This is a genomic window from Aliirhizobium cellulosilyticum, assembly GCF_014198105.1.
Classification (GTDB): Bacteria; Pseudomonadota; Alphaproteobacteria; order Rhizobiales; family Rhizobiaceae; genus Neorhizobium; species Neorhizobium cellulosilyticum.
The window spans coordinates 1,428,056-1,485,726 of record NZ_JACIGW010000001.1 but is presented as its reverse complement, the minus strand read 5'-3'; the positions used below and the strand labels follow the sequence as shown (position 1 = coordinate 1,485,726).

Here is a 57,671-nt window from a genome sequence, read left to right as displayed (position 1 = left end):
GTTCCAGGAAACGATAACAGCCCTTCCCAAGGCTGAAGGAGTTCACAATGACATCGAAGACACCCCGCTGGGCCCTGTTGGGCGCCGGCCTGACGACCTCTGTGCTTATTGCAGGCGCAGCCTTCTATTTCGACATGCCGAACGGCGCCAATGCTGCTTCGCCTGCAGAGGCTGTGGCACCTGCCGCCATTCCGGTTACTGTCGCCACCGTGCAGCCCCGCAAGGTCGGCACGTGGCAGGAATTTTCCGGCCGTCTGGAAGCCGTCGATCGCGTTGACGTTCGTCCGCGCGTAGCCGGCGAGGTCAAGTCCGTCCATTTCCGTGAAGGCGGGCTGGTCAAGGCTGGTGACCTCTTGGTGACCCTCGATCCCGAGCCTTATATGGCGGCAGTCGCTGAAGCGGAAGGCTCCGTTGCCTCGACTGAAGCAAAGCTCGCCTATGCCGAAACCGAACTTGAACGGGGCAATACGCTTCTTTCGCGCAACACGATCTCGCAGAGCGATCTGGCGCAGCGGCAGAGCACGCAACGCGAAGCCAAGGCCAATCTCCAGTCGGCCAAGGCCGCGCTTCGTGTCGCCGAACTCAATCTCGGTTACACCGAAATCAAGGCACCGATTGCCGGACGTGTCGGCAAGATTGAGGTAACGGTTGGCAATCTGGTTGCGGGCGGTTCTGCGTCGGCGCCGCTGACGACGCTGGTTTCCGCCGATCCGATCTATGCGAGCTTCGATGCCGACGAGCAGCTGGTGACCCGCACTCTCGCCGAACTGCCGCTCGCAGATGGCCAGCCGGCAATCGATCAGGTTCCGGTGGAAATCGTAACGCTGGCTCCCGGCTCAGAAGCCATCAAGGGGCATCTGCAGCTCATCGATAACCAGGTGGCGGCCGGTACCGGCACGATCCGGGTGAGGGCGGTGTTTGGCAATCCGGGCGGCAGGCTGATCCCCGGTCAGTTCGTGCGGGTGCGCATGGGGGAGCCTGAGCCGATGAACCGCGTTCTCGTCAGTGAACGGGCGCTCGGCAACGATCAGGACAAGAAGTTTGTGCTCGTCGTCGACGGCAAGAATACCGTCGCCTACCGCCCGGTCGAATTGGGTGAGGCAATCGACGGCATGCGCATCGTCGAAAAGGGCCTGAATGCCGGCGACCGCATCATCGTCAACGGATTGCAGCGCGTGCGCCCCGGCGCAACGGTCGACCCGCAGGACGAAGCGAAACTCGCCTCGAAGTAACCAACGGGCCGGCTGACCGGCCTTTCCGAACCTGAACCTATCGATCGCCCGCGGCAGCGTGCTGCGGGCGCAGGGGCCATTTGCGCCCTGACCATCGCCCAGGAGAGAGGGCTTTCAAGATGAACATATCCCGCTTCTTTATCGACCGACCGGTGTTTGCCGGGGTCCTGTCCATTCTCATCGTGGTTGCCGGCCTGCTGGGACTGCGATCGTTGCCGATCTCGGAATATCCGAATGTCGTGCCGCCATCTGTGGTCGTGAAGGCGACCTATCCGGGTGCAAACCCGAAGGTCATAGCCGAAACCGTCGCAACGCCGCTCGAAGAGCAGATCAACGGCGTCGAGGACATGCTTTACATGTCCAGCCAGGCGACGTCCGACGGCGTCATGACGCTGACCGTCACCTTCAAGCTCGGCACCGACCCCGACAAGGCGCAGCAGCTGGTACAAAACCGCGTCAGCCAGGCGGAACCTCGCCTGCCGACGGAAGTGCGTGCGCTCGGCATCACGACGGTGAAAAGCTCGCCGGACTTCATCATGGTGGTCAATCTGGTCTCAGATACCGACCGTTATGACCTGACCTATCTGCGCAACTATGCGACGCTCAACATCAAGGATCGTCTGGCCCGTATCGAAGGCGTCGGCCAGGTGCAGATTTTTGGTGCCGGTGACTATTCGATGCGCATCTGGATCGATCCGCAGAAGGCCGCAGCGCTTTCGCTGGCGGCCAGCGACATTACCGATGCAATCCGTGGACAGAACGTGCAGGCAGCCGCCGGCACAATCGGCGCCTCGCCGACGGTTCCGGGTGTAGACCTGCAGCTGAACGTCAATGCCCAGGGCCGCCTTACGACGCCGGAACAATTCGGCAATATCATCGTCAAGACCGGTTCCAACGGCGAGATCACCCGTCTGCGCGATGTTGCCCGTATCGAACTCGGCGCTGCCGATTATTCGCTGCGGTCGCTTCTCGACGGCCAGCCGGCCGTTGCAATCCCGGTTCTCCAGGCGCCGGGCTCCAACGCGATTGAAATCGCCGACCAGGTTCGTTCCACCATGGACGAATTGCAGAAGGCGATGCCGGAAGGCGTGAAATACGAGATCGTCTACGACACGACCAAGTTCGTGCGTTCGTCGATCGAAAAGGTTCTCGATACGCTTCTCGAAGCGATCGCGCTGGTCGTTCTCGTCGTCATCATCTTCCTGCAGACATGGCGCGCCTCGATCATTCCGCTGATCGCGGTTCCGGTCTCGGTCATCGGCACGTTTGCGGTCATGTATGCCTTCGGCTTCTCGATCAATGCGCTCACCCTGTTCGGGCTTGTGCTGGCGATCGGCATCGTCGTCGACGACGCGATCGTCGTGGTCGAAAATGTCGAGCGAAATATCGAGAACGGCCTAAGTCCCCGGGAGGCGACATACAAGGCTATGAGCGAAGTGTCCGGTCCGATCATCGCGATCGCGCTGGTTCTGGTCGCGGTCTTCGTTCCGCTTGCCTTCATCACCGGTCTGTCGGGCCAGTTCTATCGCCAGTTTGCCCTGACGATCGCCATCTCGACTGTCATTTCCGCGATCAACTCGCTGACCTTGTCTCCGGCTCTGGCGGCTCTTCTTTTGAAGGATCACCATGCGCCGAAAGATTGGTTGACGCGCGGCATGGACAAGATCTTTGGCTGGTTCTTCCGTGGCTTCAACCGAGGTTTCGGTAAGGCGGCAAACGGCTACGGCCGCTCGGTCGGCGGACTTCTGTCGCGCAAGAGCATCGTGATGGTGATCTATCTGGCGCTGGTCGGTGCGACCTACGGCATGTTCAGTGCCGTGCCGGGCGGTTTCGTGCCGGCGCAGGACAAGCAGTATCTGATCGGCTTCGCACAGCTACCCGATGGCGCAACGCTCGACCGGACGGAAGACGTGATCAAGCGGATGAGCGATATCGCCATGGAGCAGCCGGGCGTCGAACATGCGATCGCCTTCCCGGGCCTGTCAATCAACGGTTTCACCATCGGCTCCAACTCGGGCATCGTGTTCGCCGTGCTTGACGATTTCGACAAGCGCACCACGCCGGATCTTTCAGGCGGTGCCATTGCGATGGCGCTGAACCAGAAATACGCCGGTATCCAGGATGCGTTCATCGCCATGTTCCCGCCGCCGCCGGTCAACGGCCTCGGCACGACAGGCGGCTTCAAGCTGCAGATCGAGGATCGGGCCGGCTACGGTTACGAGGCTCTCGACGAGGCAACCAAGGCCGTCATGGCCAAGGCCTATCAGGCTCCGGAACTGACGGGCGTGTTCTCGAGCTTCCAGATCAACGTGCCACAGCTTTATGCCGATCTTGATCGTGCCCGTGCCGAACAGCTCGGTGTCTCCGTCACGGATGTGTTCGAGACGCTGCAGATCTATCTCGGTTCGCTCTATGTGAACGACTTCAACGCCTTCGGCCGCACCTACAGCGTCCGCGTCCAGGCCGATGCGCAATACCGCGCCAAGGCCGAGGATATCGGTCAGCTGAAGGTCCGTTCGCAGTCGGGCGAGATGATCCCGCTCTCGGCATTGCTGAAGGTCGATGCATCGGCAGGTCCGGAACGGACGACGCGCTACAACGGCTTCCTGTCGTCGGATATCAACGGCGCTCCGGCACCGGGTTATTCGTCGGGGCAGGCGGAGGCTGCGATCACCAAGATCCTCGCCGAAACGCTGCCCTCGGGTATCGACTTCGAATGGACAGACCTGACCTACCAGCAGATCCTCGCCGGCAATTCGAGCATCATCGTCTTCCCGCTCGCCCTGCTGCTCGTCTATCTCGTGCTGGCTGCCCAGTATGAGAGCCTGACATTGCCGATCGCGATCATCATGATCGTACCGATGGGCGTGCTTGCAGCGTTGACCGGCGTATGGCTGACCGGTGGCGACAACAACATCTTCACCCAGATAGGATTAGTGGTGTTGGTGGGGCTATCGGCGAAAAACGCGATCCTGATCGTGGAGTTCGCCCGCGAACTTGAACTTGCCGGAAGGAAACCCTTGGAGGCCGCGGTGGAAGCGAGCCGACTGCGTCTTCGCCCGATCCTGATGACGTCGATGGCGTTCATCATGGGCGTGGTGCCGTTGGTCATCTCGACCGGTGCGGGTGCGGAAATGCGTGCCGCCATGGGTGTTGCCGTCTTCTCCGGCATGATCGGCGTCACCTTCTTCGGCATCTTCATGACACCGGTCTTCTACATCCTGGCGCGGCTTCTGACGGGCAACCGTCCGCTGCGGAGCCACGGCACCGAGGTTGCGCCTACTCTCTCCCCGGCAGAGTAGGCTGCACGGGCCGCGCGGACATCTCTCTCCGTCCGCGCGGCATTTTTATTTTGATCAAAGCGTTCCGCCGTCGATGACCAGCGTCTGCGAGGTCATGGCGGCGGAGGCGTCTGAGGCGAGGAACAGGCAAGGGCCGACAAGGTCGGTTCCGTCGAGCGTTCGCTTCAGGCATTGCCGGTCGATCATTGCGGCGATGCTTTCATCCGTCAGCCACAGGCGCTTCTGTCTTTCGGTAATGATCATGCCGGGAAGGATCGCATTTACCCGGATATTGTCTGGACCAAGCTTTCCGGCAAGGCTCTTGGTCAGCCCGATAATGCCGGCCTTGGCCGTCGTATAGGCCGGCATGCGGCCGGTATTGAGCAGATAGGAGATCGACGAGAAATTGACGATCGCCCCACCGCCCGCCTCTTTGATGAACGGAACGGCCGCCTGCGAAACGAAGAACATCTGCTTCAGGTTGATCGCCTGGCTCTTGTCCCAATAGTCCTCGGTAACTTCCGCCATTTCATGCCGGTCGTCCCAGCCCGCATTGTTGACCAGAACGGAAAGCGAGCCCAGGTGCTGGGCAGCTTCGCGGACGGCGGCTTGAGACTCGTCCACGTTGGAAAGGTCTGCTCGGACAAATACCGGTTTGTGGTCCGCGTCTTTTGCCAGTCCCTCGACCAGCTCCCGGCTAGGTTTCTCGGCGATATCGATGAACGCGACCCTGGCGCCCTGTTTGACGAAACCTTCGACCAGTGCTGCGCCGATCCCCGAGCCGCCGCCGGTAATCAAGACGCCACGTCCACTGAGATCGGCATGGCTTACGGATGGGTATGTCAAATGATCCTCCCTTTGATGTCCCGCGGCAAACTTACGCCAGGATGCTAAAAAATCACGGGATTATTTGCGCCTGCGTCACTGGCGGGATAGTCATGGAGATCCCGCCATCTACCACTCATTTCGAGAGGAATTCCCTTGTCTTCTGCTGCTTCCACCAAGTCCGTCCTGCCGTCGCGCGATTATGCCGCCTTCCTCTTCGATATGGATGGAACGATCCTGACGTCTACTGCGGCCGCAGAGCGTGTTTGGGGCAAATGGGCGGAAGGAATGGGCCTTGATGTGGAGAAATTCCTGCCGACCATGCACGGCCGTCGTGGCATCGACACGATCACCGATCTGAACCTGCCCGGCGTCGATCCGATCGTCGAGGCGGAAAAGATCCTGCAGGGAGAGATCGATGACGTCGAAGGCGTTGTTGCGCTTGGCGGCGCTGCCGAATTCCTGAAGCAGTTGCCGGTCGAGTGCTGGGCGATCGTCACATCGTCGCCGCTGGAACTGGCCAAGGCAAGGCTCGCGGCTGCGGGTATCCCGGTGCCGAAATATCTCGTCACGGCGGAAGACGTCACCATCGGCAAGCCCAATCCGCAGGGCTATCGTCTCGGTGCTGAACGCCTCGGGGTCAACCCGAGCGACGTTCTCGTATTCGAAGATGTTCCGGCAGGCATCCAGGCAGGTGAAGCGGCCGGGGCGGAAGTCATGGTGATTACGGCCACCCACAGCCACCCGGTCGAAGGCGGGCAGTACCGGATAACCGACTACAGCGCCGTCGCCCCAAATGTTGCGGGCGACGGCCGTCTGTCATTCCGGGGCAGGTAATCCTGACTATGCCGACTGGCTGGCGGTGCGCATGAACTGCACCGTGGCCAGCCAGAGCACAGTGCCTAGGACGAGAAGGCAGCCAGCGATCACGTACTGGATCGGATCGCGGCCTGTCCAGGGGCCGGCGAAGAAGGCACAGGTCAAGGCACCTAGCACCGGCAGAATGGTCGGCGTGCGAAAGTGCTTGTGGCTTACCTTGTCCTTCCTGAGCATCAGTACGGCGACATTGACGATTGCAAAAACGCAGAGCAGCAACAGCGCCGTCGTGCCGCCCAGCTCCTTCACGCCGCCTGCAAACAGGATCAGCGCCACCGCTAGCAGCGATGTGAAGATGATCGCGATGTATGGGGTGCGGCGCGCCGAATGAACCTTGCCCAGCGAAGCGGGCAAAACGCCTTCGCGGCTCATGCCGTAAAGGAGGCGGCTAGCCATCATCATGTTTATCAGCGCCGAATTTGCGACGGCAAACATGGTGATCACGGCGAAGACACCCACAGGAAAGGTGGGCGCGCCGGCCTGGATGACCTTCAGTAGTGGCGTCTCACCTTCACCCAGTTCTGCAGCCGGCACCAGCGTGATGGCCGAGATTGCCACCAATACGTAGATGGTGCCGGTGATCGCGAGGCCGCCCAGGAGAACCTTGGGAAAGATCTTGCTGGGTTTCTTGCATTCCTCGGCCATGTTCACCGAGTCCTCAAAACCGACCATGGCGAAAAAGGCAAGCGTGGTGGCCGCAACGACCGGCCAGAAAGTTCCTCCACCTTCAGGTGCTTCAAACGTCCATGCGCGTGACACGTCACCCTGTCCACCGGCTATAGCCCAGAGGCCGATGCCGATGATCAACACCAGTCCGGTCAATTCGACGACGGTCAGGAGCACGTTCAATTTCACGCTTTCGCCGACGCCGCGAAAATTGATCGCCGCAACGAGTGCGATGAAGCCGAGCGCGATCAGCGGTACGCCGAAGGCGCCGACGTCCAGCCCGAGAGAAGTCGAGAAGTTGGCGGCAAATGCGCGTGATGCGGTGGCGGCTGAAGTGATGCCGGACGACATGACGGCGAAGGCGACGAGAAAGGTCACGAAATGAATGCCGAAAGCCTTGTGGGTGTAGAGCGCCGCACCGGCTGCCTTCGGATATTTGGTGACCAGTTCGAGATAACTGCAGGCGGTCAGGAGCGCGACGACAAAGGCGATCAGAAACGGCAGCCAGACGACACCACCGACTTCTGCCGCCACCTGTCCGGTCAGCGCGTAAATGCCGGTCCCGAGCACATCCCCGACGATGAACAGAAGCAGCAGTCCGGGACCCATGACCCGTTTCAGTTCTCCACGTTCCTCATCGTCCCCGATCGGCTCGATTGTATTTTTCATCGGCGGGCTCCTCCACATGCATCGATTTTGAACGCATTAATGGCGGCAGCCCAAGCATTGTTCCCTCCGCCATCATTTCGCAACAATTTGCGATGGTCATTGCGCTTGTCCGGTGGACTCACCACCTTCAGACGCGCAAGCCCCAAACGGAGATGTTGTCGATGCGTTGGTTTCGATCTCACTGCCGAAGCGACGCCATGGCAGACGCTTCGGATGTCATCGCAGCAGAGCCAGGGTTCGGCGAGGCGCAGTTGTCGGACATCCTGCATTTTCTTCGCTCATGGGCGAGTAATCCCCTGCGAGTGGGAGCGGTTGCCGCATCGGGCGAAACGCTCGCCAGGCTGATTACGCAGGAAATCGACGGCTCTGCCGGGGCGGTGATCGAGCTTGGACCGGGGACGGGTGTATTTACCCGCTCGCTTCTAGCGCGCGGCGTGGCCGAGGATAACCTGACGCTGATCGAATATGGCGATGAATTCCTGCCGCGGCTGAAGCATCGTTTTCCGAAGGCGCGGGTCCTGCAGATGGATGCGTCGAGATTGCGCAAGGCCCATCTTTTCGAGGAGCCGAGTGTAGGCGCTGCGGTCAGCGGACTGCCGCTTCTTTCGATGTCGCCGCGCAAGCAGACGGCGATCCTGGCCGGTGTATTTGCCTATCTGAGGCCGGGTGCATCACTCTATCAATTTACTTATGGCCCACGTTGCCCGGTGCCGCGGCGCATCCTCGATAGGCTGGGTCTGAAGGCGGTGCGTGTCGGCGGCACCGTGCGCAACATTCCACCGGCTGCGGTCTATCGCATTTCCCGGCGCCGACCCTTCGACTTCACACCCAGCGCAGAGTGACCCAGGCCAGAACCGCGTAACGGGCTGCCTTGCCGATGAACACGAGCAGCAGGAACGTGGGAAGGGGTTCGCGCAGAATCCCGGCCACGACTGTCAGCGCATCACCGCCGATCGGCAGCCAGCTGAACAGAAGCGACCATTTTCCGTAGCGCCGATACCAGCGCTGCGCCTTCTCCAATTGTGGTGTTTTGACTGGAAACCAGCGCCGCCCCCTGAAACGCTCGATGCCGCGCCCCAGAAGCCAATTGACTGCGCCGCCAAGCGTATTGCCGATCGAGGCCGTGAGCAAAAGAGCCACGGTGGAATGCTCACCGGTCAGCAGCAGGCCGACAAGGATAGCCTCCGATTGCATGGGCAGGATCGTCGCTGCGATGAGTGCCGAAAAGAAAAGCCCCGCATAGGCGGCAAGCTCCATAACCATGAAATCAATCACTCCAGGCGAGCGTGGATAGCAAAAGGGGCGGAATTCGATCCGCCCCTTCGTCTGTCTATTGATGACGGGATCAGGCCTTGCTGATGCCCTTCGTGTCTTCCGTAACCTCTTCTGCAGGCTTCTGTGCCCGGTGACGGGTGCGCCAGTCGCCGAGGAAGAGCAGGATCGGGGCCGCGATGAAGACCGACGAAAGAGCTGCGACCGCGATGCCGAAGACCATCGGGATGGCGAAGCTCGACACGGCGCTGCCGCCCCAGATTGCCATCGGCAACATGCAGAGGAAGGCCGTGGCGGAGGTGTAGAGGCTTCGTGCCAGCGTTTCGTTGATCGACAGGTCGATCAGGTCGCGCAACGGCATCTTCTTGTAGATACGCATGTTTTCACGCATGCGGTCATAGACGACGACCTTGTCGTTGACCGAATAACCGACAAGCGTCAACACTGCGGCGATAGCGGTCAGGTTAAAGTCCAGCCCGGTGATCGCGAAGAATCCGACGGTTTTTGTGATGTCGAGGATCAGGGTGACGATCGCGCCGACCGCGAACGGCCATTCGAAGCGCACCCAGATATAGATCATCATCGCGATCGAAGCGAGGAAGAGCGACAGGAAGCCGGCAACGGCAAGCTCACCCGAAACCTTCGGGCCGACGACTTCGGTCCGTTCTACCTTGGCGGTCGGATCGATCTTGACGACTTCCGCTTTGAGTTTCTCGACGGCAACCGTCTGCGCCTCTTCCCCGCCTTCCTGGCGCTCGACACGCACGAGAACGCGGTTGTGTGCACCGAACTCCTGCAGGCCGACTTCCCCGAAGCCGAGCTCGCTGAGACCGGAACGGAACGCGGCCAGATCTGCAGTGTCCTGTGTGGTCACTTCCATCTGGATACCGCCGCGGAAGTCGACGCCGTAATTCAGGCCTGGCTTGAAGAACAGGAAGACCGAGGCGATCGAAAGCACGATCGAGACGCCGATGCCGATATAGCGGCCACGCATGAAGCGGATCTTGGTACCATCCGGCACAAGGTTGATCGGCAGAAGCGGCTTGATTTCGATCCTCTTCAGCTTGCGGCGGGCGGTAATGGCGACCATGGCGACACGCACGACCGAAACGGCGGTGAACATTGAGATCATGATGCCGAGACCCATGGTGACGGCAAAGCCGCGAACCGGGCCGGAGCCGAACCAGAACAGAAGCACGGTCGCAATCAGGCTGGTGACGTTGGAGTCGACAATAGTCGAATAGGCACGGGCAAAGCCGGCGTCGATCGCTGCGAAGGCACTCTTGCCCTTGCGGGTTTCTTCCTTGATGCGCTCGTTTATCAGAACGTTGGCATCAACAGCCAGACCGATACCCAGCACAACACCGGCGATGCCGGGCAGCGTCAGGGTTGATCCGATCAGCGTCAGGCCTGCGAAGGTCAGGATAACGTTGATGAGAAGCGCCGTGTTGGCGAGAAGGCCCCACCAGCCGTACAGGAACAGCATGAAGCCAACGACGAGTGCGAAGCCGATGAGACCGGTATAGATACCCATCTCAATGGCGTCGGCACCAAGGTCGGCACCAACGGTGCGTTCTTCGATGACGGTCAGCTTGGCGGGAAGAGAGCCGGCGCGCAAGAGCGCTGCAAGCGTGGTGGTTTCCTGAGGCGAGAAGCTGCCGGAAATCTGGCCGGAACCGCCGGTGATCGGCGTCTGGATGGTCGGGGCGCTAAGAACCTTGTTGTCTAGAACGATGGCGAAGGGACGCCCGACATTCTGCTGGGTGATCTGGGCAAAGCGGGTTGCACCGGCACTGTCGAAGCGGAAGGTGACGATCGGCTGCTGGGTCTGCTGTTCGAAGGCGGCGCGTGCATCGGTAAGGCGGTCGCCGGAAAGCTCGACGCGGTCGAGAACAGGATACTGCTGGCCACGCTCGTCGGACAGCATGGTGACACCCGGTTCGCCCGGATTTCCGAGCAGGTGAAAGCTCATCTTGGCGGTCGAGCCGAGAAGCTGGCGAAGGCGCGACGGATCCTGTTCGCCCGGAAGCTGGACGAGGACACGGTCGGAGCCGACGCGCTGGATCGTCGGTTCGGCAACGCCAACCTGGTCGACACGCTGGCGGATGATTTCAAGGCTCTGTTCCACGGCACCGGCGATGTGGGCATTGATGCCCGCTTCTGTCTGAGCGATCGAGATCGAGTTTTCGCTCGGCGTGGTAATCGAGAGGTCGGAACTGCCGACCGAGCCGAGACCGACCGGGTTGGACAGCGTCTGCAATTCGGTGACGGCCTGATCGCGCTGGGCGGGATCGCGCAGCGTCACCAGGATAGCATCTCCGGCACGACGGATGGCAGACGTGTTGATGTTCTTGTCGCGCAGGACACGACGGGTGTCCTGCGTCAGGCTCTGGATGCGCTCGTTGATCAGGTCGGCGCGATCGACTTCCAGAACGAGATGCGAGCCGCCGCGAAGGTCGAGACCCAGCGATACGCGGCTATGGGGAAGCCAGGACGGCATCCGGTCCAGTGTGGACTGCGGAATGACATTCGGCAGCGCCACCAGAATGCCGATGATGATGATGAGAGCATAGCTTCCCACCAACCACGGAGAGTTTCTCATTGTCTAGATCCTGTTTGGCCCGGACCGATCAGCGGTCGGCATGGCCGTCAAATTTCATGCCGTGAGGCGAATGTCCCGATCAGGTCGATACCGGCGGTGCGCGGGGCAGGGCGCTCGGCCAATCATCACCGGCAATCACAGCATTGTTGTGACCCGATGCGCGGGCGGTAGCGTAGTTTACGGCCGGAAGCGCGACAAATTGTGGGGCGGGAAGGCCTTCGTTATTGGAGGCATGCGCACCTGCACCATCCTTGCGCTCTGCAATCGAGACGGCACGCAAGGGGTCGCGCTTGGTCAGTACCGGAGAACGGTCAGAGCGGTCATCCACCGGCCTTGCCGATGTGGCTATCTCGGCATTACGCGGAGATCCGGCAAGTAGACCGAAGAGAGCAATCAGGAATGCGGCAGCGAGAACCGGCAGGCGCGCAAGATCGGCTTGCACGCGTCCACCCTTTTTCCGATTTCGCAGCGGGAATACCGCCATCCGCACCTGCTCCGGATATTAGAGATTCGGAATTATTTCCGAGCGAGGCCGCCTTCTAAAGGAAGGGGGCTTTTCGGTCAACAAAAGGGCCTCCTAGGAGGCCCTATGCATTCAGCGAATACGCTTGGCGGCCGGTTCCGGCACCAGTTCGCCGACAAGGCGGCGATCGAGGTAATCCTCGCATTCGCCCATCAACGTATCGACCTGACCGTTGAAGAAGTGATTGGCACCTTCAACGATCTTGTGGGTAATCAGAATACCCTTCTGGGTCTTCAGCTTCTCGACGAGGCCGTTGACGTCCTTTTCCGGCGCAACCTTGTCCGAATCACCATTGATGATGAGGCCGGACGACGGGCAGGGGGCGAGGAACGAGAAATCGTAGATGTTCGGCTGTGGCGCGATCGACATGAAACCTTCGATTTCCGGGCGGCGCATCAGAAGCTGCATGCCGATCCAGGCGCCGAAGGAATAACCGGCGACCCAACAGCTCTTCGAGTCAGGATGCAGGCTCTGCACCCAGTCGAGCGCCGATGCAGCATCCGACAATTCGCCAGCGCCGTGGTCGAATTCGCCTTGGCTGCGGCCGATCGAGCGGAAATTGAAGCGCAGCGTGGTAAAGCCACGCTTCTGGAACATGTAGAAGAGCTGGTAGACGATCTGATTGTTCATCGTGCCACCGAACTGGGGGTGCGGATGCAGGATGATCGCGATCGGCGCACTCTTTTCCTTGGAGGGCTGGTAACGTCCTTCCAGGCGGCCGGCAGGGCCGTTGAAAATCACTTCGGGCATCGGTACTCCGGTCAATCGTTTTTGGTTCCAACTTGCGCTTGCCGTCGAGTTTGACTTGACGAAGGCGCTCAGCTTTTCTAAAACTCAGTTTAGAACCATTCGAAACTTAGGCATGCGGCAGCAATGCCTGTTGCGAAGTCTCATAAGGCAAGCGCAGTTGAGATTTCAACTAAAATGAGGATTCCGCGCGCCGCGTGGGGGTCAATTCTATTGAACGACGAGGAAGTGCGGCTAGTCAATGGCTTTGCAGAGGACATATCTCGACTGGAATGCGACCGCTCCGCTATCGGAAGTCGCGCGTCTCGCGATGGTCGAAGCCTTTTCCTTGCCGGGAAATGCGTCCTCCGTACATAGCGAGGGAAGGGCGGCGCGCGCTGCTGTCGAGAAGGCAAGGCGTCAGGTCGCAGCGCTCGTCGGGGCTGAATCTGCACATGTGACCTTTACGAGCGGCGCGACAGAGGCATCCAACCATGTCTTGACGCCGGATTATCGCATGGGTCGGGCGCCTGTTATGGTATCGCGTCTTTATGCCTCCGCCATAGAGCACCCGGCGATCCGCGAAGGCGGCCGTTTTGCACCCGAGCAGGTGACGGAGGTGCCGGTAACGCCTGCCGGCATCGTCGATCTTGCCGCTCTCGAAACGCTTCTAGCCAATCACGATCCGGCTTCGGGCCTTCCGATGGTGGCGGTGATGCTCGTCAATAACGAGACAGGCATCATCCAGCCGGTGGCCGAGGCGGCAGTACTTGCTCACAAGTATCGTGGACTGATGGTTGTCGATGCGGTTCAGGCGGCCGGACGCATCGCGCTCGACATCAACGCGCTGGATGCCGACTTCCTGATCATTTCCTCCCACAAGATCGCCGGTCCGAAAGGCATTGGCGCGCTTATTTCCCGTGGTGAAGTGCTGATGCCGAAACCGCTCATCCGGGGCGGCGGTCAGGAGAAGGGTCACCGGTCGGGGACGGAGAATTTTCACGCGATCATCGGCTTCGGCGCGGCAGCTGAAGTGATGTCTGAACAGCTGGAGAGCCGCAACGCCCGAATCGGCGCGTTTCGCGATGGGCTTGAACAGGCGATGCTGCAGGCAGCTCCCGATGTGATCATCCACGGCGCGGCCGGCCCTCGCGTTGCAAATACCAGCTTTTTCACGCTGCCGGGGTTGAAGGCCGAAACCGGTCAGATCGCCTTCGATCTCGAAGGAATAGCTCTTTCGGCGGGGTCTGCCTGCTCTTCCGGCAAGGTCGGGCAGAGCCATGTCCTGACTGCGATGGGACTCAGCTCGGAAGTCGGCGGCCTGCGCATTTCGCTTGGCCCTGAAACGACGCAGGCCGACATCGAAAAGGCCATATCGGCTTTCGGAAAAATCGCCGGTCGCCGCAAGCTGCCGGGACGAGCCGCATAAGCGGCTTCCAGAATTGGCGGAAAAGCAATTTTCTGCTTGCCAAAAGGTGGGAAAATCGCCTTTTGGCCCTTACATGGGGGAGGCATTGTTTTCCCCGCAAGACTGACGGAATTGCCGGAATTTGAACCGGCAAAATTTGGAGACTGAAGATGCCTGCTGTCCAGGAAACGATCGATCAGGTCCGTGGGATCGATATCGATCAGTACAAATACGGCTTCGAGACAGTTATCGAAGTGGACAAGGCTCCGAAGGGGCTTTCTGAAGATATCATCCGCTTCATCTCGGCCAAGAAGCAGGAACCGGACTGGATGCTGGAATGGCGTCTGGATGCCTACAAGCGCTGGCTGACGATGGAAGAGCCTACCTGGGCTCGTGTCGAGTATCCCAAGATCGACTTCAACGACATCTACTATTATGCCGCACCCAAGAACGTGACCGGCCCGGTGTCGCTGGACGAAGTCGATCCAGAGCTGCTGCGCACCTATGAGAAGCTGGGCATTCCGCTGCGCGAACAGGAAATCCTGGCCGGCGTGCAGACTTCCAAGGTCGCCGTCGATGCGGTGTTCGATTCGGTATCGGTCGTCACGACCTTCAAGAAGGAACTGCAGAAGGCCGGCGTGATCTTCATGTCGATATCGGAGGCCATTCGCGAGCATCCCGAGCTGATCAAGCAGTATCTCGGTTCGGTCGTGCCGACGACGGACAATTATTACGCGACGCTGAATGCTGCGGTATTCACCGACGGTTCGTTCGTCTTCGTACCCAAGGGCGTTCGCTGCCCGATGGAACTGTCGACCTACTTCCGTATCAACGAGAAGAACACCGGCCAGTTCGAGCGCACGCTGATCATCTGTGAGGAAGGCGCCTACGTCTCCTATCTCGAGGGCTGCACGGCGCCGCAGCGCGACGAAAACCAGCTTCACGCTGCCGTCGTCGAGTTGGTTGCGCTGGATGATGCCGAGATCAAGTATTCGACCGTGCAGAACTGGTTCCCGGGCGACAAGGAAGGCAAGGGCGGCATCTACAATTTCGTCACCAAGCGTGGCGATTGCCGTGGTGCGCGCTCCAAGATCTCCTGGACCCAGGTCGAGACCGGTTCGGCGATCACATGGAAATACCCGTCCTGCATCCTTCGGGGTGACGACAGCCGTGGCGAGTTCTACTCGATCGCGGTCTCCAACGGTCACCAGCAGATCGACTCAGGCACCAAAATGATTCATCTCGGCAAGAACACGTCGAGCCGCATCATTTCTAAGGGCATTTCCGCTGGCGTGTCGCAGAATACCTATCGTGGTCAGGTGTCGATCCACCGCCGTGCCGAGAACTCTCGCAACTTCACCAACTGCGATTCGCTCCTCATCGGTGACAAGTGCGGTGCGCATACCGTGCCTTATATCGAGGTGAAGAACCAGTCGGCACAGATCGAACACGAGGCGACCACCTCGAAGATTTCCGACGACCAGAAGTTCTACGCCATGCAGCGCGGCATTCCGGAAGAAGAGGCGATCGCACTGATCGTCAACGGCTTCGTCAAGGATGTCATCCAGCAGCTGCCGATGGAATTTGCCGTCGAAGCCCAGAAGCTGATCGGCATCTCGCTGGAAGGCTCCGTAGGCTGATTGGCCGTCATCTGAATTATCGCGCACCACGCGTCACTGAAAAACATCCGGAAGGATATACTTATGCTTGAGATCAAGAACCTGCACGCCCGCATCGCCGAAGACGGCACCGAAATCATCCGCGGCCTGAACCTGACCGTGAAGCCGGGCGAGATCGCCGCCATCATGGGCCCGAACGGCTCCGGCAAGTCGACGCTGTCCTACATCCTGTCGGGCCGCGAGGACTATGAAGTCACCGAGGGTGACATCACCTACAACGGCGAGAGCATTTTGGAACTCGATCCGGCCGAGCGCGCCACCAAGGGCATCTTCCTCGCCTTCCAGTACCCGGTCGAAATCCCGGGCGTCGCCACGATGCAGTTCCTCAAGGTTGCCATGAACGAGCAGCGCAAGGCGCGCGGCGAAGACGAGCTGACGACACCGGACTTCATGCGCCGCGTCAAGGAAGCCGCCGAACAGCTGAAGATCGACCCGGCCATGCTGCGCCGTCCGCTCAATGTCGGTTTCTCCGGCGGTGAAAAGAAGCGCGCCGAAATCCTGCAGATGGCGCTGCTCGAGCCGACGCTCTGCATCCTCGACGAAACCGACTCGGGCCTCGACATCGACGCGCTGAAGATCGTTGCCGATGGCGTCAACGCGCTGCGTTCGCCGGATCGCGCCGTCATCGTCATCACCCACTACCAGCGCCTGCTGGACTACATCGTGCCGGATACCGTCCACGTTCTCTACAAGGGCCAGATCATCCGTTCGGGTGATAAGGAACTGGCACAGGAACTGGAAGCCAACGGTTATGCCGACGTGATCGAGACCGCGGCCTGAGACCGGGGAGGATTTTGGCATGAACATTCAAGCTAACCAGCCAGCGGCCAAGCTCACGGTTGCCGAAACGGCGCTCGTCGAGGCCTTTTCCGCGCAGATCGGTGACCTGCCGGGCAATGGCGCCGTCGCCGGCACTCGCGATCGTCTCCTCGACGACCTGAAGAATGCCGGGCTACCGACCCGCCGGATCGAATCCTGGCATTATACCGACCTGAAGAACCTGCTGCGGTCCGTGCCGGAGCGGGTCGCGGGCACCAAGGTTTCGTCCATCACGCCACTGGTCAAGGGTTCGACCGTGCTGCCGGTGCTGCAGGGCGAAGCCCATGCGGATGCCGAAATTGACGGCGTGAAGATTACCGCGTTCCGTGATCAGCTGAGCGACGGCTCTGCCGTTACCGGCCTGACCGCACTCGACAAGGACGATGCGATCGGTCGCCTGAACGGTTCGTTCGTGCGTGACGGCCTGGCGATCGTCATTCCCGCAAATGCGGAGATCGAGGACGTCATCGAACTGCAGGCTTCGCACGGCGAAGGGCAGGTTCACACCCGTTTCCCGGTCTCCTTCGGTGCGGGTTCCAAAGCCACTATCGTCGAGCGTCACCGCTCGGAAACGGATGCTGCAGCGCTCGTGTCCTCGATCAGTGATATCACACTTGAAGACGGCGCGGAGATCACCTGGATCATCCTGCAGCAGCAGGGCGCGTCCGACACCCATCTGGCGCAGATCCGCGTTAAGCTCGGTGCAGAGGCCAAGCTTCGGCTTTACGTCGTCAATGCCGGCGGCAAGCTGGTTCGCCAGGAACTTCGCATCGAGGTTCAGGGCGAGGGCGCCGAGCTGACGCTGCGCGGCGTCAACCTGCTCGGTGGCGACACGCATACGGATGTCACGCTCGTGCTCGGCCACAATGTGCCGCATACCAATTCGACGGAAACCTTCCGCAATGTCGTGTTCGACAAGGCAAGCGGCGTTTTCCAGGGCATGATCCGGGTTGCGCCGGACGCACAGAAAACCGATGCGAAGATGGCGTGCAACACGCTTCTGATGTCCGATGACGGTGACTTCTCCGTCAAGCCGGAACTCGAAATCTTCGCCGACGACGTCATCTGCGGCCATGGTGCGACGGTTGCCGATATCGACCGCAACCATCTCTTCTATCTGATGGCCCGCGGCGTTCCGGAAAACAAGGCGCGCGCTATGCTGGTCAACGCCTTCGTCGCCGAAATCGTCGAAGAGCTGGAAGAGGAAAAGCTGGTCGAGCCGCTGGAAGAGGTGATCTCGACCTGGCTTGAAAAGCATGCCTGATGTGAAGCAAGGAGGAGATGACGTATCTCCTCCCGTCATGCTCGGGCTCGTCTCGAGCATCTGCGACCGTTGAGGCGGTTGCAACGTGATTGGATCCTCGGCACAAGGCCGAGGATGACGCAGTGGGGATGGCGACGTCGATGCCGATCATAACTGCGATCTTTACGGGACTTCGCCCAGAAGCGCGATATGAAAGGGTCTGCAATGGACCAGACGACACCGTTGGCTACCTATGACGTCGATGCGATCAGACGGGATTTTCCGATCCTGTCGACCATGGTGCACGGCAACAAGCCGCTTGTGTATCTTGATAACGGCGCGTCGGCGCAGAAGCCGCAAGTGGTGATCGACGCGATCGCCCATGCCTATTCCAGCGAATATGCCAATGTGCATCGCGGCCTGCACTTCCTTTCCAATGCCGCGACCGACGCCTATGAGGCGGCGCGCGAAAGGGTGCGCCGGTTCCTCAATGCCGGATCTGTCGATGAGATCGTCTTCACCAGCAATTCGACCTCGGCGATCAACACGGTCGCCTATGGCTACGGCATGCCGCATATCGGCGAGGGCGACGAGATCGTCATCACCATCATGGAGCACCACTCCAATATCGTGCCGTGGCATTTCATCCGCGAGCGTCAGGGCGCCAAGATTACCTGGGTGCCGGTGGATGACGACGGCACCTTCCATATCGAGGATTTCGTGAATGCGCTGACGGAGAAGACCAAGATGGTTGCCGTTACGCATATGTCGAATGCGCTCGGCACGGTCGTGCCGGTGAAAGAGATTTGCCGTATCGCTCATGAGCGCGGGATTCCCGTTCTCGTCGACGGCAGCCAGAGCGCCGTTCACATGCCGATCGATGTGAAGGATATCGATTGCGACTGGTTCGTGATGACCGGCCACAAGCTCTACGGCCCGTCCGGCATCGGCGTTCTTTACGGCAAGATGGATCGTCTGAAAGAGATGCGGCCCTTCCAGGGCGGCGGCGAGATGATTGTCGAGGTGGCGGAGGATTTCGTCACCTATAACGATCCGCCGCATCGTTTCGAAGCCGGAACGCCGCCGATCGTCCAGGCGATCGGTCTGGGGTATGCGCTGGACTATATGGACAAGGTCGGACGCGCGGCAATTGCCGCTCATGAGGCTGATCTGACGGCTTATGCCACCGAACGGCTGCAGGCCATCAATTCATTGCGGATCATAGGCAATGCGCCGGGCAAGGGCGGGATCTTCTCCTTCGAGCTTGCCGGCATTCATGCCCATGACGTATCGATGGTGATCGACCGCCGCGGCGTTGCCGTGCGTGCCGGCACGCATTGCGCCATGCCGCTCTTGAAACGTTTCGGCGTCACCTCCACATGCCGCGCATCGTTCGGCATGTATAATACCCGTGCCGAAGTCGACGCGCTCGCGGACGCCCTCGACTACGCCCGCAATTTCTTTGCTTAAATTCAGCGAACTGACTGGGACATTTGAAGGCCATGGACCAAGACATACCGAAGTGGGATGCCCGCGAAGGGATCATCGAATCTGCAATTCCGGCGGATGAACTGGAGCGCCTGTCTGACGATATCATCGCAGCCCTGAAGACTGTTTACGACCCGGAAATTCCGGCAGACATTTTCGAACTCGGGCTGATCTACAAGATCGACATCGAAGACGACCGTATGGTCAAGATCGCCATGACGCTGACCGCGCCGGGCTGCCCGGTTGCCGGCGAAATGCCTGGCTGGGTCGAAAATGCTGTGAGCGCAGTTCAGGGCGTATCCGGCGTCGAAGTCGAAATGACTTTCGATCCGCCGTGGACTCCGGAGCGCATGTCGGAAGAAGCACAGGTCGCGGTCGGCTGGTATTGATAGCTTAGGCTGCTGCGACTAAATTGATTGTCAGAAACGCCGGGCCTTGAACCCGGTTGTGGAAGAGGAATAAGCCGATGGGCTTTGCAGTGATGACCATGACCGATGCGGCGGCAGACCGCGTCAAGCAGATCGTTTCCAATTCCGGTCCGGATGCCAAGGGCATACGCGTCGGGATCAAGAAGGGCGGTTGCGCCGGCATGGAATACACGATCGACCTCGTCACCGAGGCGAATGCCAAGGATGACGTTATCGAGCATGACGGCGCAAAAGTTTGGATCGAGCCCTCAGCCGTTCTTTATCTGCTGGGCACTCAGATGGATTTCGAAATCACCAAGATGCGCTCAGGCTTCACCTTCGTAAATCCGAACCAGACGTCCGCCTGCGGCTGCGGCGAATCGGTAGAACTGAAGCCAGCGGATCTTGCCGCACTCGCAAAACAACGCGAAGCTGGCGTCACCGCCTGACGAAAGTCATATTTGGGTACGTGCGGTCGTTTTAATCCATCCGGGCTGCGTTGCGCACCAAGACCGAATGCAGCGTATCGCGGGAGGAAACTGACCAGCCCCCCTACCTTCGCGCAGCGCATCTATAGCGCCGAGATGGTTTGCCGGAGCGATCCTGAAAGCGGCTGAGAGCGCCGCTTGTGGTTTCTCTGTTGAACGTGAGCAGTCAGGCCAACACCAAAAATCAACCCTGTCATTGTCGCCCCACCTGGGGCGATCGCCAGAGGTGCCATCGCGCCATAAGCCGTCAGCATTGTTCCGGTCAGGAAAAGCGGCCAGCCATATTTCGTCGGCAATGACCGCTGTGGAGTGGAGCACCGCCAGAGGATGACCAGATACAAGACTAGGCCGATCAGGCCAAACTCAAACCACACCCCGACACTGCCCACATCTCCGGGGAAGATAAGATAAGGCCCCAGGAATGGCTTGGACGCATCTGACGTCGGCGACATTCCAAAGCCCCATAGGGGATCGGCAAAAATTCGGTCGCGCATGACTTCATATTCCAGCGCTCGATACGCGCCCGAAGCGTCATTTGCAAACAGATCGAATGGATTGAAGGCCGGAACCAGCATCCCAGACAAAACGAATGTGGTTCCAAGTCCCAGAACAGAGATAGCCAATATTCGTAAAAAAGCGGGTCTGGGCGAAAGCATGAACACGATGCTGAGGCAGAAGATCACAAGAAGATAGACGCGAGAGAGAGAAAGCAATGATGCCAGCGTGCATATCAAGAAAAAGGACAGACTGACCCAGGTCACGCGTGTCCGGATTTGCACCAGCCAATAGAAATATGTGAGTGCGGCTAGGCCGGAATAGAGGAAAATCCGCGCGCCCCGGAAATCAAGATCGGAAACAAGTCCGGCCAGAATTTTGCCGGGCAAGACGCCCGCCATCTGCATGATCGAGACAAGTGCGTAAAAGCAGCAATAACCCGTTCCGTAGCCGATAACGCATTTCAGCAGATAGGTTCGCCCACCGGCCAGGCACACGCCCGCGAACGGAACGAATGACATCACCCATATGTATTGGAAGAAGGCGTTTGTATTGACGGGCAGCCAAAGCTTGTCTGCGAACACAGTCAATTGTGTCATGACGAGCGCCACATAACCAACGGCCATCAGTGGTATGAGTATGTGACCCCTTATTGCTGTATAGGCACAATAAAAAATGATGATAGCCGCACAGCTGCCCAAAATTAGCGGCTGTAGGAATAGACCGATCGCTTGATAAATACGGGATGCAAACAGGACGTCGCAAATAAGAATGACATGAATCAGCACTCGATGAAGAGCAAATTCAAGTTCCTCTAAGGGCTCTTTCATGCTGCTGACAGTCTTCATTTCCACCTAGCTTATAGGGTTGGCATTGATGATTTGCGAGTCTGCGCAAATTTCCAGAGGTGCAAAAGTAAGGCACGTGACGCCGATCTTATTCGGATGCATCTCTGTCTTCATCGTGTCGCCTATGAATGAATTCAGTCAGCTTATTCTACGTAGGTATTAGACTGTCAACGACACGTCTTGTTTTTTGGCGGATTGTATTAATGACGGGGGGAGCGAGGTGCTTGGTCGGTTTGCTCATGAATGCCCATTGGCTCCCAAACGAAGTTTGCAGCCTTTGGACGGTGTTTGCGTAGCAAGTGGCTGCTATATCGGAAATTCGGCGGACCTGACCTGCCGGTCCCTCAGCTCGGAATGCATTTCAGCAGGTGTCGAATGGCACTTCATGCAAAAGTGGTGGCGCTTTCCGCCTCACGCCAGCGTCTGTCGCATCACCCATCGTCGGCCGGTGTTGTCTCTCTCTTCCTCTCTCGATGACTGTGACGCCTAGACAGTCAACAAACTCTGGAGCGCGACACCACCGCGGCATGTGGCGTCAGACTGTTGGCGCGATACGCAAGTTATGTGGCATATAATGCCAATGCCATGACGTGTTGATGCCGCTAGTTTGCATTCCAGAATACGCAGCCTGGTCGAGTTAGGGCTCTGAAAACAACAATTTCCAACGTAAGGAACCGGTACATGGCCAACAAAGTCGCACTTGTCACCGGCGCTTCTTCCGGTATCGGGGAATCCACTGCCCTCAAGCTCAAGGACCTCGGCTACACGGTTTACGGCGCCGCTCGCCGTGTCGATCGCATGCAGCATCTGACGCAGTCCGGTATCAAAATTCTGGCGATGGACGTGACTGATGACGCTTCCATGCAGGCAGGGATCGAAGCCATCATCGCCGAATTCGGTCGCATCGACGTCCTCGTCAACAATGCCGGCTACGGCTCCTATGGTGCCGTCGAGGACGTGCAAATGGAAGAGGCGCGCGCCCAGTTCAACGTCAACGTCTTTGGCGCGGTCCGGCTGATCCAATTGGCCCTACCGCACATGCGCGCCCAACGTTCGGGCACGATCGTCAACATCACGTCGATGGGCGGCAAGATCCATACCCCACTTGGTGCCTGGTATCACGGCACCAAATTCGCCTTGGAGGCAATTAGCGACTGCCTTCGCATGGAAGTTCAGCCTTTCGGCATCGATGTCGTTGTAATCGAACCGGGCGGTATCAGGACCGAATGGACCGGCATCGCCGCCGACAAGCTGCGCGAGACCTCGGGCCACGGTCCCTATGCGGTGCAGGCCAACGCCATGGCGGAATCCATGGTCGGTGAAGCCAGCGTCAAGCGCCAGTCACCGCCGCAGATCATCGCCGACACCATTGCCAGGGCCGTCACCGCAGCCAGGCCGAAGACCCGCTACGCAATCGGTTTCGGTGCGAAGCCGATGATCTTCATGCGCGGCATGCTGTCCGATCGGACCTTCGACGGCATGATGCGGATGGCGACTGGTATCTCGAAGGCGCTCAAGACCCAGAAGGCATAGAAGGAAATGACGATGGCGCAGGTCGATAAGTGCAAGATACCGCAGGCCTTCTGGCGGGCGACGGAGCAGTTCGGAATCCGTCCCGCAGCCCTGCTGCGGCAGGCGCGCCTGCCGGCGACGCTACATCTTGGCGCGCAGGCCTTCGTCACCACGGCGCAGTATTTTGCGCTGATGCAGGCGATGGCTGATCTGGCCGGCGATGCAGCACTTGGCATCCGCATGGTTCAGACTGTCGATACGGCCGTCCATCCGCCGTCGAGCCTCGCCGCCTTCTACGCCCGAGACTATCGCGACGGCTTGACCCGGCTCGCGCGCTTCAAGCGTCTGTGCACGCCGGAGCACCTGCAGATCGTCGAGGCGAACGGAGATTGCACCATATCCGCCGAATGGCCGTTCGCCACTGGCGCGGAGCCTGCGATTTCGGTCGACATAACCTTCGCTACGCTGGTGGAGCTTGGAAGGCGCGCCACCGGGCGGCACATCTTGCCGCGCCGGCTGGAGCTTGCCCGACCGGGGCCCGCCGGCGCGACACATGCGGAGTATTTCGGCTCCCCTATCCGCACCAGCGCACCGCGCAATCTGCTGTTGCTCAATGCGGCCGACCTCGACAGACCGTTCCCGGGTCACAACCCCGAAATGCTGGAGATGTTGACGCCGGCCCTCAGCGCGGCGCTCGGCGAACTGCAAGCGCAAAGTTCGGTAAAGGAGCAGGTGAAGATCGTGCTGAAGCGCAGTCTCGCCAGCGGCCAGCCGGGCCTGTCCGACGTGGCGAAGCAACTCGGCATGAGCGACAGGACGCTTCAGCGGCGCATCACCGGGGAGGGCGCGACCTTCCGCGACCTCCTGTCCGACGCGCGCCGGGATCTGGGCCGTCATCTACTTGCCGATCCAGAGACCGACATCGACGAAGTCGCCTGCCTGCTCGGCTACCAGGACACGACCTCCTTCTACCGCGCCTTCCGTGAATGGGAGGGAATGTCGCCCAACCGCTGGCGTGAAATAAACATGAACAGGCTCGGCCCGGCCGGAACCGCCGGTCTCCATTGAGCCGACCTCCACTGCATCAAGAGTCGGGCGCTCGCTAGCGTGCCAAAGGAGTCTACAATATGCCTCAACGCGTTCTTCTCGCCGGCAGTACCGGCTTGGTCGGCGGCCTCGTGGCTGCACGGCTTGCCGGAGACGACAATATCGATCTCGTCAGCCTCATCCGGCGCGGGTCATCGGCACCGGGCCGGGCGATTGACTACGAAGACCTTTGCGAGACACCTGAACGGGTGTTGCGGCCGATCGCGGCCGAAGGCGTCGATGTCGCCATCTCCTGCCTCGGCACGACCATTCGCACGGCCGGATCGCAGCCGGCCATGTTCCGGGTCGACCATGATTACGTGCTCGCCGTGGCGAAAGGCGCAAAGGCGCTTGGTGCACGCAAGTTCATTCTTGTGACCTCGGCGGGCGCTGGTGGTCCCGGTTTCTATCTCCAGACAAAGGGCAAGATCGAGCAGGCGGTCATCGGTCTCGGCTTCGAGCAAGTTGACCTGATCCGCCCTGGTTTTCTCATCGGAAACCGCAACGAACGGCGCATGTGGGAGGCGATCGGCCAGAGCATCTTCGCGGCTCTCACGCCGATTTTGCCCGGCCAGCTCTCCCGCTACGGAGCCATTCCCGCCGAGACCGTCGCGGATGCGATCGCTAAGCGTATCGCCGATGTGAATCCTGGTGTCACCGTCATCGACAATGACGGCCTCAGGCGTCTTTCCGGGTCTGGGCGTTGAAAGCTCTATTGGGCTTCAGGCCCGTATCCATTGACGCGAACTTCCCCAGAAATCTGCCTCTAGACGGGAAAAGGTGGCAATCGGCGGTAACCCGTTCGTAGAATCGTACGTTTTGATGAGAGTGGCGGATGGGGTGGGATTCGAACCCACGGTACGGTTCCCCGCACGACGGTTTTCAAGACCGTTGCCTTAAACCACTCGGCCACCCATCCAGACTGTTGCGCTTTATCGTCCATTGATCGCCCCGTCAACGGCAGCTGCGATGATAGGAGGGCACCAAGGCGACAATCATGCGTCCCGCGCTGGGGGGGCATAACCTTGTGTGGTGGTGATTCTTGCTGCGGTCGCATGTGAAAAGGTTAAGACAAAGTATAAGTTTCGGCGCGTTGCGTATTGGAACAGCAATAAAATGAAATTAATTTACTTTTCGTTAACTATAACCATTTGAATTTTAACCATTCCACAGATTTTGTTCGCATTTCTGCCACGAACCAAGCAAAACCTGTCCAGTATTAGGCCCAAGTGGTTTCACGAGGGTGGGGTTGTGGTTGCGAATGGTACGGGTTGCGAGGCCCTGCATCATATTCGCACAATGCGAAATAGGGACGGACGAGCTTTGAGTTTGAGTGGCGGCAAACTTTCCCTCTGGTCTAAATGGCTTGGGATCAGCGTAATGTGTGCGACAATGGCATCCTGTGCCTCGACCAAGATGGCTGAAGCCCCGAAGAAGAAGGGTCACGGCAAGGAATATTTTGCTGAGTCGGAATATGGTGTGAAGGCCAGCCCGCGCGTTGTTGCGGACGGCAGGCCTGTTCCGAAGGGCGGTGGCCGCTTCATGGTCGGACAGCCTTATGAGGTCAAGGGCAAGACCTACGTGCCCAAGGAAGACCCGAACTACAACAAGTCCGGCCTTGCGTCTTGGTATGGCTCGGCATTCCACGGTCGTCTAACCGCCAATGGTGAAGTGTATGACAGCTCGCATCTTTCTGCCGCGCATCCGACATTTCCTCTCCCGAGCTACGCCCGCGTAACCAATGTCGATACCGGTTCGTCCGTCGTCGTTCGCGTCAACGACCGTGGGCCATATCACCCGGGTCGCATCATCGACGTTTCGGACAAGACCGCAGAGATGATCGACATCAAGCAGACCGGTACCGGTCGAGTTAATGTCCAGTATCTTGGTCGTGCGCGAATGGATGGCGAGGATATGCCGTTCCTGATGGCGTCCTATGTTCGCAAGGGCGATCGCCTGCCGTCGTTCAACCCCGGCGGCCAGATTGCGAGCGGGGTAATGGTTGCATCTAACCAGCCCCTTGGTGATCAGTTGCAGAGTTACGGCTCGTCCATGCCGGCCGCCGCCTATGCGGGACGCAGCCCAAGCGCATCGTCCGCCAAGCGCCCGGTCGCCGAAAAGTTCGAACAGCAGACTGCGCAGATCGCATCTGTCACGCGCGCCGCTCCCGTGCCTGTCGAGCGCAAGGCTGCTCCTGCCGCTCGTCCCGTCCAGCAGGAGCGCGTTGTTGCTTATGCGTCGGCGCCAAGCCAGCCAAAGCCAGCGCAACGCGTTCAGTCGGTGCAGCGTGTTCAGCAACCGGTTCAGGCTCGAACGACTGAGACCGCCTATGCAGCGGAACCGCAGCAAGGCAAGGTTACACGCGTGATGTTCGGCAACGTGCTGCTGGAGCCGCCAAAGCCCGGCCAGAAATATTGACGCCGACTATCGTCGAAACACGAAACGATACTGACTTTTCATCACCCCGAAAGCCTGAAAGGTTTTTGGGGTGATTTTGTTTTCACGGATGCCATGCCGCTCTTAATTCACCATAAAAGACCTGTCGCTACTGTGAGCATGAATCGGATGGACTGCGGGGGAATGATGCGAAGTTTTCTGCTTCGGTTTTTTGTGCTGGCTGCGACCGCATTGCAGGCGGCAGGGAACGTATGGGCGCAGGAAGCGCAACCCGTTTTCGCGACAAAGGCGAAGCAGGCGTATCTCATTGAGGCAGCGACGGGCACCGTGCTCTTGGCTGTCAACGAAAATCAGTCCTTTCCGGCAGCATCGCTTGCCAAGCTGATGACGATGGAAGTCGTTTTCGATGCCTTGAAAAGCGGCGCGATTTCACCCGAGACGCTATATCCGGTCAGCGAATATGCCTGGCGCACGGGCGGTGCGCCTTCCGGTACGACAACAATGTTTGCCGCGTTGAAATCTCAGGTGCCGGTGGCCGACCTGATGCGCGGCGTGATCATCCAGAATGCCAATGACGCCTGTATCATTCTGGCGGAGGGTATTGCGCGCTCCGAAGGTGAATTTGCGGCCCGCATGACGGCAAAGGCCAAGGATATCGGTCTGGCGCGTTCCACATTCGGCAACGCCACAGGTTTGCCTTATGCTGAAAGTTGGACGACCGCGCGCGATCTGGTTGAGCTTTCGCGGCATCTCTATCGAAACTATCCGGAATATTACCCTCTTTATGCGCAGCCGGATTTCGCCTGGAACAAGATATTCCAGCGCAACAAGAACCCGCTTCTGTCACTTAATATGGGGGTAGACGGTTTGGGGGCCGGTTTTGCCGAAGGGACAGGTTATGCGCTAGCCGCTTCGGTCGCGAGAGATAATACGCGCCTCTTCCTCGCCCTCGGCGGCCTTGCCACGGACAAGGAGCGGACAGATGAAGCCAGACGCATTCTGGAGTGGGGATTGTCCTCGTTCGAGACCCGGGTTGTTTTTAAGGCGGGAGAGGTGATCGGGCAGGCGAGCATATATGGAGGTGTCGAAAGCAAGGTCGACCTCGTCACGCGAGAACCTGTCGATATTTTCACGCCGAAGACCAACCCGGAAAGGCTGTCCGGACGGATCGTCTACAACTGGCCCCTGCGGGCGCCTGTCGCCCAGGGACGGGAGATCGCGACCTTGCGAATCTCGTCAGGCGACAGGGTGATCCGGGAAATCCCGCTTGAGGCCGCAGCTTCTGTGGAGGTCGGCGGTCTCAGGGCTCAGGCAAGCGATGCCCTGATGGAGCTACTGTTCTTCTGGCTTTGACGCCGAGTGAGCCGTGCCGAAAGTCGTTCCGAATTTCTGGCCGATGCGCTATATGCCGTTCAGACATAGACAGGTTCAAAGACAAGCGTGACAGATCGTTCGGGCATATTCATCACCTTCGAGGGCGGCGAGGGGGTCGGCAAGTCGACCCAGATCCGTCGGTTGGCCGATCGGCTTCGCCGTGCCGGTCACGATGTGCTGGTGACACGCGAACCGGGCGGATCTCCGGGCGCAGAAGCCGTTCGGCACGTTCTCCTCAGTGGAGCAGCCGAAACCTTCGGTGTCCGCATGGAGGCTATCCTGTTTGCCGCTGCCCGCAACGATCATGTCGAAGAGGTTATTCGCCCTGCGCTGGAAACGGGCGCAGTCGTGCTCTGCGATCGATTCGTCGATTCCTCACGAGTCTATCAGGGCGTCACCGGAAATCTCGAGCCAGGCTTCATCGAAGCCCTTCAGCGCATCGCCACAGACGGCGTCATGCCGGACCTCACCTTTATTCTCGATCTTCCGGCCGAGGCAGGTCTTGCCCGTGCACGCCGCCGCGGCGGCAGTGACGCGCCCGATCGCTTTGAGAAGGAAGAGGTCGATACACATGAAAAGCGGCGGCAGGCATATCTCGATATTGCGGCGGCCGAGCCGCGACGCTGCCGGGTTATAAACGCAGGTCGGCCGGAAGACGAAATCGCCGAGGAGATTTTCACGCTGGTGGAAACGGCGACTGAGGCGTCAGTCGCCGCGGAGCAGGTCTCGTGAGCGATACAGCCGCAAATGTTCTGGACGGAGCCATTCACCCGGCTGCAAATACGCAGCTATTCGGCCATTCGGGCGCGCAGGAGTTTCTGGCGCGTAGCTATCGTACCGGCAAGTCGCATCATGCGATACTGATCGAGGGGCCGGAAGGGATCGGTAAAGCGACGCTTGCGTTCCGGTTCGCAAACTACGTGCTTTCCAATCCAGAGCCGGGGCTTGCCCCGGTGACAATTCCGGATCCCGATCCGTCCACGCCGATCAGCCGGCAGATCCTGTCGGGGGCTTCCCATAACCTGCTGCACCTGACGCGGCCTGTGGACGACAAGACCGGCAAGGTGAAGAGTGCAATCACCGTCGACGAGGTAAGGCGGGCAGGGCATTTTTTCTCGCAGACCTCGGGCACCGGTAACCGGCGCATCGTCATCATAGATCCCGCCGATGACCTGAACAGGAATGCGGCCAACGCGATCCTGAAGATTTTGGAAGAACCACCGCGCGGGGCCATGTTTCTGGTTCTGTCGCACGCGCCCGGCAAGCTTCTGCCGACGATCCGCTCTCGCTGCCAGACACTCAAGCTGTCACCGCTCGGCGACAGCGAGTTGCGCCAGTCTCTGACTGCGCTCGGACAATCGATCGACGGCGGCCAGACGGCCGAGTCGGTGCAGCGGTTGGCCAAGGGCAGCGTCTCGCGCGCACTGAAGCTGAAGAATTATGGCGGGCTCGACATCATCGCCGCATTCGACGAGATTGTCGCCGGAGAGGGACCTTCTGCACGCAAGGCCATGCATCGGCTGGCCGATGTCCTGTCGGGCAAGGACAGCGAAGTGATCTTCACCTTCTTCCTCGAGCACTTAAGCGAGTATCTCGTGGAACAGGCCCGTGGCGCGGCGTTGCAGGGGCAATTGGCGATTGCCGATAAGCGGGCGAAGCTGGTCAGCGAGATCGTCGAGAAAATCACTGTGTCGACCGCCTATAATCTCGACAAGAAACAGACGCTTCTGTCTATCCTGGAAGCAGCAAAAGCGGCCTGACGATCGGCCGTTAACGGCTCCCATAAGGAAGTTTGGGTTTCGCATCAGGCAAACATGCGCTAAGAGCGGCATGACCCGCGCCGCTGTGCCGCGAAAAACCATTTTCCGAGTGTATCGATGTCCGACAAGACGCCTTTCTACATCACCACCGCGATTTCCTATCCGAACGGCAAGCCGCATATCGGCCATGCCTACGAACTTATCGCGACCGATGCCATGGCGCGCTTCCAGCGCCTTGATGGAAAAGACGTCTTCTTCCTGACCGGTACTGACGAACATGGCCAGAAGATGCAGCAGACCGCACGCAAGGAAGGCATTTCGCCTGAAGAGCTAGCGGAGCGCAATTCCAATGAATTCCGCGCCATGGGCAAGGTACTCAACGCCTCTAACGACGATTTCATCCGCACCACTGAGCTGCGCCATCATGAGGCGTGCCAGATCATGTGGAACCGGATGGCCGACAATGGCGACATCTACAAGGACAGCTATGCCGGCTGGTATTCCGTCCGTGATGAAGCCTATTACGCCGAGGACGAAACGGAAGTTCGCGACGGCGTGCGTTACGGCGGGCAGGGGACGCCGGTCGAGTGGGTTGAGGAGTCGAGCTACTTCTTCAAGCTTTCGGCCTATCAGGACCGGCTGCTGAAGCTTTACGAGGAACAGCCCGACTTCATCGGCCCGGCCGAGCGTCGCAACGAGATCATTTCCTTCGTCAAATCCGGCCTGAAGGATCTTTCGATCTCGCGCACGACCTTCGACTGGGGCGTGAAGGTTCCCAACGATCCGGAACATGTAATGTATGTGTGGGTCGATGCGTTGACCAATTATGTGACCGCGACCGGCCTTCTGACTGATGAAAACGGTCCGCGGGCGAAATTCTGGCCGGCGGATGCGCATATCATCGGCAAGGACATCATCCGCTTCCACACGGTCTACTGGCCCGCCTTCCTGATGTCGGCCAAGCTGCCGTTGCCCAAGCGCGTCTATGCGCATGGTTTCGTGCTGGCCAAGGGTGGCGAGAAGATGTCGAAGTCGCTCGGCAACGTGCTCGATCCGTTCGAGCTGATCGAACATTTTGGCCTCGACGCGATCCGCTATTACCTGATGCGCGAGATCTCGTTCGGCCAGGATGGTTTCTGCAGCGAAGAGGCGATCGGTATCCGTATCAATGCCGACCTTGCCAACGGTATCGGCAACCTTGCCAGCCGTTCGCTGTCGATGATCGTCAAGAATTGCGACGGCCAGATCCCGACGCCGGGCGAACTGACCGAGGCCGACCGTGAGATGCTTGCCTCTGCCGATGCGCTGATTGCCACCTGCCGCGAGGAGATGGACAAGCAGATGATCCACAAGGCGCTGGCGGCGATCATTGCCGTCGTCTCCGAAACGGATCGTTATTTCGCCGGGCAGCAGCCATGGTCGCTGAAGAAGACCGATCCGGAGCGGATGGGTACGGTTCTTTATGTCACGGCCGAGGTCGTGCGCCAGATCGCCATTCTACTGCAGCCGTTCATGCCGGAATCATCGACCAAGCTGCTCAATCTGGTCGCCGCTTCTGCGGACGCACGGGATTTCGCAACACTGGGCGAAGCCGGACGCCTGAAGCCGGGCACCGTGCTTGAAGCACCGACGCCGGTCTTCCCACGTTATGTCGCGCCCGAGGCAACGGCCTGAGAAAGAAAAGGACGGTCCGGCATGTCCGCCGGATCGTCGCCCATATTGCAGTCAAGGTTTGAATAACGTGTCCATGCTGATCGATACCCATTGCCATCTGGATTTTGCCGAGTTCGATGAGGAGCGCGACCTGCTCATCGAGCGAGCGCATCAGGCCGGCGTGAAGCAGATGGTGACGATCTCCACGCGCGTAAAGAAACTCGAGACGCTGCTGGCAATTGCTGAAAAATACCCGTCCGTTTTCTGCTCTGTGGGCACGCACCCGAACAATGCCGGCGAGGAACTGGATATCCAGGCGGAAGACCTGATCCGCCTTGCCAATTCACATGAGAAGATCGTGGCGATCGGCGAAGCCGGCCTCGACTATTTCTATGACACGCAGACGCCGGCGGACCAGAAGACCGGTCTTGCCCGGCATATCGAAGCGGCGCGTGTCACAAAACTTCCGCTGGTCATCCATAGCCGAAGTGCCGACGAGGACATGATCGAAATCCTGACCGCGGAAAGCGGGAAGGGGGCATTTCCCTTCATCCTGCATTGCTTCTCGGCCGGACCCGACCTCGCCCGTGCCGGTATTGAACTGGGTGGCTACGTATCCTTCTCCGGCATCCTGACCTTTCCGAAATCCCAGGATATCCGCGACATAGCAAAAACCGTGCCGCTGGACCGCCTTCTGGTGGAAACAGACGCGCCGTTCCTGGCGCCGAAGCGCTGGCGCGGCAAACGTAACGAGCCATCCTATGTGGTCAATACGGCCGAGGTTCTGGCCGAGGTCCATGGCGTCAGCTGCGACGAGATGGCGACGATCACGACGGAAAACGCATTCCGCTGCTTCTCCAAGATGCCGAGGCTTTAAAGCGTGCCAGAGGTAGCAACCGGATACCGCAGGCGATTCACCATTCTGGGCTGTTCGTCATCTCCGGGTGTGCCGCGGCTGAATGGTGACTGGGGCGCTTGCGATCCCGAAAATCCCAAGAACAGGCGCACGCGCACGGCCTTTCTCATCGAGCAGATCGCTCCGGATGGCGGCCGTACGATCGTCGCTGTCGATACCGGGCCGGATTTTCGCGAGCAGATGATTGCGGCCAGGGTGCCGCGCATCGACGCCGTTCTCTACACGCATGCCCATGCCGACCATCTGCATGGCATCGATGACCTGCGTGGCTACGTTCTCTTGCAGAAGCACCGGATACCGATCTACGCCGATCCGCTGACGATGGAACGCATCCACCAAGGCTTCGGCTATTGCCTGGAAACGCCGCCCGGCGGAAATTATCCGCCGATCGTGACGCCGGTTCTGATCGAAAATCTTGACGACGAGATCGTGGTCGACGGCGCCGGCGGACCGATCCGGTTCCATGCGCATATGCAGGCCCATGGCGACGTTCATTCGCTGGGTTTCAGGATCGGTGACGTCGCTTACTGCACGGATGTCAGCGATTTTCCGGTAGAGAGCATCGAGCGGCTTTCCGGGCTCGACATACTGATCATCGACGCGCTGCAATATAAGCGGCATCCGAGCCATCTCTCGTTGGAGCAGGCTCTCGACTGGATCGCACGCCTTGGCGCTAAGCGCGCCATTCTCACGCATATGCATATTCCGCTCGACTATCAGACCGTGATGAACGAAACGCCGGATCATGTGGAGCCAGCATATGACGGATTGAGTTTCGAGATCGCTGTGCCGGGCAACGAGTTGTAAGGACGTCTCAAGGGATCTACGCAAGTCTCTGCTAGTTCGGCCGTATTCGTTTGTTCCATAATCTATCTTATGCGATATTCGTATGTGGCTAGGCTGGGTTCAAGGATGAAGTGCGACGAAGACATTCTCTCCGTGTTGCACTTTACGTTTAACCTAACTCGTTTGTCGCAGCCTTCGCCCTGCCCGATGAATTCGGGAACTCAGACAAACTTCGTCCAGTCGATGGAAAATATATAAGCCTGTCCTAAATGACCAAGTGGCCAGTTTGACCTTTGTTCTGCTGAACTGATGTTCGGATTGGCTAACTCTGCTTGTTTAAGTCGTGCATGCCAATTCGTTGCAAACCGGCGTTTCAAACCTGATGATTTTGAACTCGTCAGCGCCTCGCTCGTGAGGCTCGCAAAATGGAGGAAAGAGCTATGGTGAGTGGTCAATTGAAAGCATTGCTCGGCGTTCTTGCGGTCGCCGGATATCAGAACAGAGACAAGATCGCGGAAATGCTGCGCGGAATACAGAACCCTCAGGCTGGAGATCCGAATATCGCGCAACCGGATGGTCGATCGCCACAGCCTCAGACGGCCGGACTCGATGATCTGTTCGGCAAGTTAGCCGGCGGCGGCGGTGCCGGTGGGCTCGGTGGCTTGGGCGGCCTTCTTGGCGGACTTGCGTCCGGCGGGATTCTCAGCGGCGGTCTGGGCGATCTGTTGAAGACGTTCCAGCAGAACGGGCTTGGAGAAAAGGCCGAATCCTGGGTAAATCCAGGCGCTAACGAGGATATCGACGACGTTCAACTCGAACAGGCAATCGGACCCGACGTGCTCGAAGAGCTTTCGACGAAGACCGGCCTTTCGCGAGAAGAGATCCTCGCGCGCCTGAGCAAGGATCTGCCGCGTGCGATCGACGATCTGACGCCGGGCGGCCACCTACCCCGTGACGACGGGGATTTTAGGACCGTCTGAAATCCTGCGTCCGCGAGAGAGCGAGCCTTGCAACATCACGTCATGTCGGCCGAAATCTCCCGTTAAAAACAATTGTATTAAAGCCGCGGCATACTCGAAAAAGCGATGCAAGTCGTGTTTTTGAGCATGTCTCCTCGGATCGCGTGAGGCAGAGGCTTAAGGCCCTGCCCGCTTTTCGGCGAGAGCGGTCAACGCATCTCCGGCGAGCCGGTAGCGGATCCATTCATTTTGCGGTTCGGCACCGATGGCATCATAGACCTTGATTGCCGGTTCGTTCCAGTCGAGTACGCTCCATTCGAAACGGCCGCAGCCATTTTCCAGTGCAATCTGGGCCAGTCGCTGCAGCAATGCCTTGCCGGCTCCAAAACCTCGCGCGCTGGGCGTCACATAGAGGTCCTCCAGATACAACCCGTTGCGGGCTTGCCAGGTGGAATAGTTGAAGAACCAGATCGCCATGCCGATCGCTTGCCCGTCCTTTTCGCAGATCAGCGCCTGCGTCACCGAGCGGGGACCGAAGATCGACTGTTCGATCGTCTCGACGGTTGCTGCCACTTCGTGCTCGGCTTTTTCATAGATCGCAAGTTCGCGAATGAAGCCAAGCAGGGTTGCGGCATCACCACGCGTGGCGGGGCGAATAGAGAGTGACATCAATCGTCTCCGGAATTCAGTTTAAAAGCTGGATGAGGCTGCCGAACTTATTCGGCGGCGTCCTGGATTTCGGGAATTTCGAGCTCGTAGGCATAACCGTCGAGCATGCCATAGGCCTGTTCGATCGTCTTGATCTCGGCTTCGGACTTCGAAATCGCCTCGCCGATCGTCTCGCAACGCGCCTTCAGCATGCGCCCCAGCACGTCGGTTCCGGGCTTGCGGCCCATCCGGTCCATGTGATTGCGGATGCGGGCGCGATGCCGTTCCATTTCCAGGATATGGAAACGTGCGCTGACGATCCGGTCGGTCAACTTGCGGCGCATGGAGGCGACGGGATCGAATGAACCAGGCTCGCGCTCGTCGAGGATCATCTCGTTGACGAGCGTTTCCAGAATGACGAGCCCCTGAAGGTCCCTGGTATCCGCCAGTTCCGGATCATAGCCGGTATCGTCGAAAACCTTGCGGCGCACGGGATCGAGCAGCAGTTCATAAGCCCGCTTCAGGTCGCCGAAAGCCTCCTGGTCGCCACCTGCGTCCGGATGAGCCGTTTTCACACGCTTCCTGTAGGCGGATTTTACCGCCGCGTTATCTGCGTCTCGCGAAAGGCCCAGAATGTCATAGGGGTCGATCAAGGAGCGTCACCTGTCTTCGGCATGTCATGCTTGGAGCAATCTTAGTCGTAAGCGTTAAGCCTCGATGGCTCAACCCCTTACCCATTCTTATGGCCAATTATGGGCGGCTTCCCACCCTGCCCGGCTTTGCCCACAATTATTGTTTTCTGAAGCGAAACGGGCGTTTACCTTCCGCAACCGGTGCCATCAGGAAACTTATGAAAACGCAGGGCAGAAGCACCAGGAAAGTCGCGGTCAGGCTCACATGCTCGGCAATGAAGCCGAGAAGCGGTGGAACGCCGATGGTGGACAACATCAAGGTCAGGGCGAGAGCCGCCAGGTTTTCCGATGGCTGGCCCTTGCCGAGCGCGATGGTGGTGGCAACTGCCAGCGGGAAGGCCAGAGCGATACCGCAGCCAATCAGGAAGAGTGCCACGCCCGCATATATGTAGGATGGAGACGAGACCAGAAGCACGATGCCGACCGCGACCGTCACTGCCGACATGCGGATCAGAGCCAGCGCGCCAAAACGATCGCGCAGCATGTCGCCCATCATGCGGGTCAGGCCCATGCCGATGGTGAATGCGGCGTAGAGCGTGCCGGCGAGCGCCGGGTCTACGCGCAATTCCTCACGCAGGAAGAAGATGCCCCAGTCATAAATCGCGCCCTCGACAATGCAGAGACCGAAGACCATGACGCAGATCAGCAGGATAGTGCGATCCGGCAGGACATAGGCGGAGCGACGTTTTGTCGTGGGTACGGCCGGCGGGTCGGCGGGCGTCAACAGGAAGACCGTGAGACAGGCAAGAAGAACAAGCGCAGCCGCCATGCTCTGCTGGATTGTCGGGGAAATCCCCTCCTCCGCCAGAAAACCGGATGCAAGCGAGCCGACCAGAAGGCCGACCGACCAGAAACCGTGACTGCGGGAGAGGACCTTGACGCCCGTGCGCGCCTCGATGCCGGCGGAGATCATGTTTGCCGCGACGTCGAAAATGGTACGGAAAAATCCGAAAAGAAAGAAACAAAAGATGAAACCCGGCAGCGGAAAGATCGTCAGCAGCGGGCTCAAAAGCGCAACGATCGGCAGCATGGTGACGGCGGTCAGACGCGGCGTCAGGCGATCGGTGATGCGGCCGGCGATCGGCAGGGCAAGAAAGGTTCCGATGGGAGCGCTGAGCAGCGCGAGGCCGAGCACCGCCTTGTCGACTTGAAGGGTTTCCTGGATGGAAGGCAGGCGGGTGAACAGTGAAATGAAGAGAATGGCATTGCTGAAATAGAGCAAGGCCGGGGGCAGAAGAGTCATAAAGGGTATCCGATCGAATCAGGCACGGCATTCGTCGCAAAAGGTCACGGGAACAACAAGCGCGTATGACAGGACCCTGCCCTGCATTACAAAGCAGCCGGCTTCAATTACGCGATCTGCCGATAAAATTCGCATGCCCATCTTTTCAGCGGTCAGAAACGCGCTACCATCAATCTTCTTGCTGGAGAACGTCTGATGGTCGCTCGCTTTGCTTCGCTGGTTGCTACTCTGGTGCTTGTCGCTCCTCCTGTCGTCCATGCCGAGGACCCTGCATTGCAGGCCCAGTCGGTGATTTCGGAACAAATAAGGGCGCTGATGCGGGACGATGCGGAGAAGGCTTATTCATACGCCTCCCCCGATATCCGGATGATGTATCCCGACGAGAATGCATTCCTGACTATGGTGCAGAAAAATTACGAGGCAGTCTATCACGCAGGAAACTATGCCTTCGGCCGCTCTAAACTGGTCGGCGGCGGCGAGATGGTGTTTCAGGAGGTGATGATCACCGGGCCGGGCGGCAAGGACTGGACCGCGATCTACGAAATGCGGCTGATGGACGACGGCACCTACAAGGTGAATGGCGTCAGGATGATGAAAAACTCAACGAGCACCGGCATCTGACGAGAAACCGTTGCTAAAGCGGCGCGGCCGACAACATCTCGTCCGCATCCTCTCGACTGAGACCGATAACGCGCCGGGCTATATGGGAACCGAAGCCGTTACGCGCGAGTGAAGACAATTCCTTGAGGATCCGCTTTTCATCGGCGTGCTCGCGCCGATAGGGCCCGAAGCCGCGGCGTCGCGCATAGGCGAGCGCGGCCTGGAGATCGTCGGCATCTTCAAGGGCGACCGCAGCGGTTTCTGAGGTTATGCCTTTCTCCTGCAGCTTTCGTTGCAGCATGCGCCGTGAGCGCCCCGTCCGCACGCCCGAACGAACCTTGGTCTCGGCATAATTCGCATCATCGAGGCAGCCCAGTGTACGGCCGCATTCGAGCGCGGCCGCAGCCAAGATCTGCAGGTCTTCGTCGGAAATATCCTCGAACTTCTGCCTGGCCTTTCGCTTGATGGCGTCGGCCAGCTCGCGTTCGGACATCATCCTGCGCGACAGCCGATAGATGGCGGAATTGCGCGCCCAAGCCAGCATGCGTGGCGTGACAACGATTGCCTGATCCTGCTCGCTCTCTCCGCTCACGCCGACAAAACTCCTTAGAGTGGGGCGATATCGCCCTTGGCCCAGTTTTCCTGGGTTTCGGCGTAGAAGTCGGCGAACCGACCTTCCTCGATCGACTGGCGGATGCCCTTCATCAGGTCCTGATAGTAGTTCAGGTTGTTCCAGGAGAGCAGCATGCCGCCCAGCGCCTCGTCGGAGCGAATGAGGTGATGCAGATAGGCGCGGGAATAATCACGTGCGGCCGGGCAGTTGGACTCTTCGTCCAGCGGGCGCATGTCTTCGGCATGGCGGGCATTGCGGATGTTGACGCGGCCGCGGCGGGTGAACGCCAGACCATGTCGGCCGGAGCGGGTCGGCATGACGCAGTCGAACATGTCGATACCACGGGCAACGGACTTTAGAAGATCGTCCGGCGTGCCGACGCCCATCAGGTAACGCGGCTTTTCGGTCGGCAGAACGGGAAGCGTCGTTTCCAGCATCGAGAGCATGACATCCTGCGGTTCGCCGACTGCCAGACCACCCACAGCATAGCCCTTGAGATCTAGCTGCTTCAGGCCTTCGGCGGAGCGGATGCGCAGGGCCGGCTGATCGCCGCCCTGAACGATTCCGAACATCGCCTTGCCCGGCTGATCGCCGAAGGCAACGCGGCAGCGCTCGGCCCAGCGCAACGACAGTTCCATGGCGCGTTCGATTTCCTGCGGCTCGGCCGGCAGTGCCACACATTCGTCGAGCTGCATCTGGATGTCGGAACCGAGCAGACCCTGGATCTCGATAGAGCGTTCCGGCGACATATGGTGCAGCGAACCATCGACATGGCTCTTGAAGGTGACGCCCTTCTCGTCGAGCTTGCGCAGGCCGGACAAGGACATGACCTGGAAACCGCCGCTATCCGTTAGGATCGGACCATCCCAGCGGATCAGCTTGTGCAGGCCACCGAGGCGCGCGACGCGCTCAGCGCCGGGGCGCAACATCAGGTGATAGGTATTGCCGAGGATGATATCGGCGCCGGTGTCCTTGACCTGGTCGAGATACATCGCCTTGACCGTGCCGACGGTGCCGACCGGCATGAAGGCGGGAGTACGGATCGTGCCGCGCGGCATGGAGACTTCGCCAAGGCGCGCGCCGGCGTCGGTCTTCTTCAGGGTGAACTGGAAATTCTCGGTGCTCATCTAGTCTTTCCGAAATAGCAGGCTGGAATCGCCGTAGGAATAGAAGCGATAACCTGTCTTGATGGCATGGGCATAGGCGTCCTGCATCGTCTCCAGGCCGCAAAAGGCCGAGACGAGCATGAACAGGGTGGATTTCGGCAGGTGGAAATTGGTCATCAGCATGTCCACCGCCTTGAAGCGGTAGCCGGGTGTGATGAAGATGCCGGTCGGGCCGCTCCACGGCTCGATCGTGCCGCCATCGACGGCGGCGCTTTCGATCAGCCGCAGCGAGGTCGTGCCGACACAGATGATGCGCCCGCCCCTCGCCTTCACGGCGTTGAGCTTTGCAGCAGTTTCGGCGCTCACATACCCGATTTCCTGATGCATCTTGTGGTCGACCGTATCATCCACCTTCATCGGCAGGAAGGTGCCCGCGCCGACATGCAGCGTGACGAAATGCCGTTCGATGCCGGCGGCATCGAGCTTCGCGAAAAGATCAGGTGTGAAATGCAGGCCGGCGGTGGGGGCCGCAACGGCTCCGTCCTCGCGGGCATAGATGGTCTGGTAATCCTGCCGATCCTTTGCATCCTCCGCACGCTTGGCGGCGATATAGGGCGGCAGCGGGATATGGCCGACGGACATGATCGCCTCGTCGAGCGCCGTGCCGGAAAGATCGAAGCGGAGCGTAACCTCACCGCCCTCGCCTTTCTCTTCCACCGTCGCCATCAACGAGCCGAGCTGACATGTCTCCGCCGAGTGACCAAATTCGATACGATCACCGATCTTGATGCGTTTGCCGGGCTTGGCGAATGCCTTCCAGACATCGGGCTCACTGCGCATATGCAGCGTTGCCGAAACCTGCTGGCCGCCCGCGCCTTCGCGGTGCCTGATGCCCTCGAGCTGCGCCGGAATGACCTTGGTATCGTTGAACACCAGCGCATCGCCGGGTTCCAAGAAGTCCGCCAGTTCGGAAACACGGTGATTCGCGAGAACCAGGTCGGCATCCGGGCGCACGACGAGAAAACGCGCGCTGTCACGCGGGTTTGCGGGCCGCAGAGCGATGTTTTCTTCCGGCAGATCGAAATCGAAAAGTTCGACACGCATGGTGTAGTTTCGGGCCTGTTCTTGAAATGCGGAAGCCCGCCCCGTCCTTTAAAGGAACGGAGCGGGCCAAAGGCGAAAGCTCGACTTAAACGTCGGCTGCGACGCGGACCGAGACGATCGAATCCGGATCCTGTACCGGCTCGCCCTTCTTGATCTGGTCGATGATGTCCATGCCTTCGATGACTTGGCCCCAGACCGAATACTGCTTGTTCAGCCACGGAGCGTCGGTGAAGCAGATGAAGAACTGCGAGTTGGCGGAGTTCGGGTTCTGCGAACGGGCCATGGAGCAGGTGCCGCGAACGTGCGGAACAGCCGAGAATTCAGCCTGCAGGTCCGGCTTTTCGGAACCGCCCATGCCGGCGCGCGACGGGTTGAAGCTTTCGCCGCCCTTCTTGCCGAACTTGACGTCGCCGGTCTGTGCCATGAAATCCGGGATGACGCGGTGGAAGACTACGCCGTCATAGGCTTCTTCGCGAGCCAGTTCCTTGATGCGGGCAACGTGGCCCGGAGCGAGGTCCGGCAGAAGCGAGATCACGACCTTGCCCTTGGTGGTTTCCATGATGAGGGTGTTTTCGGGATCCTTGATCTCCGCCATGTGTATCTCCTTGCTTGCCTCTCGGGCTTTCTTCTAGTGGAAAATCGCGGCTTTGTGCCGTTACTTCTTGGTGACCGTGACCTTGATCATCTTGTCGGGGTTGCTGACTTCGCCATTGCCGCCCTCGCCGCGCTTGATCTTGTCGACGAATTCCATGCCCGACTGGACCTGACCGACGACCGTATACTGGCCGTTCAGGAAAGCACCTTCGTCAAACATGATGAAGAACTGCGAATTGGCCGAGTTCGGGCTCTGAGACCGCGCCATACCGACGGTGCCGCGCTTGAACGGGACCTTCGAAAATTCCGCCGGAATATCCGGCATCTCGGAGCCGCCCATGCCGGCACGCTTGGGGTTGAATTTCGCACCGCCCTGCTTGCCGAATTCGACATCGCCCGTCTGGGCCATGAAGCCATCGATGACGCGGTGGAAGACAACGTTGTCGTACTCGCCCTTGGAGGCGAGCGCTTCTATCTGGGCAACGTGCTTCGGCGCAACTTCCGGCGCAAGCTTGATGACGACCGGACCGTCCTTCAACTGGATAGTCAGGAGATCGTCAGCATAGGCGGCACCCGCCATGGATGCGAAGGCGACCAGACAGGCAAAGGCAGAGTGAAGCAATTTCATTGGAAACTCCGTGTTTCTGAACAAATCAGCGAGCAAATCTCGATTTCAAGGCCGCGAGCACGGTTGGCGGTACAAAAGCGGCCACATCGCCGCCCATGGCCGCGATCTGACGGACCAATGTGGCGGTTATGGGCCGCGACGCGGTGCCTGCCGGCAGGAAGACAGTCTGAACGTCAGGCGCCATCTGGCGGTTCATGCCGGCCATCTGCATTTCGTAGTCCAGATCCGTCCCGTCACGCAGGCCGCGGATCAGAAGTTTTGCACCATTTGCGCGGGCAGCATCTACAACGAGGCGGTCGAAGGACACGACATCTATATTGGCAGCCTTTTCCGGCAGCGCTTCCTTGAGCGACGCACGGATCAGTTCTGCCCGTTCCTCGAAGGAAAACAGCGGTGTCTTGCCGGGATGAACGCCGATCGCGATGATGACGCGGTCAGCGACCTGCAGTGCCTGAACCAGAACATCCAGATGCCCGTTCGTCATCGGATCGAAGGATCCGGGATAGAAAGCGGTCGTCATGCCTAGGCCCAGCCCCTGACTTTGCCGATTAAGATTCCCCGGCCTTTTGTCACGTCGCCCCCTCGTCTGCAAGGGTCAGAGGCTATCGATGCCGTGAATGCAAGATGAACGGGCCATTCAAGGTCGTTTCAGCGGCAGTTTGTTTTACTCCACATCAGCGGCAGGGCTTCCTGCCCGATCATGGAGAGAAAAATGCTGGTTATGGTCGTTCTTGGTGCTGTTCTTGCAGCGTTTCTCATCGAAGGCGCCCTTTTCGCCCTGGAACAGAACGACGCCTGACAAATGCAAAAGATGAACGCCAGATGAACAGCCCTTTCAGGCAGGCTTCAGAGGCGTTCAGTTAAGTTTCTCTCAAAATGCGGTGGAACCCGTGTGTGCTTGATGCGCCGGGCCAGTTAAGAAGGAATGCGGATATGTTTAAGCGGAACCCGATGGCGCTCGACAAGGTCACCATGATCAATGTCGTCTGGACGTCCATGATCGCAGTCATGCTGACCGCGACGGTAACCCTTTACCAGAACAAGTCCGATCCGTCGGAGATGAACTACTCGCAGATGTCGGGTCGTTATCAGGACGTTTCCTACTATTAATCAGGCCGAACGGGCCTGACCCTCGGAGGCAGGTCATGTTCGACACTCTAGCAATTCTTGCAGTTCTGATCAGCAGTCTGTGTATCGCGTCAGTGACTCTGATGGTTTCCGCGCTTCACCGCCCGCGCGGAGACATTGAGGATTTCGCTCGCAGACACAGCGCCTTTTGATTGAAACCTCACCTCAGGCGCTGCAGAGGTCACAAGTCACCACAGAGTGTCAGACAGTTAAAATTCAAAAGCCGGAGAACATGTTCTCCGGCTTTTTTCGTATCTGACTTCAAGTTGGGATCAAACGGCGCGCATCACGCGCCGCTATCATCACCTTCCGGCGCCGGATTTTCGGCGGAAGCGGTGCCTGCGGCATCGATGCCGTTTTCCTCTTCGCCCTCGACGCCATTTTCCTCGTCACCTTCCGGCTCGCTGATACGCTCGACGGAAACCACCTTCTCATCCTTGGCGGTCGAGAAGATCGTGACGCCCTTTGTCGCGCGGCTGGCGATACGAATGCCGTTTACCGGAACGCGGATCAGAACACCGCCATCGGAAACGAGCATGATCTGGTCTGCTTCGTCGATCGGGAAGGCCGCAACCTGTTCGCCAATTTCCGCGGTCTTGGACGTGTCGGTGGCGCGGATACCCTTGCCGCCACGGCCCGAGGTCCGGAAGTCGTAAGAGGATGAACGCTTGCCATAACCCTTTTCCGACACGGTCAGAACGAACTGCTCACGGGACTTCAGGTATTCGTAACGTTCATCGGAGAGCTGTCCCTCTTCGGTGACTTCCTCACCGACCAGAGCAATATCCTCCTCGTCGACACCCGCAGCGCGACGTTCTGCGGCGGAGCGCTTCAGATAGGCAGCACGCTCCCACGGCTCAGCATCGACATGGTTGACGATGGTCATCGAGATGATGCGGTCGCCATCGGCCAGATTGATACCGCGGACACCGATCGAGTTGCGGCCGGCGAACACGCGGACCTCATCGACAGGGAAGCGGATTGCCTGGCCAAGTGCCGTCGTCAGAAGCACGTCATCACCCGGAATGGCGAGATCATGGTTCGGCGCCGTGCAGGTCTCGACGGAGAGGATTTCGTCACCCTCTTCCTCGAGCTTCATGGCGATCTTGCCGTTGCGGTTGACCTGAACGAAATCGGACAGCTTGTTACGGCGAACCGTACCGCGCGTTGTCGCGAACATGACGTCGAGGTTTTCCCAGGAATTCTCATCCTCGGGCAGCGGCATGATGGTGGTGATGCGTTCTCCGGGTTCCAGCGGCAGCATGTTGATCAGCGCCTTGCCGCGCGATTGCGGCGTGCCGACCGGCAGGCGGTAGACCTTTTCCTTGTAGACGATGCCACGCGAAGAGAAGAACAGAACCGGCGTATGGGTGTTGACCACGAACAGGCGCGAGACGAAATCCTCGTCACGCGTCGCCATGCCGGAGCGGCCCTTGCCGCCACGACGCTGGGCGCGATAGGTCGCAAGCGGCACGCGCTTGATATAGCCAAGATGCGATACCGTGACGACCATGTCTTCGCGGGCGATGAGGTCTTCATCGTCCATGTCGAGGCCGGCATCCATGATCTGGGTGCGGCGCGGCGTGCCGAATTCGTCACGGACGGCTGCGAGCTCATCCTTGACGATGGTCTGGATGCGAACCCGCGACGACAGGATGTCGAGATAATCGGAAATCTCGGCGCCGATCTTGTTCAACTCGTCGGCGATTTCATCGCGGCCGAGTGCGGTCAGGCGGGCAAGACGCAGTTCTAGGATGGCACGCGCCTGCTCTTCGGAAAGATTGTAGGTCGCGTCCTCGTTGATCCTGTGGCGCGGATCGTCGATCAGGCGGATCAGCGATTCCACGTCATGTGCCGGCCAGCGGCGGGTCATCAACTGCTCACGGGCCGTTGCCGGATCGGGTGCACGACGGATCAGCTGGATGACTTCGTCGATATTGGCGACGGCGATGGCGAGACCGACCAAGACGTGGGCGCGTTCGCGGGCCTTACGCAGCAGGTATTTCGTGCGGCGGCTGACGACTTCCTCACGGAAGGACACGAAGGCGCGCAGCATGTCGAGCAGCGTCAGCTGTTCCGGCTTGCCGCCGTTCAGCGCCACCATGTTGCAGCCGAAAGAGGTCTGCAGCGGCGTGTAGCGGTAAAGCTGGTTGAGGATGACGTCAGCGTTTGCGTCACGCTTCAACTCGATGACGACGCGGTAGCCCTGGCGGTCAGACTCGTCGCGCAGGTCGGAAATGCCCTCGATGCGCTTGTCCTTGACCAGTTCGGCCATCTTTTCGATCATCGTAGCCTTGTTCACCTGATAGGGAACTTCGGTGATGATGATCTGCTCGCGGTCGCCGCGCATAGGCTCGATCGTGGCAAGGCCGCGCATCATGACCGAGCCGCGGCCCGTCTCATAAGCCGAGCGAATACCGTTCTTGCCGAGAATCATTGCGCCGGTCGGAAAATCCGGACCGGGGATGATTTCCATCATCTCGGGCAGCTCGATCGCCGGATTATCAATCAGCGCGATACAGCCGTTGATGACTTCCGAAAGATTGTGCGGCGGGATATTGGTGGCCATGCCGACGGCGATGCCGCCTGCGCCATTGACCAGCAGGTTGGGGAACTTGGCCGGAACCACGACCGGCTCCGACATGGTGCCGTCGTAGTTGTCGCGGAAATCGACTGTTTCCTTGTCGAGGTCGTCGAGCAGCGCATGCGCCACCTTTTCCAAACGGCACTCGGTGTAGCGCTGGGCCGCCGGCGGATCGCCGTCGATCGAGCCGAAATTGCCCTGACCGTCGATCAGCGGCATGCGCAAGGACCAGTCCTGCGCCATACGGGCCAAAGCGTCATAGATCGCCGAGTCGCCGTGCGGATGGTATTTACCCATCACGTCACCGGTGACACGGGCGCTCTTGACGTATTTCTTGTTCCAGTCGAGCCCCAGCTCGTTCATCCCGTAGAGAATGCGGCGATGGACCGGCTTCAGGCCGTCACGAACATCAGGAAGGGCGCGGCTGACGATGACGCTCATGGCGTAATCGAGATAGGAGCGCTGCATCTCCTCCATGATGGAAATGGGTTCGATGCCTGGGGGCAGCTTTCCGCCGCCGGGTGTGCTTTGCTCAGTCAAATCGGATCACGATCTCTGTACGGAATCAGTTGCATTTTTATAACGGAAAGAGGTAACGAGCGCCAATTTCCGCGAGGGTTTTGAACAGCTTTCGACGCCATTCAAGGCAAGACTTTGTCCATCACCGCAAGCGCGGCAAAGGTCCTGACTTCCCGTTAAGCCGGGACTGTCCTAACAATCATCCATCGTGTTCGCAAGGAACTCGACCTATCGGGGAAATTATACATGGCGACGGCCGATGCGCTGATCAACGCAATGACGACAATGCTGGTGACGCTGGACCCACCCGGCCTCGCCCCGGTCTTCCTTGGCCTTACGGTCGGCATGACGGCTGTACAACGCAAGCAGGTGGCCCTGCGCGGCTCGATCATCGGCTTCGGCATCCTGACCGTGTTCGCGCTGTTCGGCGCCGGCGTGCTCGGCCTGCTCGGCATCTCGATGGGAGCGTTCCGCATAGCAGGTGGCATGCTGCTGTTTTGGATTTCCTTTGAAATGGTCTTCGAGAAGCGGCAGGAGCGCAAGGAAAAGACCTCGCAGGCGGCCATCACCATCGACCATATCCGGGACCTTGCCGTATTTCCTCTGGCTATCCCGCTGATTGCCGGCCCCGGCGCAATTTCCGCCACGGTTCTGCTTGCCGGCACGTTCACGAGCCCATTTGACCGCGCGCTTCTGATCTCCGTCATCGCACTGATGATGCTTATTCTCTATGTGACGCTTCTGCTTGCCGAACGGCTGGACCGCATTCTCGGCGTTACCGGCCGCGCGATCCTGACCCGACTTCTCGGTGTGTTGCTGGCCGCACTCTCCGTGCAATTCGTGGTGGATGGCGTTCGCGCAGCCTTCAATCTGTGAACTGCCGACATCGGTCTTTTGACAGACGACAAATCAGTTGCTTCTGATAGAAGCAGGCGCCGCCAAAGATTCCGGCGACGCAATTGTCTGACTGAAGGAAATATCGATGTTGTCCATGCTGCGCCGGATGCTGCCCGATACTCAGCTCGTCAGCAAAACGGAGCGGCTACGCGCCTCGTCGGGTGCGCTTTTGGGAATACTGATCACCGGGCTTGTCGCAGGGCTTGTCGCAGGCCTCGCCGTCGGCCTTGACCCTGCCCTGCCCGCGCTCATTGCGCCGATGGGGGCTTCAGCCGTATTGCTGTTCGCCGTCCCGGCCAGTCCCCTCGCCCAACCATGGTCGATCCTTGGTGGAAATACGGTGGCTGCTATCACGGGCGTATCGGTGAGCCTGCTGGTTGCCGATCCATTCGTTGCAGCGGCGCTGGCGATCGGCATCGCCATCGGACTGATGATGACGCTTCGCTGCCTTCACCCGCCGAGCGGCGCAATCGCACTGACCGCCGTGCTCGGAGGGCCTTCAATCCACGATCTCGGTTACACCTTCGTCATATGGCCTGTTCTTGGAAATTCTTTGGCTCTGCTTGCTCTCGCACTGCTTTACAACAATGTCACCGGCCGCAGATATCCGCATCGAGCAAGCCTTGCTCCAGTCGATCACCGAACCAGGGATCCAGCGCCCATCCAACGAATTGGTTTTTCTTCGGACGATCTGGACGAGGTGCTGAAGGACTATGATGCATTTCTCGATATCGATCGGGATGATCTCGAATCCATCCTGAGACGCACCGAGCTGCGCTCCTATCGCCGCCGGGCAGGCGATCTGACCTGCAAGGAAATCATGTCCAGGGATGTCGTTGCGGTGGCACCGGATGAGAGCTTGCGCAATGCCCACGTCATCATGCGCAGCCGTCACCTGAAGGCACTGCCAGTCACCAATGATGCAGCCGAAGTCGTCGGGATCATTACCCAGACCGACTTTCTTGACAAGCCCAACTGGATAAAAGGAGAGCCGACAATCGGTTTTCGTCACCGTTTGCGGCTGATTGCACAGGGCGCCTCGGCGGCCAATGGGACGGTTAAGGACATCATGACGTCCCCCGTCAAAACGATCCGCCCTGACGCGTCACTCTCCGATGCGATCATCATGTTTGCGGAGCAGGGGTTGCACTATCTGCCGGTGGTCGCGGAAAACAGGAAAATGGCCGGCATTCTCTCGCAATCGGACGTATTGATAGCAACGCTCGAGGCGGCGACAAAAGGCGACGGTCGCCTATAGAGACGTCCTTAGCGATCGGTCCGCTTTGCCTTCAGGATCCGCTTCCAGATCGTTCCACCGAGGAATTTGTTGAAGACGACAAAGTAGGCGACGATCAGCGCGAAACACAAAAGCGCTGGCCATCCGTCAAGTGCGAAACCACCATCTGTGCGACCTCCGAAAATCGATGCCACCAGAAATCCGGAAGCCCAGAAAATCGTGAAGAAATCCAGGATGGCAGCGAGAACGATCCGCCATGTTGCGGGCTGTCTGGTGATATTGCCGGCGTCGCTCATTTATAGTCTTCGATCCTTTATATTGCAGCGCTCATGAAAGAGGCGCCTTGCGGCGCCTCTGATCAGAACGGAATATCGTCATCCAAATCGCGGGAGAAGTTTCCGCCGCCCGACTGACCGCCACGACCGCCCTGCCCGCCACCTTGATTGCCACCCTGGCCGCCAGAGCGCGGGCGATCGTAGTCGTTGCCGCCCCCACCATAACCGCCGCCGAAGTCATCACCGCCACCGCCGAAGTCGCTCGAGCCGCCGCGACCGCCGCCGAAGCCGCCGCGATCACCGCCGCCTTCGCCGCGACCGTCGAGCATGGTCAGCGTTGAATTGAAGCCCTGCAGCACGACTTCCGTCGAATAACGGTCATTGCCGCTCTGGTCCTGCCACTTGCGGGTCTGCAGCGCGCCTTCGATATAGAGCTTGGCACCCTTCTTTACATACTGCTCGACAACCTTGCACAGGCCTTCGTTGAAGACGACGACGGTGTGCCATTCGGTCTTTTCCTTGCGCTCGCCGGAATTGCGATCGCGCCAGGTTTCCGACGTCGCGATGCGAAGGTTGGCGATCGGACGGCCGTCCTGGGTCCGACGGATTTCCGGATCTGCACCCACGTTGCCGATCAGAATGACCTTGTTGACGCTACCTGCCATAATCTTCTCACCTTACTTTGCCGCCACCGCGGCCTAAATCCAATCCGTTCACCATAGACCATAGGCCGGGCAAGGCGCGACCTCCCCCCTATCCCTCATCCACAGGCAAAGTTCCCTCTCCACAAAATCAAGTTCCGGCTTTTCTCGAAGAAGATAATTTTGTTCTTTATTTGTTCTATTTTATTCCTATACTCCTGTCAACGGAGTCGGAACCGCAGCCGATTGCGGCAGTTTCGCCTCGACAGGCGCGGATCAATGACTACATAAGGGCCTTCAAATCCTCCCAGATGGGCCTCTCCAAAGGCATGACGATGAGCGAACTCAAGACCATTTCCATTCGCGGCGCGCGCGAGCATAACCTGAAGGGCGTCGATCTCGACCTGCCCCGCAATTCGCTTATCGTGATGACCGGCCTTTCCGGATCGGGCAAGTCCTCGCTTGCCTTCGACACGATCTATGCGGAAGGCCAGCGCCGTTATGTCGAAAGCCTGTCGGCCTATGCCCGCCAGTTTCTGGAAATGATGCAGAAACCGGATGTCGACCAGATCGAAGGCCTGTCGCCGGCGATCTCGATCGAACAGAAGACGACGTCGCGCAACCCGCGCTCGACGGTCGGCACGGTCACCGAAATCTACGACTATATGCGTCTGCTTTTTGCGCGCGTCGGTGTTCCCTATTCGCCCGCCACCGGTCTGCCGATCGAAAGCCAGACGGTCAGCCAGATGGTCGACCGCGTGCTTGACTTCGAGGAAGGCACGCGCCTTTACATCCTCGCGCCGCTGATCCGCGGCCGTAAGGGCGAGTACAAGAAGGAACTCGCAGAACTGATGAAGAAGGGCTTTCAGCGCGTGAAAGTCGACGGCCAGTTCTATGAAATCGCCGATGTGCCTACCCTCGACAAGAAATATAAGCACGATATCGATGTCGTGGTCGACCGTCTGGTCGTCCGTTCGGATATTGGTGCAAGACTGGCAGACAGTCTTGAAACCTCGCTGAAGCTGGCCGACGGTCTCGCGGTCGCAGAATTTGCCGACAAGCCGCTGCCGGCAAACGAAACAGCTGCCGGCGGTTCGGCCAACAAATCGCTCAACGAAACCCATGAGCGCGTGCTGTTTTCGGAAAAGTTCGCCTGCCCGGTTTCCGGCTTCACAATTCCGGAAATAGAACCCCGACTGTTCTCCTTCAACAACCCTTTCGGCGCCTGCCCCACATGCGACGGCTTGGGTTCACAGCAGAAGGTAGACGAGAATCTCATCGTTCCGGAGCCGGCGCGCACGTTGCGTGACGGCGCGATCGCGCCTTGGGCCAAGTCTTCTTCACCCTATTATAATCAGACGCTTGAAGGCCTCGGAAAGGTATTCGGCTTCAAGCTGTCCGACCGCTGGGACAATCTTTCCAGCGACGCGCAGGCGGCGATCCTCAAAGGCACCGAGGAGAAGATCGAGTTCAACTATGTCGACGGCGCCCGTTCCTACAAGACGGTCAAGAATTTCGAAGGCATTGTGCCGAACCTCGAGCGTCGCTGGAAGGAGACCGACAGCGCCTGGGCGCGCGAAGAGATCGAGCGTTACATGTCGGCGGCCCCCTGCCCGGCCTGCGCCGGTTATCGGCTCAAGCCGGAAGCGTTGGCGGTGAAGATCAACAAGCTGCATATCGGCGAAACGACGGAAATGTCGATCAAGGTTGCGCGCGACTGGTTTTCGGCGCTGCCCGAGCACCTTAACACCAAGCAGAACGAGATCGCGGTGCGGATCCTCAAGGAGATCCGCGAACGCCTGCAGTTTTTGAACGATGTCGGGCTCGATTATCTCAGCCTGTCGCGGAATTCAGGGACGCTATCGGGCGGTGAAAGCCAGCGCATCCGGCTTGCCTCGCAGATCGGCTCGGGTCTGACCGGTGTGCTTTACGTGCTCGACGAACCGTCGATCGGCCTGCATCAGCGCGACAATGCCCGGCTTCTCGAAACGCTGAAGCACCTGCGTGATATCGGCAATACGGTTATCGTCGTTGAACACGACGAGGATGCGATCCTGACGGCCGATTATGTCGTCGACATCGGCCCCGCCGCCGGCATCCACGGCGGCACTGTGGTCGCCGAAGGTACGCCGCAGCAAGTCATGGCGAACCCCAAGTCACTGACCGGTAAATACCTGTCGGGCGAACTCGGCGTCGCCGTTCCGGCCGAGCGCCGTAAGCCGAAGAAGGGCAAGGAGATCAAGGTCGTCGGGGCTCGCGGCAACAACCTCAAGAATGTCACGGCATCGGTGCCGCTCGGCGTTTTCACGGCGGTTACCGGCGTGTCGGGCGGTGGCAAGTCCACCTTCCTGATCGAGACCCTTTACAAGTCGGCTGCCCGCCGTGTGATGGGCGCGCGCGAAATCCCGGCGGAACACGACCGCATCGACGGGTTCGAGCATATCGACAAGGTGATTGATATCGACCAGTCGCCGATCGGCCGCACACCGCGCTCCAACCCGGCCACCTACACAGGCGCTTTCACGCCGATCCGTGACTGGTTCGCCGGCCTGCCGGAGGCGAAGGCACGCGGTTATGCGCCCGGTCGTTTCTCGTTCAACGTCAAGGGTGGTCGCTGCGAAGCCTGCCAGGGTGACGGTGTCATCAAGATCGAGATGCACTTCCTCCCGGACGTCTACGTCACCTGCGATGTCTGTCACGGCAAGCGCTACAATCGCGAAACGCTCGACGTGCATTTCAAGGGCAAGTCGATTGCCGACGTGCTCGACATGACGGTCGAGGAAGGGGTCGAGTTCTTCTCGGCAGTCCCGGCTGTGCGAGACAAGCTGCAGGCGCTGTTCGATGTCGGCCTCGGCTATATTAAGGTCGGCCAGCAAGCGAACACGCTGTCGGGTGGTGAAGCGCAGCGCGTCAAGCTCGCCAAGGAACTGTCGAAACGCTCTACCGGCCGCACGCTCTACATTCTCGACGAACCGACCACCGGCCTGCATTTCCATGATGTCGCCAAACTGCTGGAAATGCTGCAGGAACTGGTCAACCAGGGGAATTCCGTCGTGGTCATCGAGCACAATCTCGAAGTCATCAAGACGGCCGACTGGATCATCGACATCGGTCCCGAGGGCGGCACCGGCGGCGGTGAGATCGTCGCACAGGGTACGCCAGAACAGATCGTCAAGGAGAAGCGGTCCTATACCGGTCATTTCCTCAAAGAGCTTTTGGAACGGCGCCCGGCGAAAAAGGTCGAGGCTGCAGAGTAACGCAGGCAGCCATCAGGAGGGAAGATGAGCAAGAGTGGTACGATCCGCAGCGGTATCGGCGGCTGGACCTTCGAGCCTTGGGAGGGCACATTCTACCCCGAAAAGCTCGCTAAGAAACGGCAGCTGGAATATGCCGCGAGCAAGCTCTCGGTGATCGAGGTCAACGGCACCTATTACGGTTCGCAAAAACCTGAGACCTTTGCCAAATGGGCTTCGGAAGTGCCGGACGGCTTTATATTCTCGCTCAAGGCCAGCCGCTTCACCACGAACCGCAAGGTTCTGGCGGATGCTGGCGAGTCTATCGAGAAATTCCTGACGCAGGGACTGGTTGAGCTGGGAGACCATCTCGGCCCCCTGCTCTGGCAATTCGCGCCGACCAAAAAATTCGAGCCTGAAGATTTCGAGGCGTTTTTGAAGCTGCTGCCGGAAAAGCTGGAGGGCCTGCCACTGCGCCATGTCGTCGAGGTTCGCCACGATAGCTTCAAGGTGCCGGAATTCGTGGCGCTTTTGGAAAACTACAATATTGCACCGGTCTGCGCCGAGCATTTCGACTATCCGATGATCGCCGATGTCACTGCCGATTTCGTTTATGCGCGCTTGCAGAAGGGCTCGGACGATATTCCGACCTGTTATGCCGATGGAGACATGAAAGAATGGGCAAAGAGGCTCACCACCTGGGCCGAAGGTTGCGTGCCGAACAGCTTGCCGCTGGTCGATGAAAAACGGACGGTGAAAAGAGAACCGCGTGACGTGTTCGCCTTCTTCATCCACGAAGGCAAGGTGAATGCTCCGCAGGGTGCGATGGCCATGCAGGCGCTGATCGGCTAAAGCAAATCCGGCAAAAGTGGAAACCGGTTTTGCGTCCGGAATTGCGTTGAAAGAAGTAGATAGAGCGGTTTCGCGTTTCAAAGAAACGCGGCAACGCTCTAAAAACGGGCCACAAGGTCGGCCATGGCGTGGCCTGCTTGTCCGGCAAGATCCTCGGCTGTCATATAGGGCCCGGCCAGTCCGGCAGCCTCACCGTGCAGATAGACACCTGCGGCAGCCGCCTCGAAAGCCGGCAGGCCCTGTGCCAGAAAAGCGCCGATCATGCCAGCCAAAACATCGCCGGATCCGGCAGTGGCAAGCCATGGCGGGCCGTTGGTGTTGATCGCAACGCGACCGTCAGGCGAAGCGATAACCGTGTCCGCCCCCTTATAGACGATTGCCGCATGGGCACGCCGCGCCGCTTTCAATGCCTTATCCGGCTTACTCAATGTCTCGTCGGCAGCGATATCGGGAAACAGGCGACCGAACTCCCCATCATGCGGGGTCAAAACCAGGTGTGTCTCGCCATCCTCAAAGGCATCGAACAAGATGGCAGGATCATCCCTGAACGAGGTTATGCCGTCTGCATCCAGCACAAGCGGGCTGTCTTTCAACGCCAGCACGAAGTCGCGGGCGCGGCTGCCGACGCCAAAGCCGGGACCGAGAACAAAGGCTGACAGTTTGGCGTTCTCCAGCCAATCGCTCAATTCTGCGTTGGTATCGACCTTTTTCAACATCACGGCCGTAAGCTGCGCAGCATTGGCCGCCATCGCGTCTTCAGGTGACGCTAGCGTAACCAGCCCCGCCCCGGTCTTCAGGCCGGCGATTGCCGACAAGCGTGCGGCGCCTGTTTTGGACGTCTCTCCCGAAAATACAGCAAGGTGCCCTCGCCGGTATTTGTGACTATCAGCACCGACAAACGGCAGATGCGCCGACCAGATCGGCGGCCCGTTTTCAGATATCGAGCCTCCGGCAGCCTCGATAATGCGCCGAGGAATGCCGATGTCGGCAACCTCGATGTCTCCGCAGAGAGACTTTCCGGGAAGCAGGAGATGGCCCGGCTTCCTCGTCATGAAGGTTATGGTGCAATGCGCCTTAAAAGCGGCGCCGAGAGGCTTGCCGCTTCGTCCATCGACACCCGAAGGCAGATCGACTGCCAGCACCGGCACTCCGGCTCTCTCCACCGAGGAAATCACGCCCGCGATCTCGTCTGAAACCTTGCGCGATAGGCCTGCGCCGAAAAGCGCATCGATAACGACATCACCGGGCTGCGGCTGGAACTCGCGAAGCGGAGCGACGCTGCCCCCCCACAATTGGAAAGCCAGTGCGGCATCTCCTTTCAGATCATCGGGATCTCCAAGAGCATGAACCGATATCTCTGCGCCACCGTCCGCAAGCTGTCGCGCGGCGACATAACCGTCTCCCCCATTGTTTCCCGGTCCGCAGAGAACGGCGAAACGCACCGCCGCAGGAAAATGAGACAGGGCAGTCGCTGCAACGGCGTAACCGGCACGCCGCATGAGACCGAAGGATGGAATCCCCGATTCCGCCGACATGCGATCGGCGCGCGCCATTTCTTCAGGCGTCAGCAGAATATTAGATGGAAGGTAGGCCATGCCGTACTTCATCTCAAACCCGCATAAAATACAAGCAGAACTGACCAATCTCAAAATGAACAATAAGAGTTCATTTGCACATTTAATGTGCAAATCGATTTCGATTGTATCCGTTCGAAATTTCGCATTTCTATCACGAAACGAGCCGGTGCGGCGTCATTCCACATCGAATTCGGTGAAAATGGAGTGCTGGCGAGGCTTTCCGGCATGGAAACGGACAGGAATACGTGCAAAATGAGAATATCCTTTTGAAAGTCCAACATTAGTTTGGCACGATATCTGCATTGGCATGGCCGAGTGGGTCGACGACCCGCGCATGGGGAGAAGCGGAGATATAGTTTCTCATGAAGAAGATCGAAGCGATCATTAAACCTTTCAAGCTCGACGAAGTGAAGGAAGCCCTTCAGGAAGTCGGATTGCAAGGTATTACGGTAACCGAAGCCAAGGGTTTCGGTCGCCAGAAGGGCCATACCGAACTTTACCGCGGCGCCGAATACGTTGTGGACTTCCTGCCCAAGGTTAAGGTGGAAGTGGTTCTTGCCGACGAGAATGCCGAAGCCGTTATCGAAGCGATTCGAAATGCGGCACAGACTGGACGGATTGGCGACGGCAAGATATTCGTTTCCAACGTCGAGGAGGTCATCCGTATCCGCACAGGCGAAACGGGTGTAGACGCGATCTAGCCGCTCGGCGTGACCGTTCATATCGTTACTGAAATCGAGGAACCTGTAATGACGAGCGCAAGCGAAATCATGAAACAAATCAAGGAAAACGACGTAAAGTTCGTTGACCTTCGCTTTACCGACCCGCGCGGCAAGCTGCAGCATGTGACGATGGATATTTCCGCCGTCGACGAGGACATGTTCGCCGATGGTGTCATGTTCGACGGTTCCTCGATCGGAGGCTGGAAGGCGATCAACGAGTCCGACATGGTGCTCATGCCCGATCCGGCCACCGTGCATATGGACCCTTTCTTCGCCCAGTCGACAATGGTCATCTTCTGCGACATCCTCGACCCGGTTTCAGGCGAATCCTACAACCGCGACCCGCGCGGTACGGCCAAGAAGGCGGAAGCCTATCTCAAGGCATCCGGTATCGGCGACACCATTTTCGTTGGTCCAGAGCCGGAATTCTTCGTCTTCGACGACGTGAAGTACAAGGCAGATCCGTACAATACCGGATTCAAGCTGGACTCATCCGAACTGCCGTCGAACGATGACACGGATTACGAGACCGGCAATCTCGGCCACCGTCCGCGCGTCAAGGGCGGCTATTTCCCGGTCCCGCCGGTCGACAGCCTGCAGGACATGCGCTCCGAAATGCTGACAGTGCTCACCGAAATGGGCGTTGTCGTCGAAAAACATCACCACGAAGTGGCTTCCGCCCAGCACGAACTTGGCGTCAAGTTCGACACGCTGGTGCGCAACGCCGACAAGATGCAGATTTACAAGTACGTCGTGCATCAGGTCGCCAATGCCTACGGCAAGACGGCCACCTTTATGCCGAAGCCGGTTTATGGCGATAACGGCTCGGGCATGCACGTACACCAGTCGATCTGGAAGGACGGCAAGCCGACTTTCGCCGGCGACGAATATGCAGGCCTGTCGGAAAGCTGCCTCTATTACATCGGCGGCATCATCAAGCATGCCAAGGCGATCAACGCCTTCACCAACCCGACGACGAATTCCTACAAGCGTCTGGTTCCCGGTTATGAAGCTCCGGTTCTGCTTGCCTATTCGGCACGCAACCGTTCCGCCTCCTGCCGCATCCCGTTCGGCTCCAACCCGAAAGCAAAGCGCGTCGAGGTTCGTTTCCCCGATCCGGCACAGAACCCCTATCTCGGTTTTGCCGCCATGCTGATGGCCGGTCTCGATGGCATCAAGAACAAGATCCATCCTGGCAAGGCCATGGACAAGGACCTCTACGACCTTCCGCCGAAGGAATTGAAGAAGATCCCGACCGTCTGCGGTTCGTTGCGTGAAGCGCTCGAAAGCCTCGACAAGGATCGCAAGTTCCTGACAGCCGGCGGCGTGTTCGACGACGACCAGATCGATGCCTATATCGAACTGAAGATGACCGAAGTGATGCGTTACGAAATGACGCCGCACCCAGTCGAGTTCGATATGTATTATTCGGCGTGATCGGCCGGACAAAACGACATGCGGTTTAAACCGCATCCAGAAACGGCGGGCTTTCCCGCCGTTTTTGTTTTCAAACGGTCTCAGCCGCACGCGGCAATATTTTATTCCTGGTGAAAGATGGCTCCCCAAGCAAAGCCTGAAACAGGCCGGCCTGTCGACTGGCTGATTTTCTCCCTCGTCCCGATTTTCTTTTCCAGCAACATGATCTTCGGTCGCGGCATTATCGGTGATGTCGCGCCCTATACAACGGCCTTCCTCCGCTGGGCCGGATCGACGGCAATCATGCTGCCCTTCATCTATTCCGACCGGCGCGCCAGCGCGCTTTTCGTGCGCAACCATTTCTGGCTCTGGTTGCTGCTCGGCGGTCTCGGCATGGGCATTTGCGGCGGCCTTGTCTACTGGTCGCTGACCTATACGAGTGCGGCCAACGGCACGCTGATCTATACGACCTCGCCGCTTTTCATCATTCTGTTTCAATGGATGTTCAGCGGCCGCAAGATCAGCGGCAGGGAACTGGCCGGCATGCTGGTCGCCTTTGCCGGGGTGATATCGATCGTATTGCGCGGCGATCCCGCAGCGCTTCTCAATCTCAGCTTCAATATCGGCGATCTCGGCATTCTCGTCGCCGCCATTTCCTTTGCCATATACTCGATACTGCTGAAGGACCCTGCCCTTCGGAACCTGTCACCCCTGGCGCTGTTCGGCATGATCGCGCTTTCGGGCGCGCTGGTTCTCCTGCCACCAAGCATCTGGGAGGTCTTGAATAATGGACCTGTGCCCGATTCGGCCTCGGACTGGTGGAAGATTGCCGGAATGGTCGTTTTCGCCTCGCTTGCTGCCTTCTTCTGCTTCCAGCATGTGGTGCGTGTATTCGGGCCCGCGACAGGCGGCATCACGCTCTATCTCATGCCTCCTGTTTCCATCGTCATGGCGATGTTTTTCCTTGGAGAACCTTTCGAGACTTATCATGCGCTCGGTATCGTGCTTGTATTGGGCGGCGTCGTACTTGCATCTCTCAAGAGCAGGAGACACATTAGGGAGTGAAACGCGGCATAGAGCACGGATAAACACCACATCTTGATGTTTGAACGCCTCGCCACCACATTATTCTGTGAAAGGACATCGCACCATGAAACAGAAAAACGCAAAATTCACGATTGGGGAGGTCGTCCGTCACAAAGTATTCCCGTTCCGTGGCGTCATATTCGACGTGGACCCGGAATTTGCGAATACTGAAGAGTGGTGGAATTCGATCCCGTCGGAAATCAGGCCTGCCAAAGACCAGCCGTTCTACCATCTGCTCGCCGAAAACGATGACACCGAATATGTCGCCTATGTTTCGGAACAGAAT

At 59.0% G+C, this 57,671-nt stretch carries 52 protein-coding genes and 1 tRNA gene (1 of these 53 cut by a window edge); 32 read left to right on the top strand and 21 right to left on the bottom strand.

Going from position 1 to position 57,671, the window contains the following annotated elements; genetic code table 11:
* Positions 1–47 precede the first annotated feature (47 nt).
* Together GGE33_RS06960 and GGE33_RS06955 are read left to right on the top strand one after the other, a co-directional pair.
* Positions 48–1,232, top strand: coding sequence for an efflux RND transporter periplasmic adaptor subunit (locus GGE33_RS06960; RefSeq protein ID WP_183821703.1), 1,185 nt, complete (start codon positions 48–50; stop codon positions 1,230–1,232).
* 119 nt (positions 1,233–1,351) lie between these two features.
* Positions 1,352–4,534 carry an efflux RND transporter permease subunit gene (locus tag GGE33_RS06955; RefSeq protein ID WP_183821702.1) on the top strand — a complete coding sequence of 1,061 codons (3,183 nt, stop codon included), beginning with the start codon at positions 1,352–1,354 and terminating at the stop codon, positions 4,532–4,534.
* Between the two features lie 54 nt (positions 4,535–4,588).
* Here GGE33_RS06955 and GGE33_RS06950 read toward each other — a convergent pair whose 3' ends face one another.
* Complete coding sequence (locus GGE33_RS06950; RefSeq protein ID WP_183821701.1) at positions 4,589–5,359, bottom strand: SDR family NAD(P)-dependent oxidoreductase; 771 nt, start codon at positions 5,357–5,359, stop codon at positions 4,589–4,591.
* Positions 5,360–5,560: 201 nt separating this feature from the next.
* On the opposite strand from GGE33_RS06950, the gene GGE33_RS06945 reads away from it, so the two are divergent.
* Positions 5,561–6,175 (top strand): HAD-IA family hydrolase, encoded by a 615-nt coding sequence (locus GGE33_RS06945; protein WP_183822430.1) that lies wholly within the window; start codon positions 5,561–5,563, stop codon positions 6,173–6,175.
* Positions 6,176–6,181: 6 nt separating this feature from the next.
* On the opposite strand, the gene GGE33_RS06940 is transcribed toward GGE33_RS06945, so the two are convergent.
* A complete protein-coding gene (locus GGE33_RS06940; protein WP_183821700.1) occupies positions 6,182–7,549 on the bottom strand; it encodes an APC family permease in 1,368 nt (455 codons plus the stop codon).
* Positions 7,550–7,746: 197 nt separating this feature from the next.
* Between GGE33_RS06940 and GGE33_RS06935 the strand changes: the two genes are divergently transcribed.
* The gene (locus tag GGE33_RS06935; RefSeq protein ID WP_148148445.1) at positions 7,747–8,391 is read left to right on the top strand and encodes a class I SAM-dependent methyltransferase; all 645 of its coding nucleotides are present in this window, start codon (positions 7,747–7,749) and stop codon (positions 8,389–8,391) included.
* Here the strand turns inward: GGE33_RS06935 and GGE33_RS06930 are convergent.
* The 4 genes from GGE33_RS06930 to GGE33_RS06915 all read right to left on the bottom strand — a co-directional run bounded on the left by GGE33_RS06930 (position 8,372) and on the right by GGE33_RS06915 (position 12,696).
* Positions 8,372–8,812 (bottom strand): YqaA family protein, encoded by a 441-nt coding sequence (locus tag GGE33_RS06930; RefSeq protein WP_183821699.1) that lies wholly within the window; start codon positions 8,810–8,812, stop codon positions 8,372–8,374. The two genes, GGE33_RS06935 and GGE33_RS06930, sit on opposite strands and share 20 nt — an antisense overlap.
* A gap of 82 nt (positions 8,813–8,894) precedes the next feature.
* Positions 8,895–11,423: a protein translocase subunit SecD gene (secD, locus tag GGE33_RS06925; protein ID WP_183821698.1), complete on the bottom strand. Its 2,529-nt coding sequence runs from the start codon at positions 11,421–11,423 to the stop codon at positions 8,895–8,897.
* A 79-nt stretch (positions 11,424–11,502) separates the two neighbouring features.
* The gene (locus tag GGE33_RS06920) at positions 11,503–11,907 is read right to left on the bottom strand and encodes a hypothetical protein (RefSeq protein WP_183833722.1); all 405 of its coding nucleotides are present in this window, start codon (positions 11,905–11,907) and stop codon (positions 11,503–11,505) included.
* A 111-nt stretch (positions 11,908–12,018) separates the two neighbouring features.
* Positions 12,019–12,696 carry an alpha/beta hydrolase gene (locus tag GGE33_RS06915; protein ID WP_183821696.1) on the bottom strand — a complete coding sequence of 226 codons (678 nt, stop codon included), beginning with the start codon at positions 12,694–12,696 and terminating at the stop codon, positions 12,019–12,021.
* Between the two features lie 238 nt (positions 12,697–12,934).
* Between GGE33_RS06915 and GGE33_RS06910 the strand changes: the two genes are divergently transcribed.
* The 7 genes from GGE33_RS06910 to sufA all read left to right on the top strand — a co-directional run bounded on the left by GGE33_RS06910 (position 12,935) and on the right by sufA (position 20,165).
* The gene (locus GGE33_RS06910) at positions 12,935–14,101 is read left to right on the top strand and encodes a cysteine desulfurase family protein (RefSeq protein ID WP_183821695.1); all 1,167 of its coding nucleotides are present in this window, start codon (positions 12,935–12,937) and stop codon (positions 14,099–14,101) included.
* A 149-nt stretch (positions 14,102–14,250) separates the two neighbouring features.
* The gene (gene sufB / locus GGE33_RS06905; protein ID WP_148148440.1) at positions 14,251–15,720 is read left to right on the top strand and encodes a Fe-S cluster assembly protein SufB; all 1,470 of its coding nucleotides are present in this window, start codon (positions 14,251–14,253) and stop codon (positions 15,718–15,720) included.
* Positions 15,721–15,783: 63 nt separating this feature from the next.
* Positions 15,784–16,539, top strand: coding sequence for a Fe-S cluster assembly ATPase SufC (sufC, locus tag GGE33_RS06900; RefSeq protein ID WP_183821694.1), 756 nt, complete (start codon positions 15,784–15,786; stop codon positions 16,537–16,539).
* A gap of 19 nt (positions 16,540–16,558) precedes the next feature.
* Entirely contained in the window at positions 16,559–17,842 is a 1,284-nt protein-coding gene (sufD, locus tag GGE33_RS06895; protein WP_183821693.1) for a Fe-S cluster assembly protein SufD, read from the top strand.
* A 204-nt stretch (positions 17,843–18,046) separates the two neighbouring features.
* On the top strand, positions 18,047–19,291 hold the full coding sequence (locus GGE33_RS06890) for a cysteine desulfurase (RefSeq protein ID WP_183822428.1): 1,245 nt from the start codon (positions 18,047–18,049) through the stop codon (positions 19,289–19,291).
* A gap of 32 nt (positions 19,292–19,323) precedes the next feature.
* Positions 19,324–19,698: an SUF system Fe-S cluster assembly protein gene (locus GGE33_RS06885; RefSeq protein WP_112511628.1), complete on the top strand. Its 375-nt coding sequence runs from the start codon at positions 19,324–19,326 to the stop codon at positions 19,696–19,698.
* Positions 19,699–19,775: 77 nt separating this feature from the next.
* Positions 19,776–20,165 (top strand): Fe-S cluster assembly scaffold SufA, encoded by a 390-nt coding sequence (sufA, locus tag GGE33_RS06880; RefSeq protein ID WP_183821692.1) that lies wholly within the window; start codon positions 19,776–19,778, stop codon positions 20,163–20,165.
* Positions 20,166–20,287: 122 nt separating this feature from the next.
* On the opposite strand, the gene GGE33_RS06875 is transcribed toward sufA, so the two are convergent.
* Complete coding sequence (locus tag GGE33_RS06875; protein ID WP_183821691.1) at positions 20,288–21,547, bottom strand: O-antigen ligase family protein; 1,260 nt, start codon at positions 21,545–21,547, stop codon at positions 20,288–20,290.
* A gap of 681 nt (positions 21,548–22,228) precedes the next feature.
* Here GGE33_RS06875 and GGE33_RS06870 point away from each other — a divergent pair.
* The 3 genes from GGE33_RS06870 to GGE33_RS06860 are packed head-to-tail and all read left to right on the top strand — an operon-like array spanning position 22,229 to position 24,852.
* Entirely contained in the window at positions 22,229–23,080 is an 852-nt protein-coding gene (locus GGE33_RS06870) for an oxidoreductase (protein WP_183821690.1), read from the top strand.
* A 12-nt stretch (positions 23,081–23,092) separates the two neighbouring features.
* A complete protein-coding gene (locus tag GGE33_RS06865) occupies positions 23,093–24,127 on the top strand; it encodes an AraC family transcriptional regulator (protein WP_183821689.1) in 1,035 nt (344 codons plus the stop codon).
* A 59-nt stretch (positions 24,128–24,186) separates the two neighbouring features.
* Positions 24,187–24,852, top strand: a complete 666-nt coding sequence (locus GGE33_RS06860; RefSeq protein ID WP_183821688.1) for an NAD-dependent epimerase/dehydratase family protein — start codon at positions 24,187–24,189, stop codon at positions 24,850–24,852.
* A 122-nt stretch (positions 24,853–24,974) separates the two neighbouring features.
* Here GGE33_RS06860 and GGE33_RS06855 read toward each other — a convergent pair.
* Positions 24,975–25,064 (bottom strand) — tRNA-Ser (locus tag GGE33_RS06855).
* Between the two features lie 380 nt (positions 25,065–25,444).
* Between GGE33_RS06855 and GGE33_RS06850 the strand changes: the two genes are divergently transcribed.
* The 8 genes from GGE33_RS06850 (at position 25,445) to GGE33_RS06815 (ending at position 34,011) form a co-directional block, all read left to right on the top strand.
* Entirely contained in the window at positions 25,445–26,563 is a 1,119-nt protein-coding gene (locus GGE33_RS06850) for a septal ring lytic transglycosylase RlpA family protein (protein ID WP_183821687.1), read from the top strand.
* Between the two features lie 162 nt (positions 26,564–26,725).
* A complete protein-coding gene (locus GGE33_RS06845; protein WP_183821686.1) occupies positions 26,726–27,895 on the top strand; it encodes a D-alanyl-D-alanine carboxypeptidase family protein in 1,170 nt (389 codons plus the stop codon).
* 87 nt (positions 27,896–27,982) lie between these two features.
* Positions 27,983–28,648 (top strand): dTMP kinase, encoded by a 666-nt coding sequence (tmk, locus tag GGE33_RS06840; RefSeq protein ID WP_183821685.1) that lies wholly within the window; start codon positions 27,983–27,985, stop codon positions 28,646–28,648.
* Complete coding sequence (locus GGE33_RS06835; protein WP_183821684.1) at positions 28,645–29,676, top strand: DNA polymerase III subunit delta'; 1,032 nt, start codon at positions 28,645–28,647, stop codon at positions 29,674–29,676. Before tmk ends, GGE33_RS06835 begins: the two co-directional genes overlap by 4 nt.
* A gap of 117 nt (positions 29,677–29,793) precedes the next feature.
* Positions 29,794–31,350: a methionine--tRNA ligase gene (metG, locus tag GGE33_RS06830; protein WP_148148432.1), complete on the top strand. Its 1,557-nt coding sequence runs from the start codon at positions 29,794–29,796 to the stop codon at positions 31,348–31,350.
* A gap of 73 nt (positions 31,351–31,423) precedes the next feature.
* Complete coding sequence (locus GGE33_RS06825; RefSeq protein ID WP_183821683.1) at positions 31,424–32,206, top strand: TatD family hydrolase; 783 nt, start codon at positions 31,424–31,426, stop codon at positions 32,204–32,206.
* Between the two features lie 3 nt (positions 32,207–32,209).
* Positions 32,210–33,052, top strand: a complete 843-nt coding sequence (locus tag GGE33_RS06820; RefSeq protein WP_183821682.1) for an MBL fold metallo-hydrolase — start codon at positions 32,210–32,212, stop codon at positions 33,050–33,052.
* A gap of 419 nt (positions 33,053–33,471) precedes the next feature.
* Positions 33,472–34,011 carry a YidB family protein gene (locus GGE33_RS06815; RefSeq protein WP_183821681.1) on the top strand — a complete coding sequence of 180 codons (540 nt, stop codon included), beginning with the start codon at positions 33,472–33,474 and terminating at the stop codon, positions 34,009–34,011.
* Between the two features lie 156 nt (positions 34,012–34,167).
* Here the strand turns inward: GGE33_RS06815 and GGE33_RS06810 are convergent, their stop codons facing one another.
* The 3 genes from GGE33_RS06810 to GGE33_RS06800 all read right to left on the bottom strand — a co-directional run bounded on the left by GGE33_RS06810 (position 34,168) and on the right by GGE33_RS06800 (position 36,573).
* Complete coding sequence (locus GGE33_RS06810) at positions 34,168–34,659, bottom strand: GNAT family N-acetyltransferase (RefSeq protein ID WP_183821680.1); 492 nt, start codon at positions 34,657–34,659, stop codon at positions 34,168–34,170.
* 47 nt (positions 34,660–34,706) lie between these two features.
* Positions 34,707–35,291 (bottom strand): J domain-containing protein, encoded by a 585-nt coding sequence (locus tag GGE33_RS06805; RefSeq protein WP_183821679.1) that lies wholly within the window; start codon positions 35,289–35,291, stop codon positions 34,707–34,709.
* Between the two features lie 136 nt (positions 35,292–35,427).
* Entirely contained in the window at positions 35,428–36,573 is a 1,146-nt protein-coding gene (locus GGE33_RS06800; protein ID WP_148144365.1) for an MFS transporter, read from the bottom strand.
* 195 nt (positions 36,574–36,768) lie between these two features.
* Between GGE33_RS06800 and GGE33_RS06795 the strand changes: the two genes are divergently transcribed.
* Positions 36,769–37,194 (top strand): DUF4864 domain-containing protein, encoded by a 426-nt coding sequence (locus GGE33_RS06795; protein WP_148144364.1) that lies wholly within the window; start codon positions 36,769–36,771, stop codon positions 37,192–37,194.
* A 13-nt stretch (positions 37,195–37,207) separates the two neighbouring features.
* Here GGE33_RS06795 and GGE33_RS06790 read toward each other — a convergent pair whose 3' ends face one another.
* The 6 genes from GGE33_RS06790 to coaD all read right to left on the bottom strand — a co-directional run bounded on the left by GGE33_RS06790 (position 37,208) and on the right by coaD (position 41,738).
* Positions 37,208–37,765: a regulatory protein RecX gene (locus GGE33_RS06790; protein WP_394353612.1), complete on the bottom strand. Its 558-nt coding sequence runs from the start codon at positions 37,763–37,765 to the stop codon at positions 37,208–37,210.
* A 14-nt stretch (positions 37,766–37,779) separates the two neighbouring features.
* Positions 37,780–38,913: a tRNA guanosine(34) transglycosylase Tgt gene (tgt, locus tag GGE33_RS06785; protein WP_148144363.1), complete on the bottom strand. Its 1,134-nt coding sequence runs from the start codon at positions 38,911–38,913 to the stop codon at positions 37,780–37,782.
* Positions 38,914–39,996: a tRNA preQ1(34) S-adenosylmethionine ribosyltransferase-isomerase QueA gene (gene queA / locus GGE33_RS06780; protein WP_183821678.1), complete on the bottom strand. Its 1,083-nt coding sequence runs from the start codon at positions 39,994–39,996 to the stop codon at positions 38,914–38,916.
* Positions 39,997–40,081: 85 nt separating this feature from the next.
* Complete coding sequence (locus GGE33_RS06775) at positions 40,082–40,591, bottom strand: peptidylprolyl isomerase (protein WP_148144361.1); 510 nt, start codon at positions 40,589–40,591, stop codon at positions 40,082–40,084.
* A gap of 60 nt (positions 40,592–40,651) precedes the next feature.
* Positions 40,652–41,218 carry a peptidylprolyl isomerase gene (locus GGE33_RS06770; protein ID WP_183821677.1) on the bottom strand — a complete coding sequence of 189 codons (567 nt, stop codon included), beginning with the start codon at positions 41,216–41,218 and terminating at the stop codon, positions 40,652–40,654.
* A gap of 25 nt (positions 41,219–41,243) precedes the next feature.
* Positions 41,244–41,738 (bottom strand): pantetheine-phosphate adenylyltransferase, encoded by a 495-nt coding sequence (gene coaD, locus GGE33_RS06765; RefSeq protein WP_183821676.1) that lies wholly within the window; start codon positions 41,736–41,738, stop codon positions 41,244–41,246.
* 413 nt (positions 41,739–42,151) lie between these two features.
* On the opposite strand from coaD, the gene GGE33_RS06760 reads away from it, so the two are divergent.
* Positions 42,152–42,328 (top strand): hypothetical protein, encoded by a 177-nt coding sequence (locus GGE33_RS06760; RefSeq protein WP_183822475.1) that lies wholly within the window; start codon positions 42,152–42,154, stop codon positions 42,326–42,328.
* A 304-nt stretch (positions 42,329–42,632) separates the two neighbouring features.
* Here GGE33_RS06760 and gyrA read toward each other — a convergent pair whose 3' ends face one another.
* Complete coding sequence (gyrA, locus tag GGE33_RS06755) at positions 42,633–45,470, bottom strand: DNA gyrase subunit A (protein ID WP_183821675.1); 2,838 nt, start codon at positions 45,468–45,470, stop codon at positions 42,633–42,635.
* A gap of 225 nt (positions 45,471–45,695) precedes the next feature.
* Between gyrA and GGE33_RS06750 the strand changes: the two genes are divergently transcribed.
* On the top strand, positions 45,696–46,325 hold the full coding sequence (locus tag GGE33_RS06750; RefSeq protein WP_183821674.1) for a MarC family protein: 630 nt from the start codon (positions 45,696–45,698) through the stop codon (positions 46,323–46,325).
* Positions 46,326–46,431: 106 nt separating this feature from the next.
* On the top strand, positions 46,432–47,604 hold the full coding sequence (locus tag GGE33_RS06745; RefSeq protein ID WP_183821673.1) for an HPP family protein: 1,173 nt from the start codon (positions 46,432–46,434) through the stop codon (positions 47,602–47,604).
* Positions 47,605–47,612: 8 nt separating this feature from the next.
* Here GGE33_RS06745 and GGE33_RS06740 read toward each other — a convergent pair whose 3' ends face one another.
* Positions 47,613–47,879, bottom strand: coding sequence for an RDD family protein (locus GGE33_RS06740; RefSeq protein ID WP_183821672.1), 267 nt, complete (start codon positions 47,877–47,879; stop codon positions 47,613–47,615).
* A gap of 62 nt (positions 47,880–47,941) precedes the next feature.
* The gene (locus GGE33_RS06735; protein ID WP_183821671.1) at positions 47,942–48,523 is read right to left on the bottom strand and encodes a single-stranded DNA-binding protein; all 582 of its coding nucleotides are present in this window, start codon (positions 48,521–48,523) and stop codon (positions 47,942–47,944) included.
* A gap of 311 nt (positions 48,524–48,834) precedes the next feature.
* Here GGE33_RS06735 and uvrA point away from each other — a divergent pair, with 311 nt between their 5' ends.
* Positions 48,835–51,756, top strand: a complete 2,922-nt coding sequence (uvrA, locus tag GGE33_RS06730) for an excinuclease ABC subunit UvrA (protein ID WP_183821670.1) — start codon at positions 48,835–48,837, stop codon at positions 51,754–51,756.
* Between the two features lie 24 nt (positions 51,757–51,780).
* On the top strand, positions 51,781–52,584 hold the full coding sequence (locus GGE33_RS06725; protein WP_183821669.1) for a DUF72 domain-containing protein: 804 nt from the start codon (positions 51,781–51,783) through the stop codon (positions 52,582–52,584).
* A gap of 98 nt (positions 52,585–52,682) precedes the next feature.
* Here GGE33_RS06725 and GGE33_RS06720 read toward each other — a convergent pair whose 3' ends face one another.
* Positions 52,683–54,179 carry an NAD(P)H-hydrate dehydratase gene (locus GGE33_RS06720; RefSeq protein WP_183821668.1) on the bottom strand — a complete coding sequence of 499 codons (1,497 nt, stop codon included), beginning with the start codon at positions 54,177–54,179 and terminating at the stop codon, positions 52,683–52,685.
* Between the two features lie 344 nt (positions 54,180–54,523).
* Here GGE33_RS06720 and GGE33_RS06715 point away from each other — a divergent pair, with 344 nt between their 5' ends.
* The 4 genes from GGE33_RS06715 to hspQ form a co-directional block, all read left to right on the top strand.
* Complete coding sequence (locus GGE33_RS06715) at positions 54,524–54,862, top strand: P-II family nitrogen regulator (protein ID WP_003515720.1); 339 nt, start codon at positions 54,524–54,526, stop codon at positions 54,860–54,862.
* A 48-nt stretch (positions 54,863–54,910) separates the two neighbouring features.
* Positions 54,911–56,320 (top strand): type I glutamate--ammonia ligase, encoded by a 1,410-nt coding sequence (gene glnA / locus GGE33_RS06710; RefSeq protein WP_112455651.1) that lies wholly within the window; start codon positions 54,911–54,913, stop codon positions 56,318–56,320.
* A 117-nt stretch (positions 56,321–56,437) separates the two neighbouring features.
* Positions 56,438–57,364 (top strand): DMT family transporter, encoded by a 927-nt coding sequence (locus GGE33_RS06705; protein ID WP_148144350.1) that lies wholly within the window; start codon positions 56,438–56,440, stop codon positions 57,362–57,364.
* An 85-nt stretch (positions 57,365–57,449) separates the two neighbouring features.
* A protein-coding gene (gene hspQ, locus GGE33_RS06700; RefSeq protein ID WP_148144349.1) for a heat shock protein HspQ crosses the window boundary here: on the top strand, positions 57,450–57,671 show its 5' portion. 108 nt of this gene lie beyond the right edge of the window; 222 of the gene's 330 nt are visible here — the first part of the coding sequence; its start codon is at positions 57,450–57,452; its stop codon lies beyond the right edge, outside the window.

Coding starts and splice junctions, on each gene's coding strand:
- GGE33_RS06960 (WP_183821703.1), top strand. CDS start 48: ATGACATCGAAGACACCCCGCTGGGCCCTGTTGGGCGCCGGCCTGACG.
- GGE33_RS06955 (WP_183821702.1), top strand. CDS start 1,352: ATGAACATATCCCGCTTCTTTATCGACCGACCGGTGTTTGCCGGGGTC.
- GGE33_RS06945 (WP_183822430.1), top strand. CDS start 5,561: ATGGATGGAACGATCCTGACGTCTACTGCGGCCGCAGAGCGTGTTTGG.
- GGE33_RS06940 (WP_183821700.1), bottom strand. CDS start 7,549: ATGAAAAATACAATCGAGCCGATCGGGGACGATGAGGAACGTGGAGAA.
- GGE33_RS06935 (WP_148148445.1), top strand. CDS start 7,747: ATGGCAGACGCTTCGGATGTCATCGCAGCAGAGCCAGGGTTCGGCGAG.
- GGE33_RS06930 (WP_183821699.1), bottom strand. CDS start 8,812: ATGGTTATGGAGCTTGCCGCCTATGCGGGGCTTTTCTTTTCGGCACTC.
- secD (WP_183821698.1), bottom strand. CDS start 11,423: ATGAGAAACTCTCCGTGGTTGGTGGGAAGCTATGCTCTCATCATCATC.
- GGE33_RS06920 (WP_183833722.1), bottom strand. CDS start 11,907: ATGGCGGTATTCCCGCTGCGAAATCGGAAAAAGGGTGGACGCGTGCAA.
- GGE33_RS06915 (WP_183821696.1), bottom strand. CDS start 12,696: ATGCCCGAAGTGATTTTCAACGGCCCTGCCGGCCGCCTGGAAGGACGT.
- GGE33_RS06910 (WP_183821695.1), top strand. CDS start 12,935: ATGGCTTTGCAGAGGACATATCTCGACTGGAATGCGACCGCTCCGCTA.
- sufB (WP_148148440.1), top strand. CDS start 14,251: ATGCCTGCTGTCCAGGAAACGATCGATCAGGTCCGTGGGATCGATATC.
- sufC (WP_183821694.1), top strand. CDS start 15,784: ATGCTTGAGATCAAGAACCTGCACGCCCGCATCGCCGAAGACGGCACC.
- sufD (WP_183821693.1), top strand. CDS start 16,559: ATGAACATTCAAGCTAACCAGCCAGCGGCCAAGCTCACGGTTGCCGAA.
- GGE33_RS06890 (WP_183822428.1), top strand. CDS start 18,047: ATGGACCAGACGACACCGTTGGCTACCTATGACGTCGATGCGATCAGA.
- GGE33_RS06885 (WP_112511628.1), top strand. CDS start 19,324: ATGGACCAAGACATACCGAAGTGGGATGCCCGCGAAGGGATCATCGAA.
- sufA (WP_183821692.1), top strand. CDS start 19,776: ATGGGCTTTGCAGTGATGACCATGACCGATGCGGCGGCAGACCGCGTC.
- GGE33_RS06875 (WP_183821691.1), bottom strand. CDS start 21,547: ATGAAGACTGTCAGCAGCATGAAAGAGCCCTTAGAGGAACTTGAATTT.
- GGE33_RS06870 (WP_183821690.1), top strand. CDS start 22,229: ATGGCCAACAAAGTCGCACTTGTCACCGGCGCTTCTTCCGGTATCGGG.
- GGE33_RS06865 (WP_183821689.1), top strand. CDS start 23,093: ATGGCGCAGGTCGATAAGTGCAAGATACCGCAGGCCTTCTGGCGGGCG.
- GGE33_RS06860 (WP_183821688.1), top strand. CDS start 24,187: ATGCCTCAACGCGTTCTTCTCGCCGGCAGTACCGGCTTGGTCGGCGGC.
- GGE33_RS06850 (WP_183821687.1), top strand. CDS start 25,445: ATGCGAAATAGGGACGGACGAGCTTTGAGTTTGAGTGGCGGCAAACTT.
- GGE33_RS06845 (WP_183821686.1), top strand. CDS start 26,726: ATGATGCGAAGTTTTCTGCTTCGGTTTTTTGTGCTGGCTGCGACCGCA.
- metG (WP_148148432.1), top strand. CDS start 29,794: ATGTCCGACAAGACGCCTTTCTACATCACCACCGCGATTTCCTATCCG.
- GGE33_RS06825 (WP_183821683.1), top strand. CDS start 31,424: ATGCTGATCGATACCCATTGCCATCTGGATTTTGCCGAGTTCGATGAG.
- GGE33_RS06815 (WP_183821681.1), top strand. CDS start 33,472: ATGGTGAGTGGTCAATTGAAAGCATTGCTCGGCGTTCTTGCGGTCGCC.
- GGE33_RS06810 (WP_183821680.1), bottom strand. CDS start 34,659: ATGTCACTCTCTATTCGCCCCGCCACGCGTGGTGATGCCGCAACCCTG.
- GGE33_RS06800 (WP_148144365.1), bottom strand. CDS start 36,573: ATGACTCTTCTGCCCCCGGCCTTGCTCTATTTCAGCAATGCCATTCTC.
- GGE33_RS06795 (WP_148144364.1), top strand. CDS start 36,769: ATGGTCGCTCGCTTTGCTTCGCTGGTTGCTACTCTGGTGCTTGTCGCT.
- tgt (WP_148144363.1), bottom strand. CDS start 38,913: ATGAGCACCGAGAATTTCCAGTTCACCCTGAAGAAGACCGACGCCGGC.
- queA (WP_183821678.1), bottom strand. CDS start 39,996: ATGCGTGTCGAACTTTTCGATTTCGATCTGCCGGAAGAAAACATCGCT.
- GGE33_RS06775 (WP_148144361.1), bottom strand. CDS start 40,591: ATGGCGGAGATCAAGGATCCCGAAAACACCCTCATCATGGAAACCACC.
- GGE33_RS06770 (WP_183821677.1), bottom strand. CDS start 41,218: ATGAAATTGCTTCACTCTGCCTTTGCCTGTCTGGTCGCCTTCGCATCC.
- coaD (WP_183821676.1), bottom strand. CDS start 41,738: ATGACGACCGCTTTCTATCCCGGATCCTTCGATCCGATGACGAACGGG.
- GGE33_RS06760 (WP_183822475.1), top strand. CDS start 42,152: ATGTTTAAGCGGAACCCGATGGCGCTCGACAAGGTCACCATGATCAAT.
- GGE33_RS06750 (WP_183821674.1), top strand. CDS start 45,696: ATGGCGACGGCCGATGCGCTGATCAACGCAATGACGACAATGCTGGTG.
- GGE33_RS06745 (WP_183821673.1), top strand. CDS start 46,432: ATGTTGTCCATGCTGCGCCGGATGCTGCCCGATACTCAGCTCGTCAGC.
- GGE33_RS06740 (WP_183821672.1), bottom strand. CDS start 47,879: ATGAGCGACGCCGGCAATATCACCAGACAGCCCGCAACATGGCGGATC.
- GGE33_RS06735 (WP_183821671.1), bottom strand. CDS start 48,523: ATGGCAGGTAGCGTCAACAAGGTCATTCTGATCGGCAACGTGGGTGCA.
- uvrA (WP_183821670.1), top strand. CDS start 48,835: ATGAGCGAACTCAAGACCATTTCCATTCGCGGCGCGCGCGAGCATAAC.
- GGE33_RS06725 (WP_183821669.1), top strand. CDS start 51,781: ATGAGCAAGAGTGGTACGATCCGCAGCGGTATCGGCGGCTGGACCTTC.
- GGE33_RS06720 (WP_183821668.1), bottom strand. CDS start 54,179: ATGGCCTACCTTCCATCTAATATTCTGCTGACGCCTGAAGAAATGGCG.
- GGE33_RS06715 (WP_003515720.1), top strand. CDS start 54,524: ATGAAGAAGATCGAAGCGATCATTAAACCTTTCAAGCTCGACGAAGTG.
- glnA (WP_112455651.1), top strand. CDS start 54,911: ATGACGAGCGCAAGCGAAATCATGAAACAAATCAAGGAAAACGACGTA.
- GGE33_RS06705 (WP_148144350.1), top strand. CDS start 56,438: ATGGCTCCCCAAGCAAAGCCTGAAACAGGCCGGCCTGTCGACTGGCTG.